The following is a 56,933-nucleotide window of genomic DNA, read 5'->3' as shown; positions in this document are numbered from 1 at the left end:
ACCGGGCCGGTGCGCTCGGCGACGAAGACGGTGTCCGCGCCGGGCAGGCGGCCGAGCGTCTCGTAGGGGCCCACGGCGTCGAGGGCGGTGAAGCCGTCGTAGAGGAGGATGGCGATCTGCATGGTCTTCCCTTCGGTGGGGCGCATGGTGCGCGCGGTGACGGGTGGTGGGGCGTCGGGTGGTCGGAAGGCGGGTGGTCAGGTGACGGGGGCGGGGCGGAAGCGGCGCCGGTACTCCGCCGGGGACGCGCCCAGCGTGCGCAGGAAGGCGCGCCGCATGGCCTCGGGAGTGCCGTAGCCGCTGATGCGGGAGACGCCCTCGACGGAGTCGGCGGTGTCCTCCAGCAGGCGGCGGGCGTGTTCGAGGCGGACCCGGTCGACGTACCGGCCCGGGGTCATGCCGGTCTCCGCCTGGAAGGCGCGGGCGAAGTGGCGCGGCGAGAGGGCGGCGCGGGCGGCGAGCGCGTCCACGCTCAGATCGGCCGCCGGATGCTCGGTGATCCACTGCTGGACGTCCCGGAGCGGATCGCGGTGGGCGGTCTGCGCGGTGAGCTGGGCGCTGAACTGCGCCTGGTTGCCGGGCCTGCGCAGGAACACCACGAGGTGGCGGGCGACGGTGAGCGCGGTGTCCCGGCCCACGTCCTCCTCGACGAGCGCGAGGGCCAGGTCGATGCCCGCGGTGACACCGGCCGAGGTGGACACGGTGCCGTCCCGTACGAAGATCGGATCGGACTCGACCCTGATGGCGGGGTGGTCGCGGGCCAGCGTGGCGCAGTACGCCCAGTGCGTGGTGGCCCGGCGGCCGTCCAGCAGGCCCGCCTCGGCCAGCAGCATCGCGCCGGTGCACACCGACACCAGCCGGGCGGCGCGCGGCCCGTGCCGGCGCACCCAGTCGACCAGGCGCGGATCGGGCCGGCGGGTGCCCTCGCCACCGGGCACGATCAGCGTGTGCGGCGCGGGTGCCGCGTCGAGCGAGGCGTCCGGGACCAGGGTCAGGCCGCTGGAGGCGCGCACCGGGGCGCCGTCCAGGGAGGCCGTGCGGACGCGGTAGGTGCCGGGGGTGTGCTTGTCCGCACCGGCGAAGACCTCCAGGGGGCCGGTGACGTCGAGGCTCTGCACACCGTCGAACAGGACGACGAGAACGGTTCGCTGCGCCATGGTCTCGATTCTTGGCGGACCGGCGGACGGCCGCAACGACGGGTTTCCCACCTTTTCGGCCATGCCTGCCGTGCGGCGGCCGGCCCGCGGGCGCCGCGGCCCGCCCCGGCGACGCGCCCGCCGGACCCCGCCCTGATCCCCGCTCGTCGGTGCCGCCTGCCACAATTGCGGCGCAACCCGAAGCGGAGAAGGCGGTACGGGAACGTGACGACACCCCTCACAGGGTCCATCGAAAGCAGGATCGCCGGGGAACTCGGCGTACGGGAGCGGCAGGTCAAGGCCGCCGTGGAGCTGCTCGACGGCGGTTCGACGGTGCCTTTCATCGCCCGCTACCGCAAGGAGGCGACCGAGACCCTCGACGACGCGCAGCTGCGCACGATCGAGGAGCGGCTGCGCTATCTGCGGGAGCTGGAGGACCGGCGCTCCGCGATCCTGGAGTCGGTGCGCGAGCAGGGCAAGCTCACCGAGGAGCTGGAGGCCCGCATCCGGGGCGCCGAGACCAAGGCGCGCCTTGAGGACATCTACCTGCCGTACAAGCCCAAGCGGCGTACGAAGGCGCAGATCGCGCGGGAGGCGGGCCTTCAGCCGCTGGCGGAGGGCCTGCTCGGTGACCCGGGCACCGACCCGCTCGCCGCGGCGGCCGCCTTCGTGGCCGCGGACAAGGGCGTCGCCGACGCGCAGGCCGCGCTCGACGGGGCCCGGGCGATCCTCACCGAGCGGTTCTCGGAGGACGCCGACCTCATCGGTGAGCTGCGCGAGCGCATGTGGGTGCGCGGGCGGCTGGCCGCCAGGGTGCGCGAGGGCAAGGAGGAGGCGGGCGCGAAGTTCGCCGACTACTTCGACTTCGCCGAGCCGTTCACCGAGCTGCCCTCGCACCGGATCCTCGCCATGCTGCGCGGGGAGAAGGAAGAGGTCCTCGACCTCGTCCTGGAGCCGGAGGAGGCCACCGAGGGCCCGTCGTCGTACGAGGGCATGGTGGCGCACCGCTTCGGCATCGCCGACCGCGGCCGGCCCGCCGACAAGTGGCTCACGGACACGGTCCGCTGGGCCTGGCGCACCCGCGTCCTGGTCCACCTCGGCATCGACCTGCGGCTGCGGCTGCGTACGGCCGCCGAGGACGAGGCGGTGAACGTGTTCGCGGCCAACCTGCGCGATCTGCTGCTCGCCGCCCCGGCCGGCACCCGCGCCACGCTGGGCCTGGACCCCGGCTTCCGTACGGGTGTGAAGGTCGCCGTGATCGACGGGACCGGAAAGGCGGTGGCCACGGACGTGATCCATCCGCACGTCCCGGCCAACAAGTGGGACGAGGCCATCGCCAAGCTCGCCCGGCTGGCCGCGGAGCACGCCGTCGAGCTGGTCGCCATCGGCAACGGCACGGCGTCCCGGGAGACCGACCGGCTGGCCGCCGAGCTGATCGCCCGGCACCCGGAGCTGAAGCTCACCAAGGTGATGGTGTCGGAGGCGGGCGCCTCGGTGTACTCGGCCTCCGCCTACGCCTCCCAGGAGCTGCCCGGCATGGACGTGTCGCTGCGCGGCGCGGTCTCCATCGCGCGCCGGCTCCAGGACCCGCTGGCCGAGCTGGTGAAGATCGACCCCAAGTCGATCGGCGTCGGCCAGTACCAGCACGACCTGTCCGAGGTGAAGCTGTCCCGCTCGCTGGACGCCGTGGTCGAGGACTGTGTGAACGGTGTCGGCGTGGACGTCAACACGGCGTCCGTGCCGCTGCTCGCCCGGGTCTCCGGCGTCACCGGCTCGCTCGCCGAGAACATCGTGGCGCACCGGGACGCCAACGGGCCGTTCACCTCGCGCGCCCAGCTGAAGAAGGTCTCCCGGCTCGGCCCGAAGGCGTACGAGCAGTGCGCGGGCTTCCTGCGCATCCGCGGCGGCGACGACCCGCTGGACGCCTCCAGCGTGCACCCGGAGGCGTATCCGGTGGTGCGCCGGATGGTGAAGACCACGGGGCGGCAGGTGGCCTCCCTGGTCGGCAACACCGGGGTGCTGCGCTCGCTGAGGGCCGCCGACTTCGTGGACGACACCTTCGGTCTGCCGACGGTCTCCGACATCCTCAAGGAGCTGGAGAAGCCGGGGCGCGACCCGCGGCCGGCGTTCCGGACGGCCACCTTCAAGGAGGGGGTGGAGAAGATCTCCGACCTGTCCTCCGGGATGGTCCTGGAGGGCGTGGTGACGAACGTGGCGGCCTTCGGGGCGTTCGTGGACGTCGGTGTCCACCAGGACGGCCTGGTGCATGTGTCGGCGATGTCCAGGACGTTCGTCAAGGACCCGCGGGACGTGGCCAAGCCCGGTGACATCGTCAAGGTGAAGGTGCTGGACGTCGACATCCCGCGCAAGCGGATCTCGCTGACGCTGCGGCTGGACGACGAGGCGGCGCCGCAGGAGCGGGAGCGGCAGGGGCAGGGCGGCGGTGAGCGCGGCCGGCGCGGCGGGCGCCCGCCGCAGCAGCGCCAGGGCCGGGGCGGCGGCAACGGCGGCGGGAGCGCGTCGCGTCAGGCGTCCGCGCCCGCGAACAGCGCGATGGCCGACGCGTTGCGCCGCGCGGGGCTGCTGGACACGAAGAACGGCCGCCGCTGACGCGCGCCGGGCCCGGACCCGCCGCACTCCGCGGTGGGTCCGGGCCCGGGGGACGGGCTCCGGCGTACGTGTGCGGGCGCCGACAAGGTTGCGGGCGTACGCGTCCGGACACCGACGGGTTTTGGGCGTACGCGCACGGACTCCGTCAGCGCGGGCCGGTGCCGGGGGGCAGCGCGGAGTGCGGGCGCGGGGCCGCGTTCCGGGCCGGCGGGCCGGGCGGGAACGCGCCCGAGGGCTGTCCGGTGCGCATCACCTGGTCGAGTTCCCGCCGTATGTTCGTGGCCGCGTCACGCACCCGTGCGGGCACGTCACCGCGCTCGGCGACGAGTTGGTGGTAGATCGGCGCGTCCTGGAACATGGGCGACCATGCCTTTCGATCGGGGTCTCGCTCCGCTGGGCAACGGTTGCCGAGTGTAAGGCCCGCTCACCGGGCCGCTGCGGGCCCCCTCTGGTGCTCGGTCACTTTGCCGTCTGCTACCTCCAGGTGGCGGGTCGTCCGGATCGCCTGGAGCATGCGGCGGTCGTGGGTGACGAGCAGGAGGGTGCCCTCGTAGGCGTCCAGGGCCGATTCCAGCTGCTCGATGGCCGGCAGGTCGAGGTGGTTGGTCGGCTCGTCCAGGACCAACAGGTTCACGCCCCGGCCCTGGAGCAGGGCGAGGGCGGCCCGGGTGCGTTCGCCCGGGGAGAGGGTCCCGGCGGGGCGCAGGACGTGGTCGGCCTTCAGGGCGAACTTGGCGAGCAGGGTGCGCACATCGGCCGGTTCGGTGTCGGGGACCGCCGCGCGGAAGGCGTCCAGCAGGGACTCGGAGCCGTGGAAGAGGCGGCGGGCCTGGTCGACCTCGCCGACCAGGACTCCGGAGCCCAGGGCCGCGTGTCCGGCGTCCAGGGGGAGGCGGCCCAGCAGGGCGGCCAGCAGGGTCGACTTGCCGGCGCCGTTCGCGCCGGTGACCGCCACCCGGTCCGCCCAGTCGATCTGCAGGGACACCGGGCCGAACGTGAAGTCGCCGCGGCCTACCTCCGCGTCGCGCAGCGTGGCGACGACCGCGCCCGAGCGCGGGGCCGCCGCGATCTCCATGCGCAGCTCCCACTCCTTGCGGGGCTCCTCGACGACCTCCAGGCGCTCGATCATGCGCTGGGTCTGGCGGGCCTTGGCGGCCTGCTTCTCGCTGGCCTCGCTGCGGAACTTGCGGCCGATCTTGTCGTTGTCGTTGCCGGCCTTGCGCCGGGCGTTCTTCACGCCCTTGTCCATCCAGGCGCGCTGGGTCTGCGCCCGGTCCTGGAGGGCGGCCTTCTTGTCGGCGTACTCCTCGTAGTCGTCGCGGGCGTGCCGCCGGGACACCTCGCGTTCCTCCAGGTAGGCCCGGTAACCGCCGCCGTAGAGGTTGATCTGCCGCTGGACGGGGTCGAGTTCGAGGACCTTGGTGACGGTGCGGGTGAGGAACTCGCGGTCGTGGCTGACGACGACCGTGCCGGCGCGCAGGCTCGTGACGAAGCGTTCCAGGCGTTCCAGGCCGTCCAGGTCGAGGTCGTTGGTCGGCTCGTCCAGCAGGAAGACGTCGTAGCGGGAGAGCAGCAGGGAGGCGAGGCCGGCGCGGGCCGCCTGGCCGCCGGACAGGGCGGTCATCGGCTGGTCGAGGCCGACGGCGAGGCCCAGGGAGTCGGCGGTCTCCTCGGCGCGCTCGTCGAGGTCGGCGCCGCCGAGGCCGAGCCAGCGCTCCAGGGCGAGGGCGTAGGCGTCGTCCGCGCCCGGGGCGCCGTCGACGAGGGCCTGGGTGGCCTCGTCCATCGCCCGCTGGGCGGCGGCGACGCCGGTGCGGCGGGCCAGGAACCCGCGTACGGTCTCGCCCGGGCGGCGTTCCGGTTCCTGCGGGAGGTGGCCGACGGCGGCCGTCGGCGGGGACAGCGTGAGTTCGCCCTGCTCGGGCGAGTCCAGTCCGGCGAGCAGGCGCAGCAGCGTGGACTTGCCCGCGCCGTTGGCACCGACGAGTCCGATCACGTCTCCGGGGGCGACGACGAGGTCGAGTCCGGTGAACAGGGCGCGGTCGCCGTGCCCGGCGGCGAGATTCTTGGCGACGAGGGTGGCAGTCATCAGAGGGCCGATCCTAATGCCCGCGGCCGGGGCGGCACGTGGCGTGGGGCCGCCGCCCTGGCGGTGACGGGCCCGGGTGGTGGCGGGCCCGGGCGGTCCGGGCCCGCCACCGTACGTCCGCGTGCGTCCGCGTGCGTCCGTCGCGTTGCCGGTGGTGTCAGTGGCCGGGGACGCGGTGGACGGTGCTCGGGGCCCGTACGCCGTCCCGGGCGGCGGCGGTCGCGGAGCCGGACCCGGCGGGCGCCGGGCCGGACATGGCGCGGGCGAACGCCGGGGCACCGCCGACCAGCGGGACCCGGGCCGAGGTGCGGGACAGGTCCAGGGTGAGGGTCGGTGTGGTGGACGGCGGGTCGATGAGGTCCTTGTCGGTGCCGGCGATGATCAGGGCCAGCCGGTGGCCCTTGGGGACGACGTGGTCGGTCGGTGCCAGGTCGAGGGTGATCGTGTACGCCTTGCCGGGGGTGAGCGGGACGCCCTTGCCCGGGGAGGCGTAGGTGCCGAGGTCGGCCCAGCCGCGGCTGAGGACGGTGCTGTCCACGGCGACGGTCTTGGCCGCGGTCGTGAGGTAGCAGGCGCTGTCGCCCGCCGTGCTCGCGCCCCAGCAGGTGCGGTCGGTGAGGGTGGTGATGCCCTCGCCGGCGTCGGCGTAGTCGCGGATGGTGTCGGGGCCGACGTCGACGAGGACGGCGGACAGGTGGGCCGTGGCGGTGGTCGGGGTCGCGGTGACGGTGACCTTGGAGGAGCCGGACAGCCGCAGGTCCTGGCTCAGCGGTCCGGTGACGAACCCGGCCTTGTCGGGGGTCGGCCGGTCGATGCTCGCCGCCCAGTCGGTCTCGCTCCGCTTCGGGTCGTCGGTGAAGGTCTCGGCGCCGGGGGCGGGGCGCAGGCCGAGGGCGCCCACGCCCGCCTGGGCGCCGGGGGCGGGGCGCAGGGTGGCCGTCGAGGTGCCGGGGGCCGGCCAGGTGCGGGAGGTGACCCACTGGTCGGGGTGGCGTTCGATGTCGGCCATCGGTTCGCGGTCGATGCCGTTGTCGTAGCCGAGGAGTTCGTGGTCGAACCAGCGGTGCAGGGTGTCGACCCAGGCGCCGCGGCGGTAGTCGAACGGGTCGACGTGGCCGGTCTGGGAGAGCCAGATCTTGCGCTGGACGCCGTTTCGGGCGAGGGCGTCCCACCACTGGCCGAAGTTCTTGGTGCGGACGTTGAGGTCCTGCATGCCGTGCACGAGGAAGACACTCGCCCTGACCTTGCTCGCGTCGCGGACGTAGTCGCGCTCGGTCCACAGCGGGGTCCAGTCGCCGGTGCGCGGGGCGCCGTCCACGAGCTTCTGCTGCTGGGCGGCGCAGTGGGCGTGGGCGGCGTCGCTCTCCACGTAGCCGGACAGCCAGTCGGGCCCGGAGTCGTAGAGCGGGGCGCCCTGGGAGAAGTAGTAGTCGTACCAGGAGGAGATGGAGCTGATCGGCACGATGGTCTTCAGTCCCTGGACGCCGGTGGCGGCCACGCCGTTGGCGATGGTGCCGTCCCAGCTCTTGCCGATCATGCCGGTGCGGCCGTTGGTCCAGGTCGCCCTGGCCGGGGTGGAGCCGGTGCGGGTGGTGTAGGCGCGGGCGCGGCCGTTGAGCCAGTCGATGACCGCCTTCGCGGACTGTACGTCGGAGCGTCCGCCGACATCGACGCAGCCGTCGGAGCGGTCGGTGCCGGCGAGGTCGACGCCGACGAAGGCGTAGCCGCGGGGCACGAAGTAGTTGTCGTAGTAGAGCGGCATCTGGACGACGTGGCCGTTCGCGTCGTACGTCTTGGTCTGGCTCTCGTTGCCGCGCCCGCAGCAGGAGTAGTACGGGCTGGCGTCCATGATGACGGGGACTTTCCGGCCCTGCTGCGCGGCTTCGCGGGGCCGGACGATGTCGGCGGCGACGCGGTCGGGGTGCCCGTCGCCGTCGCCGTCGAGTCCGGTGTCGACCCAGACGGACTCGCGGACGGCGTTCGCGTACGAGTAGACGGGCCGGCTCTCGGGCGGGGCGTGGCCGGCGTGAGGGGCGGCGTGCGCCGCCGGGCTGAGGAAGAGGGCCGCGAGGACGGCGGTGGCCGCCGCGGTGCACCATCTCCAGATGGTCATGCGCATGCTGTTCGGCATGAGCGGGACGGTACAGGGGGCAACTGCTGTGCAGAAGGGGGGACGTGACGTGTCGGCAGGAGTGCGCGCGTCCCGCCTGTGTACGACCCGCCTATGTACGACCGCCCGTGTACGTCCCGTCCGTACGCGGCCCCGCTCATGACGGCCGAATGGCGATCATGTGACAGAAGTGGCCATGGACATGCTCGGAGGCACAGGGTCTCAATAGGCTCCGAACAGACTCCGTCCCCCTACGACTTGGAGCTGACGTGCACCGCAGAATCATCGTGCCGGGCGCACTGGCGGCGGCCTCCCTCCTGCTGGCGATCCCGGCATCGGCCGCGAGCCACTCCCCCGGCGCGCCGGGCATCGGCGACCCCTACTACCCCGACTACGGCAACGGCGGCTACGACGTCTCCCACTACGACCTGCGGCTGACGTACCAGCCCGCGACGGACGAGCTGGAGGGCACGGCGACGATCACGGCCCGCACCACGCAGGACCTGTCCAGCTTCGACCTGGACTTCCTCCTCGACGTGAGCGAGGTGCGGGTCAACGGCACGAAGGCCGCCTTCACCACGTCCGGGCCGCACGAGCTGGTCGTCACCCCGAAGACACCGCTGGACAAGGGCACGCCGGTCACGGTCGTGGTCCGCTACAGCGGGGTGCCGTCCACGAAGAGCGCGTACGGCTTCACCACCTGGCACCGCACCCCGGACGGGGCGGTCGTGGCGGACGAGCCCGAGGCGGCCTGGTGGTGGTTCCCGAGCAACGACCACCCGAGCGACAAGGCCACGTACGACGTGTCGGTGGCGGTGCCGGACGGCACCCAGGCGATCTCCAACGGCACGTTGCAGTCGACCAGCTCGAAGCTGGGCTGGACCCGCTACAACTGGCGGCAGAACAAGCCGCAGGCGACCTACCTGGCCACGCTCGCGCTCGGGAAGTTCGACCTCACCACCGGCACCTCCGAGGGCGGGGTGCCGGTCGTCAACGCCTACAGCAAGGACCTCGGTGACAACGACGGGGCGGCGCGGGCGAGCGTGGAGCGCACCGGGGAGATCGTCGACTGGCTGAGCGGCTATTTCGGGCCGTATCCGTTCAGCTCGGCGGGCGGTTATGTCCCGAACACGACCACCGGGTACGCGCTGGAGACGCAGACCCGGGTCTTCTACAGCCCCAAGCAGTTCGCGAACGGTTCCAACGTCTCGGTGGTCGTGCACGAGCTGGCCCACCAGTGGTACGGCGACGACGTGTCGGTGAAGGGCTGGAAGGACATCTGGCTCAACGAGGGCTTCGCGACGTACGCGCAGTGGCTGTGGTCGGAGCACGAGGGCGAGGGCACGGCGCAGCAGCTCGCGGACTACGTGTACGCCTCGCACCCGGCCGGCGACGCGTTCTGGACGGTCAAGCCCGGTGACCCGGGCGCGGACGATCAGTTCGACGCCGCTGTCTACGACCGGGGCGCGGCCGCCATCCAGGCGCTGCGCAACGAGGTCGGTGACACCGCGTTCTTCCGCATCCTGAAGGGCTGGCCGCAGGCGCACGCGTACGGGAACGCGTCGGTGGCCGACTTCGAGAAGTACGCCGAGCAGGTGTCCGGCAAGCCGCTCGCGGGGCTGTTCGACACCTGGCTGTTCCAGCCGTCGAAGCCGGCCGCGCCCGCGGCCCGGCCGCTCGCCAGGGCGAAGGCGGGGACTGCGGTCGCGCAGCCGAAGTCCTGGAAGAAGATCGAGGCCGCCCACCGGGCGCACACCGGATGAGAAAGGGCCGGGCACCCCGCACGGGGCGCCCGGCCTGTCCTTCGCGGCCGCAGGCCGCGGCTGCTACTTCGTGGGGGCGGCGGGAGGCTGGGTGGCCTCCTCGGTGACGCGGCGGCGGACGCCGAACCAGCCGGCGACCAGCATGAGGGCGATCACCGGGATGAGGAAGAGGGTCTTGCGGCCCACCTCGGGGTCCTTCCACATCAGGCCGAGGCAGACCATCAGGAAGGCGATCGTGGCGATCTCGGTGACCGGGCTGCCGGGCAGGCGGAAGTGCGGCCGGGTGACCAGGCCCGCCTTGGCGCGGCGGACGAAGACGAGGTGGCAGATCATGATGATCACCCAGGTGCTGACGATGCCCAGGGAGGCGACGTTCAGCACGATCTCGAAGGCCTGGCTGGGCACCAGGTAGTTCAGGCCCACACCCAGCACGCAGACCGCACAGGTCAGCAGGATGCCGCCGTAGGGCACCTGGCTGCGGCTCATCACCCGGGTGAACTTCGGCGCGGAGCCGGCCATCGCCATGGAGCGCAGGATGCGGCCGGTGGAGTACAGGCCGGAGTTCAGCGAGGACATGGCCGCGGTGAGGACCACGAGGTTCATGACGTCGCCGGCCGCGGGCACGCCGATCTTGGACAGGACGGTGACGAACGGGCTCTGGTCGCCCGAGTAGACCGAGCCCGGCAGCAGCAGGGCGAGCAGGACCACCGAGCCGACGTAGAACAGGGCGACCCGCCACATGATCGAGTTCACCGCGCGCGGGACGATCTTCTCCGGCTCGGCGGTCTCGCCCGCGGCGACGCCGACCAGCTCCAGGGCGGCGTAGGCGAAGATCACGCCCTGCATTACCAGGACGACCGGCATCGCGCCGTGCGGCAGCAGGCCGCCGTGGTCGCTGATCACGCTCCAGCCGGGGGTGGCGCCGTCCACCGGGTGCCGGGTGGCCAGCAGCCAGATGCCGATCAGCATGAAGCCGACCAGGGTGGCGACCTTGACGATCGCGAACCAGAACTCCATCTCGCCGAAGATCTTCACCGAGATCAGGTTCACGGTGAGCACCACGGCGAGCGCGATCAGCGCCAGCACCCACTGCGGGATGGGCGTGAACATGCTCCAGTAGTGCGTGTAGAGCGCGATCGCGGTGATGTCGGCGATACCGGTCGTCGACCAGTTCAGGAAGTACATCCAGCCGGCGACATAGGCGCCCTTCTCGCCGAGGAACTCGCGCGCGTACGACACGAAGGACCCCGAGGAGGGCCGGTACAGGACCAGCTCGCCCAGGGCGCGTACGACGAAGAAGGCGAAGATGCCGCAGACCAGATAGGCCAGGGCCAGCGCCGGACCCGCGGTGTGCAGGCGGCCGCCGGCGCCCAGGAAGAGGCCGGTGCCGATCGCCCCGCCGATGGCGATCATGTTGACGTGGCGGTGCTTGAGGTCCTTGCTGTACCCGGCATCGCCCGCGTCTGCGGGCGTTCCGGTCGCCTGGGGATGTTCGGCGACCTGTGCCGTGTGCGCGGAGTCCTTGCTCACGGGTGGTTTCCACTCTCTGGTGCCCCGGGCGGGTGCGCCCGGGTGTCCGTACAAGTTGCGGCCCGCACCACCCATGACGCGGTACAGACCAGAAGAGCACCTTCCCAGAGAGATCACTTCTCATGCGATGGCAGATGTCACAGAGCGGAACTTCTCACATGACCTGCGAAGATCGGCTCCCGGCTTTCACACCAATGGTGAGACAGCGATACTGCTGCACATGACGACGACCGACGGCGGCGAGCCGGCCCTCACGATCGACGAGCTGGCGGCACGGGCCGGCGTCACGGTGCGCACGGTCCGCTTCTACGGCAGCCGGGGCCTGCTCCCGCCGCCCGCGATCGGCCCGCGCCGGGTCGGCCACTACGGCGGCGACCACCTCGCCCGGCTGGCGCTGATCGAGGAGATGCAGCACCAGGGCATGACGCTCGCCGCGATCGAACGCCACCTCCGGCAGCTCCCGCCCGGCCTCAGCCCGCACGACCTGGCCGTGCACCGCGCGGTCGTCGCCTCCTGGGCGCCGGAGAGCGTGGAGACGGTGACCCGGCGCGAGCTGGCGCGGCGGGCCGGGCGGCCGCTCGGCGACGACGAGGTGGAGCGGCTCGCCGCGATGGACATCCTCGCCCTCGCCCCGGACGGCGCGTCCTTCCGCGTCGACACCGGGCTGCTGCGGCTCGGGGTGGAGCTGCTGGACGTACCGCTGTCCGAGGAGACCGTCCTCGCCGCCCGTACGGCGCTGATCGCGCACGCGCGCGCGGCCGCCCGCGAGCTGTCCGGGCTGCTGCGCGACGCGGTGGCCGAGCGGGACACCGAGGACGTGAAGTCCCTGTCGGCCCATATGCACCCGCTGGTGGTGCAGGCCCTGCTCACCACCTTCCAGCGGTCCCTGAAGGAGGAGCTGCGGGAGTGGGTCGGCTCCCCCGAGGCCGGACCCGCCGCGGAGGGCGTGCCGCGCGGCACGCCCTCCGGCTGAGCGGTGCCTCAGCGCCCGTCGGTGAAGGTCTCCCCGCGCTCCGCCTTGGCCACCAGCAGGGCGGGCGGGGTGAACCGCTCGCCGTAGCGCCCGGCCAGCTCGCGGGCGCGGGCCACGAAGCCGGGCAGGCCGCCCTCGTAGCCGTTGACGTACTGGAGCACGCCGCCGGTCCAGCCGGGGAAGCCGATGCCGAAGACCGAGCCGATGTTGGCGTCGGCGACGGAGGTCAGGACGCCCTCCTCCAGCAGCTTGACCGTGTCGAGCGCCTCGGCGAAGAGCATCCGCTCCTGCATGTCCCGGAACGGGATCTCGTACCCGGGCTTCGTGAAGTGCTCGCGCAGGCCCGGCCACAGCCCGGCGCGCCGGCCGTCCTCGCCGTACTCGTAGAAGCCGGCGCCGCCGCTGCGGCCGGTGCGGCCGAACTCGTCGACCATGCGGTCGATGACCGCCTCGGCGGGGTGCGTGGGCCAGGTGCCGCCGGCCTCCTCGACGGCCCGCTTGGACTCGTTGCGGATCTTGCGGGGCAGGGTGAGGGTCAGCTCGTCCATCAGGGACAGCACCTTGGCCGGGTAGCCGGCCTGGGCGGCGGCCTGCTCGACGGAGGCGGGCTCGATGCCCTCGCCGACCATCGCCACGCCCTCGTTGATGAAGTGGCCGATGACCCGGGAGGTGAAGAAGCCGCGCGAGTCGTTGACGACGATCGGGGTCTTGTTGATCTGCCGGACCAGATCGAAGGCGCGGGCCAGCGCCTCGTCGCCGGTGCGGTCGCCCTTGATGATCTCGACCAGCGGCATCTTGTCGACCGGCGAGAAGAAGTGCAGCCCGATGAAGTCGCCCTGGCGTTCGACGCCCTCGGCGAGGACGGTGATGGGCAGCGTGGAGGTGTTGGAGCACAGCAGCGCGTCCGGGGCGACGACGTGCTCGATCTCCTGGAACACCTTGTGCTTGAGCGCCGGGTCCTCGAAGACGGCCTCGATCACCGCGTCGCACCCGGCGAGGTCGGCCGCGTCCGCGGTGGGCGTGATGCGGGCCAGCAGCGCGTCCGCCTTCTCCTGGCTGGTACGGCCCCGGGAGACGGCCTTGGCGCACAGCTTCTCGGAGTAACCCTTGCCCCTGACGGCGGACTCCAGGGAGACGTCCTTGAGGACGACCTCGATGCCCGCGCGGGCGCAGGAGTAGGCGATGCCCGCGCCCATCATCCCGGCGCCGAGCACGGCCACCTTGCGGACCTGGCGGGGCTCGACGCCCCGGGGGCGGTTGGCGCCGGAGTTGACGGCCTGCAGGTCGAAGAAGAACGCCTGGATCATGTTCTTCGCGGTCTGCCCGGCGGCCAGTTCCACGAAGTAGCGGGCCTCGATGACCTGGGCGGTCTCGAAGTCGACCTGGGCGCCCTCGACGGCGGCGGCCATGATGTTGCGCGGCGCCGGGTAGGGCGCGCCGCCCGTCTGCTTGCGCAGGTTGGCCGGGAAGGCGGGCAGGTTGGCGGCGAACTTGGGGTTCGCCGGTGTGCCGCCCGGGATGCGGTAGCCCGGCCTGTCCCAGGGCTGCTGCGACTCGGGGTTCGCGTCGATGAAGGCGCGGGCCTTGGCGAGCAGTTCTTCCGGAGTGGCGGCCACCTCGTGGACGAGGCCGTTGTCCTGGGCGCGGCGCGCGTTGTACTGGGTGCCCTGGAGCAGCACCTTCAGCAGGGCGTCGGTGATGCCGAGCAGCCGTACGGTACGGACGACTCCGCCGCCGCCGGGCAGCAGGCCGAGGGTGACCTCGGGGCAGCCGATCTTGGTGCCGGGGGTGTCGAGGGCGACGCGGTGGTGGCAGGCGAGGGCGAGTTCGTAGCCGCCGCCGAGCGCGGCGCCGTTGATGGCGGCGACGACGGGCTTGCCGAGGGTCTCGATGCGGCGCATGTCCCGCTTGACGGCGAGGCCGCCCTCGAACAGCTCCTGGGCTGTCTCCGGGGTGACCCGGATCAGGTCGCGCAGGTCGCCGCCGGCGAAGAAGGTCTTCTTGGCGGAGGTGAGGATGACACCGCGGACGGAGTCCTTCTCGGCCTCCAGGCGGTCGGCGACCGCGGCGAGCGAGGCGCGGAACGCCTGGTTCATGGTGTTCGCGGACTGGTCCGGGTCGTCGAGGACGAGGGTGACGACACCGGTGTCGTCCTGTTCCCAGCGGATGGTGGTGCTCTCGGTCATGTCAGGGGTCTCCGTAGAAGTCCGGGGTCCTGGGCACGGTCGGCCCGGGGTGCCGCTGGGGCCTGTCTGACCATTCCCGTCTGCCGCGCGACGCCATGCACGCCCTCTCGCCGCACCGGGCGCAGAGCCGAGTACACCCAGTACGAGGCTCTACGCCCGGCACCCCGAGAGCACGCACCTGACCCCGCGCGGCCGCCCTCCGGGCGACGACGGGAATGGTCAGACAGGCCCTGGGGGTCAGACGCGCTCGACGATGGTGGCGATGCCCATGCCGCCGCCGACGCACAGGGTGACCAGGCCGTAGCGCTTGTCCTGGCGCTCCAGTTCGTCGACGAGGGTGCCGAGGATCATCGCGCCGGTGGCGCCGAGCGGGTGGCCGAGCGCGATGGCGCCGCCGTTGACGTTGACCTTGTCCAGGGACAGGCCCATGTCCTTGACGAAGCGGAGCACGACCGCCGCGAACGCCTCGTTGATCTCGACGAGGTCGATGTCGTCGATGGTCAGGCCGGCCTTGGCGAGCGCCTTGCGGGTGGCGGGGGCGGGGCCGGTGAGCATGATGGTGGGCTCGGAGCCGGAGACGGCGGCGGAGACGATCCGCGCGCGCGGGGTGAGGCCGTAGCGCTCGCCGGTCTCCCGGGAGCCGATGGCGACCAGCGAGGCACCGTCCACGATGCCGGAGGAGTTGCCCGCGTGGTGGACGTGGTCGATCTTCTCCACCCAGTGGTACTTCTGCAGGGCCACGGCGTCGAAGCCGCCCAGGTCGCCGATGTCGGCGAAGGACGGCTTCAGCCTGGCCAGGGAGTCGGCGGTGGTGCCCGGGCGCAGGTGCTCGTCGTGGTCGAGGACGACGAGGCCGCTGCGGTCCCTGACCGGGACGACGGAACGCTCGAAGCGGCCCTCCTTGACGGCGGCGGCCGCGCGCTCCTGGGAGAGGGCCGCGTACTCGTCGACGTCGCGCCGGGTGAAGCCCTCGACGGTCGCGATCAGGTCGGCGCCGATGCCCTGGGGCACGAAGTCGGTGTCGAGGTTGGTCATCGGGTCGTTGAACCAGGCGCCGCCGTCGGAGGCCATCGGCACCCGGGACATCGACTCGACACCGCCCGCCAGGACCAGATCCTCCCAGCCGGAACGGACCTTGGCCGCGGCCAGGTTGACGGCTTCAAGGCCCGAGGCGCAGAAGCGGTTCTCCTGTACGCCGGCGACCGTGTCGGGCAGTCCGGCCGCGATGGCGGCGATGCGCGCGATGTCGGAGCCCTGGTCGCCGACCGGGCCGACCACGCCGAGCACGATGTCGTCGACGGCGGCCGGGTCCAGGCCGGGGAAACGGTCGCGGATCTCGTGGATGAGGCCGACGACGAGGTCGACGGGCTTCGTGCCGTGCAGGGAGCCGTTGGCCTTGCCGCGCCCGCGCGGGGTGCGGATCGCGTCGTACACATACGCTTCGGTGCTCACTGACAAGCCTTTCGCTGAGGGTGGGAGTGTGGTCCTGGCCGGGCGGGGGCCGGGCGGAGCGAACGGGGGCCGGGGGGCGTCAGGCGCCGTCCTCCAGGAGTGCGGGCAGGTCCCAGTCGCGGGCGACGGCGGCCGTGTCGGCGCCCGGGCGGGCGGGGGCGCCGCGGACGGCGGTGGGGGTGGCGGAGAAGCGCGGGGCGGGGGCCGGCTGGGTGAGCCCGGCGTGCTCGGTGAAGGTGCCGCGGGCGGCCAGGTGCGGGTGGTGCGGGGCCTCGCGCAGCGACAGTACGGGGGCCACGCACGCGTCGGAGTCCTCGAAGACCGCGGTCCACTCCTCGCGGGTGCGGGCGGCGAACCGGGCGGTGACCGCCTCGCGCAGCGCGTCCCAGCGGCCGACGTCCAGGTGCGCCCCGGTCATCTCCGGCAGGCCGAGCAGGCGCAGGAACTCCTCGTAGAACCGCGGTTCGAGCGCGCCGACCGCCATGTGGCCGCCGTCGGCGGTCTCGTAGGTGCCGTAGTAGGGGCAGCCGCCGTCCAGCAGGTTGGCGTGGCGGCGGTCCTGCCAGGCGCCGGCGGCGAGCATGCCGTGGATCATCGCGGACAGGTGCGCGGTGCCGTCCACGATGGCCGCGTCCACGACCTGGCCGGCGCCGGTCGCGCGCGCGTGGTGCAGGGCGGCGAGCACTCCGGTCACCAGATAGAGCGAGCCGCCCGCGTAGTCGCCGAGGAGGTTGGCGGGGACGGCCGGGGGCCGGTCCGGGTCACCGATCAGGCCGAGGGCGCCGGTGACGGCGATGTAGGCGATGTCGTGTCCCGCGCGCGGGGCGAGCGGGCCGTCCTGGCCCCAGCCGGTCATCCGGCCGTAGACCAGCCGGGGGTTGCGGGCGTGGCACGGTCCGGGGCCGACGCCGAGGCGTTCGGCGACGCCGGGGCGGTAGCCCTCGATGAGGATGTCGGCGCGGGCGGCGAGGTCGAGCGCGCGGGCCGGTCCCTCCGGTGCCTTCAGGTCGACGAGCACCGAGCGCTTGTTGCGGTTGGTGAGGTCGTGGGCCGGGTCGATGCCGAGTCCGGCGCCGCCGGGGCGGTCCACGCGGACCACGTCGGCGCCCAGATCGGCCAGGAGCATGGCGGCGAACGGTCCCGGCCCGATGCCGGCCAGTTCCACCACGCGTACGCCGGTCAGCGGGCCGTCGCGCCCTGGCGTCCTCGCCGCTGCCATCCGGCCCCCTCACTGTGACACAACTGATGTGACACCGATGATGCTAAGAACGTGGCCCACCGGACACAAGACCTGGACGAGCAAGCGCTCAGCCAAGTCGCCTCCGCCCCCTCACCGGTGGGCGCGGCACGTTTCACGCTAGCCTCGGCCACCGGCACGGGCACGGGGTGCGGTCCAGCGGAGCGAGGGGTGTCATGAGCGACAGGGATGTCATGAGCAGGCCGAACATGGCGGAGCGTCCATACGACCTCGTGCTGTTCGGCGCGACCGGTTTCGTCGGGAAGCTCACCGCGCGGTACCTGGCCGAGCATGCTCCCGAGGGGCTGAGCTGGGCGATCGCCGGCCGCAACGAGGACCGGCTGCGGGAACTGCGCGACCGGCTGCCCGGCGCGGCGCGGGTCGCGGTGGTGCGCGCGGACGTGGCCGACCCGGCCTCCCTGCGCGCGCTGGCCCGGCAGGCGCGGGTGCTGGCCACCACCGTGGGCCCCTATGTGACGTACGGCGAGGAGCTGGTCGCCGCCTGCGCGGACAGCGGCACGGACTATCTGGACCTCACCGGGGAGCCCGAGTTCGTCGACCTGATGTACGTACGGCACGACGCCCGCGCGCGGGAGACCGGCGCGCGCCTGGTGCACGCCTGCGGCTTCGACTCCGTGCCGCACGACCTCGGCGTGTACGCCACCGTGCGTGAGCTGCCGGAGGGCGTGCCGCTGACGGTGGACGGGTTCGTCCGGGTGGACGCGGCGTTCTCGGGCGGGACCCTGGCCTCCGCGCTCAACCAGTTCGGGCGTCCGCTGCGGATGCGGGCCGCCGCGCGGGAGCGGGCCCGGCACGAGCCGCGGCTGACGGGCCGTCGGGTGTCCGTGCCGGCGGTGGGCGCGCCGCGCTACGCGCCGGAGGTCGGCGCCTGGGCATTGCCGCTGCCCACCATCGACCCGCAGATCGTGGCCCGTTCCGCGCGGGCGCTGGAGCGCTACGGCCCCGACTTCCGCTACCGCCACTACGCGGCCGTACGGCACCTGCCCGTCGCCGCGGGCTCGGTCGCCGCCGTCGGCGCGCTCGCGGCCGCGGCCCAGCTCCCGCCCGCGCGGCGCCGGCTGTCCGCCCTGCTCAGCCCCGGCCAGGGGCCGAGCGCCGAGCGGCGGGCCAGGAGCTGGTTCTCGCTGCGCTTCGTGGGCGAGGGCGGCGGCCGGCGCGTCGGCACCGAGGTGACGGGCGGCGACCCCGGCTACGACGAGACGGCGAAGATGTTCGCCGAGGCGGCCCTGTCCCTCGCCCTGGACGACCTCCCCGAGACGGCGGGCCAGGTGACGACAGCCGCCGCCATGGGCGACGCGCTCCTCGGGCGGCTGCGGGGGGCGGGGATTTCGTTTCGGACGGTGGTGGGGCGGTAGGGGCGGGGGGCGTTGGGCTGGGCTCTCGGGCCGGGGGGCCGGGGGGCCGGGGGGCCGGGGGGCCGGCAGGACTCGGGCCGGGGGGCCGGGGGCGCCCGGCCAAGGGCCTCCGGGCCGGCGGGCGGCCTTCGGGCCAGGGGCATCGGGGCGGCGCCCCCTTGAAGCTGGGGTGGTCGGGCCGGGCCCGGGGCCGGGGGCCGCCAGGCCGGGCCTCGCGACCAAGGCGCTCCCGGTCGGCGAACGGCCTTCGGACCAGGGCCATCGGACCGGCGCCCCTTGAGCCCGGAGGTCGTCAGGCCCGGGATGAATGGGCCCGAGGCCGCCAGGAGGGCTCCGGGCCGGCGAACGGCCTTCGGACCAGGGCCATCGGGCCAGCGCCCCTTGAGGCCGCGGGTCGTCAGGCCCGGAATGGATGGGCCCGGGGTCGCCAGGAGGGGGCTCCGGGCCGGCGGACGGCCTTCGGACCAGGGCCATCGGACCGGCGCCCCTTGAGCCCGGAGGTCGTCAGGCCCGGGATGGATGGGCCCGGGGTCGCCAGGGGGGGCTCCGGGCCGGCGGACGGCCTTCGGACCAGGGCCATCGGACCGGCGCCCCTTGAGCCCGGGGTCCGTTGGATCGGGAGGGCGCGTGCCGGTGGGCGGCCTCGACCCGGGGGCTTTGGAGTGCGGCGGGGGCGCCCTCGGACCAGGGGGCTTCGGACCGGGGGGCTTCGGACCGGGGGGCTTCGGACCGGGGGGCTTCGGACCGGGGAGCGGTCCCCGGGCCAGGGGGGATTGGGGCGCGAGGCCCGTCGGGAGGGGTGCCCGGCTCGGGAAGGGGTGGAGGCGGCCTTCCGCCCGGGGTGGGGCTTCGGGGCCGGGAGCCGTCAGTCGTGCGGAGGGTGCGTCGTCGCCTCGCGCAGGGCGCGGCGGCACAGGGCGTCGGCTCTGCGGGTGGTTTCCGGCAGGCGGTAGGCCGGGGTGAGGGCGAGGGTGTGGGCGCAGGCGTTGTCCAGGCTCACGCGGTGGCCCACGGAGACGAAGACCGGCTTGACGCCATCCCGGGTGCGCAGCGCGCGGCCCACCTCGTCCGTGCCGGCCAGCAGCGGGGTGGCGCTGCCGCGCGGGGCGGCCGGGTCGTCGTGGACGAAGGTGAAGGGGTTCTTCGCGACGCCGATCGTCGGCAGCCCGGTCAGCACGCCGAGATGGCTGGCGAGCCCGAAGCGGCGGGGGTGGGCCAGGCCGTACCCGTCGCAGACGACCAGGCCGGGCGGCAGGCCCAGGGCGTCCAGGGCGGCGAGCACGGTGGGGATCTCACGGAAGGCCAGCAGCCCGGGCACGTACGGGAACGAGATCCGGCCGACCGCGGTGGCCTCGGCGACGACGTCCAGCGTGGCCGCGTCCAGGACGACGGCCGCGGCGGCGACCACGTCCCGCTCGTCGTCGTAGGCGACGTCGACCCCGGTGACATGACCGGTCCCGGGCAGCGGACCCCGCTCGTCCAGCACCACCCGCGCGCGCAACCGGTCCTGTTCGGCGCGGGCCTCTTCCCCGGTCGCGGGCCAGCCCGCCGGAACGGGCACGGTCGCCGTCGTCATCCTCGTCATGGTGCGTCGAGCGTACGGCCCGGAGGGGAGGGCGGGTGCGCGGGGGCCGCGACCGGGGGGCGCCTCGGGGCGCGGCGGAGTACGGCGGGGTACGGCGGCGGGGCGGGCCGTCGCGGTCGTACCGCGGGGCGGGCCCGCCCCGCCAGGGGCTCGTGGCTCCCGGCTCGGGTCAGTGCTTGCCCAGGGCCTGCTGGAGCTGCTGCTTGTTCATGTCCGAGCGGCCGTGGACGTTGCGCCGCTTGGCCTCTTCGTACAGCTGGTCGTAGGTGGGGCCTCCGGAGCCCTGTCCCGACCGCTGGCCGCCCCGCTTGCCGGAGGACATGTCCTGCGTCGACGTACGGCTGGCGGTCCTGGACTCGCCCGAGCGGGCCCGCTCCTTGTTCACCGTGCGCGCGGCGATCTCCTTGGCGCGCCCGGTGCTCTCCCCCCGGTCCTGCGCGCTCTCCTTGATGTGCTCGTACTGGCGCTCCCGCTTGGCACTGGAACCGCGTGGCATGCCGTTCACTTCCTCTCAGTCAAGGAACGGATACCCGCATCCTGGAACAGTTCGTCATATCAGGCGATATTCAATCCCCCAGTCGAGCGACTCGGCCCTGCTCCCCGGATGCCCAGCAACCGCCGTCCCACGCGCAGTCGACGGTGTCGTACGAACCGGAGTCGACCGTCCGCCAGGTGCGGCCCGCGTCGGTGGTGAGGTCGGTGCCGGTCGGACCGACGGCCAGGGCGGCGCCCGGTGTGTGCGGGAGCCAGGCGGCGCCGGAGCGGTAGGCGGGCGGCGGCACGGTCGAGGGCCGCCAAGTGCGGCCGCCGTCGGAGGTCGTGGCGGACGCGCGGGGTGACGCCTGGTCGGGCCGGTAGTCGCCGCCGACCGCGAGTCCGTGCGTACGGTCCCGGAAGGCGAGCGCGAACACGCCCTTGGCCGGATCGCCCGCCGGGACCGGCGTGTCGGTGGCCGTCCAGGTCCGGCCGCGGTCGGCGGAGTGCAGCACGCGCGCGCGTGCGCCTCCGCCGGTGGCGAGCCAGACGTCGTGCGACCCGGCGGTGGCCAGGCACTGGCCGCTCGCGGCGAAGCCCGCCTCGCCGGGCAGGGCCGGGGGCATGCCTCGGTCCGGCAGTACGGTCCAGGAGCGTCCGCCGTCACTGGTGGACAGGATGCGGAACCTGCCGTCCACCGGGTCGCTCATCGCCAGGCCGTGCCGCTGGTCGAAGAAGGCGAGGCAGTCGTAGAAGGCGTGGGTGTCGGTGTTGCGGAAGGACTCCGTCCAGGTCGTGCCGCCGTCGTCCGTACGGTAGACGCGCGAGGTCTCGCCCTCCCCGATGGCCAGGGCCACGGCCCGCCGCGCGTCGAACGCCTCGATGTCCCGCAGCTCCAGGCCGGCCGCGCCGGGCGGCGACACGTCGCGCCAGGCGCGGCCGCCGTCGGTGGTCCGCAGCACGGTGCCGCCGGTGCCGGCCACCCAGGCGGTACGACGGCTGACGGCGGCCAGCCCGCGGAAGCGGACACCGGGCGTACCGGTGTCGGTGAGCCGCCAGTGCGGGGCCGGGTGCCGCTGACCACCGGTCGCGGCCTGCGCGCGGCCTCCGGACGCGGCCTGCTGCCGGTCGTCGGTCGCGACCTGCCGCCCTCCGGCCGTGGCCTGCCACCGACCGCCGGTCGCGGCCTGCGCGCGGTCACTCGGAGCAGCCCCCTGCCGGCCGCCCGCCTGCGCGGGCAGCGCCGCCGACGCGGTCAGGGCCGTCGCGGCCAGTACCAGGAACGCGCCCGCCAGGGCCCTGCTCCGCCGTCGGCCGGTGCGGGCCGCCGCAGGCCCCGGGACCGGCCCGCCGGACACGGCCGTTCCCGCCTCTCCCGCCTCTCCCGACGTTCCCGCCGCTCTCGTCGGACTCATCCGAATCGTCGGGCTCATCCGGCTCGTCCGGCTCGTCGGGCTCGTCCGGCTCGTCCCTCGCGTCGTTCCCCAGCGCCTCATGGCGGGCGAAGCTAGCCGACTCGCCCGGCCCCGTCCAGACGGTCGCGGCGCCGTCCAACTCCCGCTGCCCGCAGGGCGGGAGCACGGCAGCGGAGGGAAGGCCGCCGACCGCGCCGCGCCGGACGTCCGCCGGCCTTCCAGGGGCTTCCCGGGACTTCCCCAGGTGCGAGACACGCGTCACGTCTGTGAATGAAGGCGGTGACAGAGGTCACTCGACTCTCGTGTGCACGGGGAAGGCGAATCCGGCGTCTCACCCAGTGCCCGGCTTCATCCGCCCGGACGTGCCGCCGGCCGCCATACGTCACAAGGGAGCAAGGCGTTGCCCACCGTCATCGAGCAGCCCGTCGAGGCGCGTCTGGTCGCCGCCGCGCCGCGGATGCCCAACATCCCCGCCACCCTGCACTACGACCGGCGCGACCCGTTCGCCGTCCGGATGACCTTCCCGGCCCCGGCCACCCTCGAAGGGGTGGAGGTCTGCTGGACCTTCGCCCGCGACCTCCTCACGGCCGGCCTGCGGGAACCCGAGGGGCACGGTGACGTACGGGTGCGGCCGTACGGGTACGACCGGACCGTGCTGGAGTTCCACGCCCCCGAGGGCACCGCCGTGGTGCACGTCCGCAGCGGGGAGATACGGCGTTTCCTCCAGGCCACGAGCGAACTGGTGCCCGTGGGCATGGAGCACCGGCAGCTCGACCTGGACCACGGCCTGGCGGAGCTGATGCGGGACGCCTGCTAGGACGGCGGCGGGACCGGTACACCGGCGGGAGGGGCGGCGGCTTCCCCCTCCGCTTCCCCCGCGCTTGCCCTCCGCGCGGGCCGTTCAGGTGCCCGCCGGTGCGGCGGTGGCCGTAGCCGCCGCCACGGCCACCGCCGTGCGCACCTCGCGGACCACGCGGCGCAGGGCCGGGGCCGCCGCGCCGCTGCGCTCGGTCAGTTCCTCGATGCGCTGCCGGTGGCGGGCGCGGTCCCGGGCGGAGGCGAGGGTGCGCAGCCCGGCGGCGGCAGCCAGGGCGACGACGGCGGCGTCCCGTTCACCGACCCGCGCGGCCGGCAGCGGCCCTTCGAGGGCCTCCCGCGCCTCCTCGCGCAGCGTGTCCGCGATCTCGGCGCGCTCCAGGACGTAGTCCACCGACGGGAAGATCTTGAGGGCGCGCCGTTTCTCGGCGCGCAGGCACCCCTCGGCGGCCAGTTGCTCGCGCACGGCCACCAGGGTGGTCCGGGCCCGCAGCGTCACCCAGGTCCGCCAGCGGCGGGGGCGGGACTCGCGGATGAGTTCGAGCAGGCCGTCCAGCACCGGATCGCCGGTGTCGGTGTCGAGGTCGACGGGCGTGGCGATGCCGTCGTCGTCCACGAGCAGCCCGCGCTGGGCCAGCTCGGTGAGGGCGCCGGCCCGGACCAGATGGTGCAGATGGGCGCTGCCGGTCAGGCGCATCCGGGTGGTGTCCCAGGCCAGCAGGTACAGCCGGGCGGGCAGGGACGTCGCCGCCGGGGAGCAGGGGGGCCGGTGCGGGTGTGAGCGGTGGAGCACGGGGCGGACCTCCTTCGCGGGCGGGTCCGGAGGGCCGCCCGAATATGCGTTGACAGCCGTACCGGGCTCTCCTACGTTGTACAGCGGTCCTGTTGCCGTCGATTGGAGAAGGACGTTGCTCGTCTGAGGTCCTGAGACACCGCGTCACACCCCAGAGGTGTGTGCGACGTGTGCGACCTCGGTCTGCGAGCCGTCCTCCCGCGAGTCCGGCCCAGGGCTTTTCTCCTGCCCTGCGCCGCCCCGCTTACACGGTGCCCGCCGCCCCGCGGTGTCTCGACACGCGTTGCCCCTGCCCACCGCACCCAGCAACCGCGAGGCGCTCATGTCAGCATCCATCACCTGTACCTCCCTGTCCTTCTCCTGGCCCGACGGCACCCCCGTCCTCACCGGCCTCGACGTCGCCTTCGGCCCCGGCCGGACCGGGCTCGTCGGGGTCAACGGCTCCGGGAAATCCACCCTGCTGAAACTGATCGCGGGCGAGCTGGCCCCGTCCGACGGCACCGTCCGGATCAGCGGCGACGTGGGCTTCCTGCCGCAGAACGTCACGCTCGACACGGCGCTGCGCGTGGACGAGGCGCTCGGTGTCGCCGCGCAGCGGGCCGCGCTGCACGCCATCGAGGCGGGCGACGCCTCCGAGGCCCACTTCGAGACGGTCGGCGACGACTGGGACGTCGAGGAGCGCGCCCTGGCCGCCCTCGGCGAGCTGGGCCTCGGCCACATCGGCCTGGACCGTACCGTCGGCGAGGTGTCCGGCGGCGAGTCGGTGCTGCTGCGGCTGGCCGCGCTGCTGCTGCGCCGCCCCGACGTACTGCTGCTGGACGAGCCGACCAACAATCTGGACCTGTACGCGCGCCGGCGGCTGTACGCGGCCGTCTCCGCCTGGCCCGGTGTGCTGGTCGTGGTCAGTCACGACCGTGAACTGCTGGAGCTGGTCGACCAGATCGCCGACCTGCGCGGCGGCGAGGTCGCCTGGTACGGCGGCCCCTTCTCGGCGTACGAGGAGGCCCTCGCCGTCGAGCAGGAGGCCGCCGAGCGGATGGTCCGGGTGGCCGAGGCCGATCTGCGCAAGCAGCGGCGCGAACTCACCGACGCCCAGGTCAAGCTGGCCCGCCGCAAGCGGTACGGCCAGAAGATGTGGGACTCCAAGCGCGAGCCGAAGATCGTCATGGGTGCCCGCAAACGCGCGGCGCAGGAGTCCGCGGGCAAGCACCGCATCCTGCACGAGGAGAAGCTGGCCGAGGCCAGGGGACGGCTCGACGAGGCGGTGGAGGCGGTCCGGGACGACGACGAGATCCGCGTCGAACTGCCGTACACGGCCGTGCCGCCGGGCCGTACCGTCCTCACGCTGCTCGATCCGGTGCCGGCGTACGGCGCGGGCGCGGCCGGCCGGCTGGAGCTGCGCGGGCCCGAACGCGTCGCGCTGGTCGGGCGCAACGGCGCGGGCAAGACGACGCTGCTGCGCACGATCGCCGGGGAGCTGACCCCGGTGTCCGGCGAGGTGGTCGCGCATGTCCCGCTGCGGTTCCTGCCGCAGCGCCTGGACGTGCTCGACGGCGAGCTGAGCGTGGCCGAGAACGTGGCCCGGTTCGCGCCGGACGCCACCGGCAACCGGGTCCGGGCGCGGCTGGCCCGGTTCCTGTTCCGGGGCGCCCGGGCCGACCAGAAGGCGGCGACGCTGTCCGGCGGCGAACGCTTCCGGGCGACGCTGGCCGCGCTGATGCTGGCCGAGCCCGCGCCGCAGCTGCTGCTGCTCGACGAGCCGACGAACAACCTGGACATGGCGAGCGTGCGCCAGTTGACGACCGCGCTGGAGTCCTACGAGGGCGCGCTGATCGTGGCCGCCCACGACCTGCCGTTCCTGGAGTCGATCGGCATCACCCGGTGGCTCCTGCTGGAGGAGGGGGAACTGACGGAGACCACCCGCGAGGCCGTCGCGCACTCCGGGCAGTGATCCGGGGCGGCGGCCGGGGGGCGGCCGGGGGCCGAACTCCCGGGCGGGCGGGGCTCCGAGGCGGCCACGGGGGACATCCGCGACAGGGGGGAGCCGGAGGGCCCGTGTGACATGCCTCTCGGTACTCTTGTGGGAGCCGTGCGCCCGGGCAGGTGAGCGACCCGCCCGCGCGGCCCCGGGACCTGCGGGTCCCGGGGCCGGGGCACACCCGGGCAACTCCCCCGGCGGAACGGCCTGATCAGCGGCCTTTACAGCACCCTTAACCTACGGCTTCGTAACCTACGGTTTCGTAGCCTACGATTCCGTAGGTTCACCGCGCCGGCCCCGCTCGCCGGCGCGGTCGCCCGTTCCCCCTTGCTGTTCGCGCCGGCTCCCGACCGGCCCGTACGTCCCCCTGGAGTGCCCGTGACGATCGCCTCTCCCCACCTCGGCAGCGCGTCCGCCGCCTGGACCGACGCCCGGCTGCTGTACGCCCTGGAGGAAGTGGTCGAGAAGGAACTCAACCGGCATCTGCAGGTCGCCAAGGACTGGATGCCGCACGAGTACGTCCCCTGGAGCGACGGCCGCAACTTCCCCGGCCTGTTCGCGGACGGCGAGGCCTGGGAGAAGGAGCAGTCCCAGGTCACGGAGATCGGCCGGATCGCCCTCGTCGTCAACCTGCTGACCGAGGACAACCTCCCCAGCTACCACCACGAGATCGCCTCGCTGTTCGGCCGGGACGGCGCCTGGGGCACCTGGGTGCACCGCTGGACCGCCGAGGAGGGCCGGCACGGCATCGTGATGCGCGACTACCTGCTCACCTCGCGCGCGGTCGATCCGGACAAGCTGGAGCGGTTCCGCATGGCGCACATGAGCGAGGGCTTCGAGTCCGACAACAGCCACTCGATGCTGCACTCGGTCGCCTACGTCGCCTTCCAGGAACTGGCCACCCGCATCTCGCACCGCAACACCGGCCACCAGTCCGGCGACCCGGTCTGCGACCGCATGCTGGCGCGCATCGCGACCGACGAGAACCTGCACATGATCTTCTACCGCAACCTGCTCAAGGCGGCCTTCGAGATCGCCCCCGACCTCACCATGCGGGCGGTGCGGGACGTCGTGGTGAACTTCCGCATGCCGGGCCACGGCATCCCCGGCTTCGAGCGGGCGGCGGCCCAGATGGCCATCGGCGAGGTCTACAACCTGCGCATCCACCACGACGACGTGCTCCAGCCGGTGCTGCGCTTCCTGAAGGTCATGGAGATCGACGGTCTCGGCCCCGAGGGACGGCACGCGCAGGAGGAACTGGGCCTGTTCATGGGCGGCCTGAACGCGGAGGCCACCACGTTCGACGAGAAGCTGGCGGCGCGCAAGGCGCGGATGGCGGCGCGGGCGGGCGCCTGAGCCGGCCGTCCGGGCGCCCGAGCCGTCCGTGGGCCGGGAGCCGTGGGCCGGGAGCCGTGGGCCGTGGGCCCGGTCGGCCTAGCGGCTCACCCGGCGCAGGTTGAGGCGTTCCTTCTCGGACAGGCCGCCCCAGACGCCGAACCGTTCGTCGTTCGCCAGCGCGTACTCCAGGCAGGCCGGGCGCATCTCGCACATGCCGCAGATGCGCTTGGCCTCGCGTACGGAGCTGCCCGGCTCGGGGAAGAAGAAGTCGGCCCCGGTCTGCGCGCACAGGGCCTGGGCCTGCCAGGCGGGAGCGGCCGGGGTGATCGTCTCGGTGTGCATGTCCGAGAGCGTGCCCGGCCGCGAAAAACGTTCGATCAACGCGGGATCAACGACCCGGCGGGGAGCCTTTGGGCACCGCTGCCATGATCGCCCGGCGCGCGGGACCCGCGCACGGCGGCGCGCGGGGCGGACGCGCTCCGGCGGCGGTTGTCGGTGGGCGGTGCGAGACTCGGCAGAGCGGACACCGGGCCCCTGCGAAGGAGGGCGACGATGCTCACCACCCGTTTCGTCGAAGGCGCGCCGAACTGGATCGACGTCGGCTCCCCCGACCTCGGCGCCACCCGCGCCTTCTACGGCGGTCTCTTCGGCTGGGAGTTGCGCTCGGCGGGCCCCGAGGCCGGCGGGTACGGCTTCTTCGAGCTGGACGGCCGGATCGTGGCCGCCGCCATGCCGGCCACCGCGGAGCAGGGGCCGCCGGCCTGGACGGTGTACTTCCAGTGCGCCGACGCGGAGGCGACCGCCGAGGCCGCCGAGCAGGCGCACGGCAGGGTGCTGGTGCGGCCGCTGGACGTGATGGGCCAGGGCCATATGGCCGTCCTCGCCGACCAGGCGGGCGTGGTGTTCGGCCTGTGGCAGCCGGGCGAGCGCCGGGGCCTGGACACGGCCGGTGTCACCGGTTCGCTGTGCTGGGTCGAGCTGTACACACCGGATGTGGCGGCGGCCGCCGCGTTCTACCACCGGGCCCTGGGCCTGGAGACCTCGGCGGTCTCGTTCCCCGGCGGCAGCTACACGTGCGTCAACCCCGCCGAGGGCGGTGAGGACGCCATGTTCGGCGGTGTCGTACCGCTCGCGGAGGACCCGGCGCCAGGCGGCGCGCACTGGCTGCCGTACTTCGAGGTGGCGGACCCGGACGCCGTGGTCGCCCGCGCCGGGGAGCTGGGCGGCAGCGTCCGCGTGCCCGCCACGGACCTCCCGGGCGTCGGCCGCGTCGCCCGCCTCGACGACCCGCACGGGGCGCGTTTCGCGGTGATCAGGAGCGCGTCGCCGCAGCCGTGAGGCGAGCGCGCCGGGCCGCGGCAGCACGGTGCGGTGAGGCCCCCGGGGGCGCAGCTAGGCCGAGGCCCGTCGGACCAGGGTCGTCGGGAGCACGACACCGGGCGGGGGCGTGCTCTCGGCGGGGGTGTGCGGAGGGCGGCCGCGCAGGAGGAGGCGGGCCATCAGGCGGCCCATCTCCTCGATGTCCTGGCGGACGGTCGTCAGCGGCGGGTCGGTCTGCTCGGCGATCGGCAGCATGTCGTCGAAGCCGACCACGGCGACGTCCTCGGGCACCCGCAGCCCGCGCTCGCGCAGCGCGCGCAGCGCTCCGGCGGCCGTCAGGTCGTTGGCGGCGAACACGCCGTCGAGGCCGGGACAGCGGTCGAGGAGTTCCCGCATGGCGCGCTCGCCGCCGGCCGGCGTGAAGTCGCCCCGCACGACCAGCCGGGGATCGGCGTCGCCCATCACGTCCCGGAAGCCGTCGAGCCGGTCCGCCGCCGAGGTCTGGTCCAGCGGCCCGGAGATATGGCCGATCCGGGTCCGGCCCAGGCCGGTCAGATGCCGTACGGCCGCCCGGGCGCCGCCCCGGTTGTCGCTGTCGACGTACACCGCCCCGCCCGTGCCGTCGCGCCAGCCGGGCCGCCCGCCGAACACGGTCGGCACCCCGGCCCGCTGGATCAGGCCGGGCAGCGGATCGTCGAGGTGCAGGGAGAAGACGAGCGCGCCGTCGACATGGCCGCCCGCGAGGTAGCGGCCGACCCGGGCGTGGTCGGCGCGCCCTTCGGTCAGCAGCAGCACGAGCTGGGCGTCGTGGGCGGTCAGCTCCTTGCTGATGCCGCGTAGCTGGAGCGCGAAGAACGGGTCGGCGAAGACGCGGGTCTCGGGCTCGGCGATGACGACGGCGACCGCGTCGTGCCGCTTGGTGACCAGGCTGCGGGCCGCCTGGTTGGGGACGTAACCGAGTTCCGCCACGGCCTGCCGGACGCGTTCGGCGAGCGGTTTCCTGACGCCTTCGGCGCCGTTGACCACCCGGGAGACGGTGGCCCGGGAGACTCCCGCCCGGGCGGCGACGGCCTCCAGGGTGGGGCGCGGCGCTGTCTCGGTCACTTCGGGCTCCTCACGGGCGGCTGCCGCTCAGGATAGCCGCGCGCCCGTGGGCGTCGGGAGAGCGCTCTCCCGCGGCCGGTCACGCACCGTCAGGCCCCGGCCGGCCCCTCCTTCGGCGTCCTGGCCCGGCTCGGCTGCACCCGCTTCGGCTCGCCCGGCATCTTCGGGTACTCGGGCGGATAGGGCAGGTCGCCCAGGCCGTGCTCGCGTTCGTCGCGCGCGGCCAGGTCCAGCAGCGCGTCCAGGGCGTAGGCGTGGTCGTCCATGTCGGCGTGCACGTCGCCGGCCTCGGCGAACCGGGCGGGCATGGTGGTGATGTCGAAGTCGCGCGGGTGGGCGACGCCGACCTCCTCCCAGCGCAGGGGCGCCGAGACGGGCGCGTCGGGGCGCGGGCGCACCGAGTAGGCGGAGGCGATGGTGCGGTCGCGGGCGGTCTGGTTGTAGTCCACGAAGATGCGGGAGCCGCGTTCCTCCTTCCACCACTTGGTCGTCACCCGCTCCGGCATGCGCCGCTCCAGTTCGCGGCCCACCGCGATGGCGGCCCGCCGCACCTGGGTGAAGGTCCAGCGGGGCTCGATGGGCACGAACACGTGCAGGCCGCGCCCGCCGGAGGTCTTGGGCCAGCCGCGCAGCCCACCGAACTCATCGAGGACCGCCCGCAGTTCATGGGCGGCGCGGACGGCGTCGGTGTAGTCGGTGCCGGGCTGCGGGTCGAGGTCGAGGCGCAGTTCGTCGGGGTGGTCGACGTCGTCGCGCCGGACCGGCCAGGGGTGGAAGGTGAGCGTGCCGTACTGGGCGGCCCACACCACGGCGGCCTGTTCGGTCGGGCACATCTCGTCGGCGCTGCGCCCGCTGGGGAAGGTGATGTGCGCGGTGGGGATCCAGTCGGGCATGCCCTTGGGCGCCCGCTTCTGGTAGAACCACTCGCCGGTGATGCCGTCCGGGTAGCGCTCCAGGGTGGTGGGCCGGTCGCGCAGGGCGCGCAGGATGCCGGGGGCGACCGCCTGGTAGTACCGGGCGACGTCCAGCTTGGTGTACCCGTGCTCCGGGAAGAACACCTTGTCCGGGCTGGACAGCCGTACGGTCCGGCCGGCCACGTCCAGTTCCACCGCATCGCCCATGCGAGCCACGGTAGGGGTAGCCCGCACACCTCGCACACCGGGCGGACCGGGACGTATGCCCGCACAATCGCTTGCATGGATCTGCCGGTGATGCCGCCCGTGAAGCCGATGCTCGCCAAGTCGGTGGCGAGCATCCCCCCGGGCATGCAGTACGAGGCGAAGTGGGACGGGTTCCGGGCGATCGTGTTCCACGACGGCGACGAGACCGAGCTGGGCAGCCGGACCGGCAAGCCGCTGACCCGCTACTTCCCCGAGCTGGTGGCGGCGCTGCGGGAGCGGCTGCCGGCCCGGTGCGTGCTGGACGGGGAGATCGTGATCGCCCGGGAGGGGCGGCTGGACTTCGACGCGCTGACCGAGCGCATCCATCCGGCCGACTCGCGGGTGCGGACGCTGGCCGAGCGGACGCCGTCCTCGTTCGTGGCCTTCGACCTGCTCGCGCTGGACGGCGAGTCGCTGCTGGACGTCCCGCTGTCGGACCGGCGGGCGCTGCTGGTCCGGGCGCTGGAGGGGGTGACGGCGCCGGTCCATGTGGCGCCCGCGACGACCGACATCGAGGTGGCGCGGCAGTGGTTCGACCAGTACGAGGGGGCGGGTCTCGACGGGGTGATCGCCAAGCCGCTCGGGCTGCGCTACCGCCAGGACGAGCGGGCCATGTTCAAGATCAAGCACGAGCGCACGGCGGACGTGGTGGTCGCCGGCTACCGCCACCACAAGAGCGGTCCGGTCGTCGGTTCGCTGCTGCTGGGCCTCTACGACGACCGGGGCGTGCTCCAGCACGTCGGGGTGTCGGCCGCCTTCCCGATGAAGAAGCGCGCCGAGCTGGTCGAGGAGCTGGCGCCGCTGCGGATGGAGGACGCGGCCGGGCATCCGTGGGCGGCCTGGTCCGAGGAGGCGGCGCACGAGTCGGCGCGGCTGCCGGGGGCGCCGAGCCGCTGGTCGGGCAAGAAGGACCTGTCCTGGGTGCCGGTGCGGCCCGAGCGGGTGGCCGAGGTGGCGTACGACCACATGGAGAACGGGGCGCGGTTCCGGCACACGGCGCGTTTCCGGCGCTGGCGTCCGGACCGCACCCCGCGCGGCTGCACGTACGCCCAGCTGGAGGAGCCGGTGCGCTACGACCTCACGGAGATCCTGGGCTCCCGGCCCTGAGACCGGGCACCCGGGAGGGCTCCTGCCGCTGTCCGCGCGGTCAGGGCGTCATCAGCACCTTGACCGCGCCGTCCTGCTTGCGCTGGAACATCTCGTAGGCGTGCGGCGCCTGGGACAGCGGCACCCGGTGGGTGGCGAAGTCGTCGACGCCGAGCGGGTCCTCGTCGGTCAGGCAGGGCAGGATGTCGTCGACCCAGCGGCGGACGTTGGCCTGGCCCATGCGGATCTGGAGCTGCTTGTCGAACATGGTGAGCAGCGGCAGCGGGTCGGCGGAGCCGCCGTAGACCCCGGACAGGGAGATCGTGCCGCCCCGGCGCACCAGGTCGATGGCGGTGTGGAGGGCGGCGAGCCGGTCCACGCTGAAGCGTTCGGCCAGCGGTCCGCTCAGGGCGCGCGGCATCGCCGAGGCGGTCTGCTGGACGAGGCGGGCGACGCTGCTGCCGTGCGCCTCGGTGCCGACCGCGTCGATCACGGCGTCGGGGCCGCGCCCGTCGGTCTCGTCGTGCAGGGCGGCGACCAGTTCCTTCTCGTGGTCGAAGCCGCGCAGGTCGTAGGTGTCCACGCCGCGCGCCCGGGCCCGCGCCAGGCGTTCGGGGACCAGGTCCACGCCGAACACCCGTCCGGCGCCGCGCGCCAGGGCGATCCGGCAGGCCATGTCGCCGATCGGGCCGAGGCCGAGCACGGCGACGGTGCCGCCGCGCGGCACGTCCGCGTAGGCCACCGCCTGCCAGGCGGTCGGCAGCACGTCGGAGAGGTAGACGAACCGGTCGTCGGACGGCCCCTCGGGGACCTTGATCGGGCCGTACTGCGCCTGCGGCACGCGCAGGTACTCCGCCTGGGCGCCCGGCACCGCGCCGTACAGGCGGGTGTAGCCGAACAGGGCGGCGCCCATGTGCTCGCTGGTGACCTGGGTGGTCTCGCACTGGGTCTGCAGCCCCGAGGAGCACATGAAGCAGTGGCCGCAGGAGATCTGGAACGGCACCACCACGCGGTCGCCGGGCTTGAGGTTCGTCACCTCGGGTCCGACTTCCTCCACGATGCCCATCGGCTCGTGCCCGAGGATGTCGCCCGGGGTCATGAACGGGGTGAGCACCTCGTACAAGTGCAGATCGGAGCCGCACAGGCCGGACGAGGTGATCCGGACGACCGCGTCCGTCGGCTCCTGGATGGTGGGATCGGGGACGTCCTCCACCCGGACGTCACGCTTGCCCTGCCAGGTCAGTGCCTTCATCGTGTCGCGTCCCTTCCGTCGCACACGCGCGCCTGTCGCACCTGCGCGCCTGCCGGAGGACGGCCGGGTACCCGGGCCCGTACGGGTGAACCGCCGGGGCGGGCGGGGCAGGGCCGCGGGCGGGGTCAGGGCTGGGCGGGGGCGGGCTCCCCCGGCTCCCCGGGGTGGCGCAGGCCCTCGGCCGCGTCCGCGACCCGCCGGATGAGGTCGAGGAACTGCGCCTGCTCGGCGGCGCTGAGCGGTCCGAGGAAGACCTGGTTCATCCGGGCGGTGCGCACGGTGAGCCTGCGGTGGGTGCGCCGGCCCTCCTCGGTCGGCCGCAGCAGGAAGCGGCGGCCGTCCCGCGGGTCGCGGGTCTTGTCGAGCAGGCCGCGCCGGTCGAGCCGGCTGATGACCTCGGCGATGGTGGAGCGGTCCAGGCCCACCCGCTCCCCCACCGTGCGCTGGTCGAGGCCCGGCTCGGCGACGAGCGCGTTCAGGACCGCGAACTGCGGCGAGGTGATCTCCTCCGAGACCATGGTGTTCCACAGCAGGTAGTGGGCCTGCTGGAGCCGCCGGGCCAGGTGCCCGGGGTGGGTCGAGAGGTCCACCGCGGCCATGTGCGCTCCTCGGGTCGTTCCGCCGTTCCGGCGCCGCTCATATCGTTGGTGCACTGAACGATACCGTCCACGACCGGCGCGGCGCCCGGCCCGCCGGCGGCGGCGACCGCCGTACGAACGGGGCCTTGACGGCCCGGTCCGCCGGTGGCAGCGTGAAGAACCTTCACCGAAATACTCAGTGCCCTGACTGATTCGCCTGACTGATTCGCCTGACTGATTCGCCTGACTGATGTGTGCGGCGCTCGGCAGAGATGAGGCTTGTTTCGATGGACAAGGTGGTCGCCACGGCCGAGGAGGCGGTGGCCGACGTGCCCGACGGCGCGTCGCTGGCGGTGGGCGGGTTCGGACTGAGCGGTGTGCCGAACGTGCTGATCCAGGCGCTGCACGAGCACGGCAGGGGTGGCCTGTCGGTCGTCTCCAACAACTGCGGGGCCATGGAGTCCGGCCTCGCGGTGCTGCTCGCGGCCGGGCGGATCGCCCGGGTGACCGGGTCCTACATCGGCGCCAACAAGGAGTTCGCCCGGCAGTACCTGGCCGGGGAACTGGAGGTCGAGCTGATCCCGCAGGGCACGCTCGCCGAACGGCTGCGGGCCGGCGGCGCGGGCATCCCCGCCTTCTACACCCCGGCCGGGGTGGGCACCCAGGTCGCCGACGGCGGCCTGCCCTGGCGCTACGACGGCCACGGCGGCGTCGCGCTGGCCTCGCCCGCCAAGGAGGTCCGCGCGTTCGACGGCGTGGAGTACGTCCTGGAGCGGGGTATCCGCACCGACTTCGCCCTGGTCCGCGCGGCCCGCGGCGACCGGCACGGGAATCTGGTCTTCCAGCGGTCCGCCCGCAACTTCAACCCGCCGGCCGCGATGGCCGGGAAGATCACGATCGCCGAGGTGGAGGAGCTGGTGGAGCCCGGCGAGCTGGACCCGGACGCGGTGCACCTGCCGGGGATCTTCGTCCAGCGGGTGGTCGCCCTCACCCCGGAGCAGGCCGCCGACAAGCGGATCGAGAAGCGGACGGTGTCCGCACCGGACGGACGGAAGACGGTGAGCGAGTGATGGCCTGGACCCGGGAGGAGACGGCCGCCCGCGCGGCACGCGAGCTGCGCGACGGCCAGTACGTCAACCTCGGCATCGGACTGCCCACCCTGATCCCGAACCACCTGCCGGCGGGCGTGGAGGTGGTCCTGGAGTCGGAGAACGGCATCCTGGGCACCGGCCCGTACCCCACCGAGGAACAGGTCGACCCGGATCTGATCAACGCCGGCAAGGAGACCGTCACCGTCCTGCCGGGTGCCTCCTTCTTCGACTCGGCGCTGTCCTTCTCGATGATCCGGGGCGGCCACATCGACGTCGCCGTGCTCGGCGCCATGCAGGTGTCCGCGCGCGGGGACCTGGCCAACTGGGCCGTCCCCGGCAAGCTGGTCACCGGCATCGGCGGCGCGATGGACCTGGTGCACGGCGCCCGCACGGTCATCGTGGTCATGACGCACACCGCGAAGGACGGCTCGCCCAAGATCCTCGACCGGTGCACGCTGCCGCTGACCGGCACCGCCTGCGTGCGCCGGATCATCACCGACCTCGGCGTCCTCGACGTCACCGACGGCGGACTCGTCCTGGTGGAGACCGCGCCCGGCGTCACCGCCGCGGAGATCGCCGCCAGGACCGACGCCGAGGTCCGCGTCCCGTGGGAGGCGCCGGCCTCCGTCGCGCAGGAGGTCCGTGCGTGAGGGACATCCATGCCGCCGACGCGGTACGCACCCCGGCCGGCCGCCACGACGGCGCCCTCGTCCCCGACCGCCCAGGAAACGCCGAGGAAGCGTCAGGTGACCCCATGGCTCTCACCCAGCACGACATCGACCAGGAGATCGCGGCCGCCCACGCCGCCTACGGCGAGCGCGTCGCGGACGGCGCGCCCGCCGAGCACCATCCGCGCCGCGACTACCCGCCCTACCGCTCCTCGGCGCTGCGCCACCCCCGGCGGCCGCTGGTCGCCATCGACACCGGCCAGGACCCGGAGCTGGTCGAGCTGTCCTCGCCGGCCTTCGGGGAACGGGACGTCACCGAGACCGACAGCGACCTCACCCGGCAGCACACCGGGGAACCGGTCGGTGAGCGGATCACCGTCTCCGGAAGGCTCCTTGACCGCGCCGGGCGCCCGGTGCGCGGCCAGCTCGTCGAGATCTGGCAGGCCAACTCGGCCGGGCGCTACGCCCATCGGCGCGAGCAGCACGACGCCCCGCTCGACCCGAACTTCACCGGCGCCGGCCGCACCCTGACCGACGCCGAGGGCCGCTACCGGTTCACCACCGTCCGGCCGGGCCCCTACCCGTGGCGCAACCACGTCAACGCCTGGCGCCCGGCCCACATCCACTTCTCGGTCTTCGGCCCGGCCTTCACCCAGCGGCTGGTCACCCAGATGTACTTCCCGAACGACCCGCTCTTCCGCCACGACCCGATCCTGCAGTCCGTGACGGACGACGCCGCCCGGCAGCGGCTGGTCGCCGCCTACGACCACAGCCTGTCGGTGCCGGAGTTCTCGCTCGGCTACCACTGGGACATCGTGCTGGACGGCCCGGCCGCCACCTGGACCGAAGAAGGACGCTGACCCGCCATGACGACCACCGACCCGAGCGGCCCGCAGGGCCTGCCGCCCACGCCGTCGCACACCGTGGGCCCCTTCTACGGGTACGCGCTGCCCTTCCCGGGCGGCGAGGAGATCGCCCCGCTCGGCCACCCCGACACGGTCACCGTGCACGGGTACGTCACCGACGGCGCGGGCCGTCCGCTGCCCGACGCGCTGATCGAGGTGTGGGGGCCCGGCCCGGACGGCGCGCTGCCCGCCGTCGACGGCTCGATGCGGCGCGACGCGGCCTCCGGGGGCTTCCTCGGCCGCAACGGCGTGGAGTTCACCGGCTTCGGCCGGAGCCGGACCGACGCCGACGGCCACTGGTACACGCGCACGCTGCGGCCCGGCGCCCGCGGCCGCAACGCCCCCTACCTCAGCGTGTGCGTGTTCGCGCGCGGGCTGCTCGTCCACCTGTTCACCCGGATCTACCTGCCCGGCGACGACGCGGCGCTGGCCGCCGACCCGCTGCTCGCCCGGCTGGACGGGGCACGGCGCGGCACGTTGGTCGCCGTGCGGGAGAGCGGCGGGGCCTACCGTTTCGACATCCGCCTTCAAGGCGAGGGCGAGACGGTCTTCCTGGAGTTCCGGTGACACGACCCGCACCATCCGCACCCCCGTCCGACGCCGGTGGCGGCCTGCTCGGGCCCGGCTGGGCCGGCTCCCCGGCCGCGGCCACGACGAGCGACACCGCCTTCCTCGCGGCGCTGCTCGACGCGGAGGCCGCCCTCACCCGGGCGCAGGCCGCCCTCGGCCTCGCCCCGGCCCCGGCGGCCGACGCGGTGACCCGCGCCGCCGACCCGGACCGCTTCGACCTCCCCGGCCTCGCCGCCCGCGCCCGCTCCGGCGGCAACCCCGTCATCCCGCTGGTCGCGGACCTCACCGGGGCGGTCGGGGAGGAGTACGGGCCCTATGTCCACCGGGGCGCGACCAGCCAGGACATCATGGACACCGCGGCCATGCTGGTCGCCGCGCGCACCCTGGGCCCGGTCCTGGCCGACCTGGACCGGGCCGCCGCCGCGCTGGCCCGGCTGGCCGCCCGGCACCGGGACACCGCCCTGCCCGGCCGGACCCTGACCCAGCACGCCGTGCCGACCACGTTCGGCCTGAAGGCGGCCGGCTGGCGCTCCCTGGTGCTCGACGCCCGCGACCGCGTCGCCCACGTGCGGGAGTCGCTGCCCGCGCAGCTCGGCGGCGCGGCCGGGACGCTGGCGGCCTTCACCGCGTACGGCGCCGGGGACCCGGGCGCGCTGGTGACGGCGTACGCCCGGGAGGTCGGCCTGCGGGCACCGGCGCTGCCCTGGCACACCCTGCGCACCCCGATCGCCGACCTGGCCGGCTGCCTCGCCTTCACCGCCGGGGCGCTGGGCAAGCCGGCCGCGGACGTCCTCGTGCTGGGCCGGACCGAGATCTTGGAGGTGGCGGAGGGCGGCGGGGGCGGCTCGTCGGCCATGCCGCACAAGGCGAACCCGGTGCGCGCCACGCTGATCGCCGCCGCCGCCCGGCGCGCCCCGCAGCTGGCGGCCACGCTGTACGCGTCGATGGCGGCCGAGGACGAGCGCCCGGCCGGTGCCTGGCACGCCGAGTGGGAGCCGCTGCGCGACCTGCTGCGCCTGGCCGGCGGCGCGGCCCGCGACGCGGCGGAGCTGGCCGAGGGGCTGCGGGTGGACGCGGACGCCATGCGCGCCCACCTCGGGCTCACCCACGGTCTGATCGTCTCCGAGCGGCTGTCGGCGGAGCTGGCCGGGCGGCTGGGCCGTGCCCGGGCCAGGGACCTGCTCACCGGTCTCGCCCGCCGCGCCTACGCCGAGGGCCGGACCCTCGGTGACCTCCTCGCCCAGGAGCCGGAAGTGCGCGGCCTGGACGTGGACCTGGACCGGCTGACCGACCCCGCCCGCCACACCGGCTCGGCGGGCGCCCTCACCGACCGTGCACTGGAGCGACGTTGACCCTGCACCACCTCCTCGAAGGCCCCGCCTCCGCTCCCCCGCTGCTGCTCGGGCCCTCGCTCGGCACGTCGTACGCCCTGTGGGACGAGGTCGCCCCGGAACTGGCGGTCTCGCACCGGGTGGTCCGCTGGGACCTGCCCGGCCACGGCGGCAGCCCGGCCGGCCTGATCGGCGCGGGCGCGACCGTGGCCGACCTCGCCGGCCTGGTGCTGGACCTCGCGGACTCGCTCGGCGTCCAGCGGTTCGCCTACGCCGGTGTCTCCCTCGGCGGTGCGGTGGGGCTGCAACTGGCCGTGCGCCATCCCGAGCGGGTGGCGTCCTTGGCGGTGCTCTGCTCCTCGGCCCGTTTCGGGGGTGCGGGGCCGTGGCGGGAGCGGGCCGCGCGGGTCCGGCGCGAGGGCCTGGCACAGCTCGCGGAGAGCGCCGGCGCGCGGTGGTTCGCCGGGGACTTCACCGTGCCGCGACTGGTCCGGGACCACCGGGAGGCCGACCCGGAGGCGTACGCCGCCTGCTGTGACGCGCTGGCCGCCTTCGACCTGACCGGCGGGCTGTCCGGGATCGGCGCGCCCACGCTGCTGGTCGCGGGCCGCGAGGACCCGGCCACGCCGCCCGCGCACCTGCGGGAGATCGCCGACGCGGTGCCGCACGCGACCCTGGTGGAGATCCCGGGCGCCTCCCACCTGGCGCCCGCGCAGTGCCCCGAGGCCGTCCTCGCCGCGCTGCGCACCCACCTCGACGGCCCGCCGGGGCGGGGCACGCGGGTGCGGCGCGAGGTGCTCGGCGACGCGCACGTGGACCGCGCGCAGGCCCGGCAGTCGGCGTTCACGGCCCCCTTCCAGGACTTCATCTCCCGCTACGCCTGGGGCGAGATCTGGACCGACCCGACGCTCACCCGCCGCGAGCGCAGCATGATCACCATGACGGCCCTGGTCGCCCACGGCCACTACGACGAACTGGCCCTGCACCTGCACGCGGCCCGGCGGGGCGGCCTCACCCCCGACGAGATCGGCGCGGTCCTCCTGCAGACCGCCGTGTACTGCGGTGTCCCGGCGGCGAACTCGGCGTTCGCGGTGGCCCAGCGGGTGCTGGCGGAGGAGCCGGACGAGGGCTGAGCCGGGCCCGGCGAAGGACGGCCGGGGCACGTGGGAGACGTGGGCCGGCGATCGCCCGCGCCGTGCGCGCTACCGCAGGCCGCGCCCCGCCTCCAGCACCTCCCGGGCCTGGGCTGCCAGGCCGTCCGCGCCGCAGGAGCGGGCCAGGGCCAGGCCGCGGTTGAGTTCGGGGACGGAGCGGGCGGCGATGCCGTACTCGACGCGGGCGGCGGCGTGTTCGTACTGGCAGGGTGAGGCTTCCAGGTAGGTGACGGCCTGGGCGGCCAAGCGGACCGCGCGCTGGCCGGTCTCCAGGGCGGCGGCGCAGCGCAGGGCCTCTCCTATGGCGGTGTCGGTGCCGAACCGCTCGGCCTGGCGGCGGACGTCGGCGGCGAGCCGGGCCGCCCGGGCCGGGTCCTCGGCGGCGAGGGCGCGGGCCAGGTCGGCCGCCCAGGGCACCATGACCGGGTTGTGGTGGCCGCGCACGGCCGCCGCCTTCTCGGCCGCCTCCAGTTCCCCGACGCCCTCCTTGGCGCGGCCGGCCGCGAGCAGCAGCCTGCCGCGGACGCTGCGCGGATCGGGGATCACGATGGTGGACGGGTAGGGCGGCGCGAACTCGTAGCGCTCGGCGACCTCCCACGCCTCCTCGACGTGCCCGCGGGCGAGCAGCGTGTCCACGAGGTTGCAGGTGGCGGTCCAGTACAGGGGCAGTCCGCGGCCGACCCGCTCGGCGATGCGCAGCGATTCACGCAGGGACGCCTCCGCCTCCCGGAGCCGGCCGCGCCTGCGGTGGCCGAGGCCGACGTAGGCGTGCGCGAGAGCGAGGTGGCCGCCGTTCCAGCGGGCCGTCTCGTAGGCGCGCAGCGCTTCGTTGTAGAGGGTCTCGGCGCGGTCGAGGCGGTCGCTGTAGGCGTACGCCCCGGCGAGCATCAGCAGGAGTTCGATGCCCCACTCGGTGTCGGTCCAGCCCAGTCCGGGCGCGAGGCGGCCGTTGACGAGGGCGCGGTCGCACAGCTCGACGACCTCCTCGGCGTTCTCGCCGCGGGCCATGGCGTCGAAACCGCGCAGGATCAGCAGCGCCCGCTCGGAGTTGTCGCGTCCGGTGCAGCCGGCGGCGAGTTCGGCGAGCCGGGCGGAGCGGTCGGCCGAGATCGACGCGCCCGCGTGCAGGCCCTCCCACATGTACTGCACGGCGTGCAGCCGCAGCCGGACGGGGCCCGGTGCGTGGCGGGCGGCCTCCGCCTCGACCGTGCGGACGGCCTCCTCCAGCTGGTTGTTGTGCAGCAGCGCCTGGGAGAGCCGCCAGACGGCGTCCACGCGGGTGCCGCCGTCCAGGCCTCCGGGCATGCTCAGCGCGAGCTGGAGGTGCTCGATGGTGGTGGCGGGCGCGGTCAGCAGGGTGGCGCAGCCCAGTTCGTAGAGCACGCGCGCGTGGACGTCGGGTGTGGGCGGTTCCCGCAGGGCCCGTTCCAGGCAGCGGCGGGCCGCGTCGGGGGCGCCGACGGCGAGGTGTTCGCGGGCGGCCTGCCGCAGCTGGTCGACGAGTTCCTCGTCGTCGTCCGGGTGGACCTGCAGAAGGTGCTGGGAGGCCGCGGCGGCGCCGAGCCCGGAATCGGCGACGACCTGCGCGGCGATGCCGTGCATGGCGGTGCGCAGCGCGTCCGGGATGGAGTTGTAGACGGCGGTGGCGATCAGCGGGTGCACGAACTCCAGGTCGCCGCCGTCGCCCCGCCCGCTCGGCTGGTCGGGCTCGGTCAGGATGCGGGCGCCGCACAGCAGTTCGGCGCAGCGCGCGGCGTCCGCGCGGTCCATGGTGGCGAGGCGGGCGACGAGGTCCAGGGAGATGCCGGTGCCCAGGATGGCGGCGGCCCAGGCGAACCGGGTGGCGTCGATGCCGAGTTCCTCCAGGCGGGCCACGAGGCCGCCGCCGCGCGCGGAGCGGTTCAGCTCGCGCAGTTCGCCGGCGCGGGCCTCCACCGGTTCGAGTTCGCTGTCGCGGACCTTGGCGAGGAGTTCGACGGTCTCGTACGGGTTGCCGCCGGTGACGGCCCACACCTCGCGGCAGAACGGCGGGTCGGCGTGCCCGCCGAGGGTGGCGCGGGTGAGGTCGGCGGTGGCGCCGGGCGACAGGGTGCTGAGGTCGCTCACGCCCGCGGCGGCGGCGACCTCGCCGAGCAGGCGGGCGCTGTCGCCGCTCACCTCGCCGGGCCGGCGGGTCACCACGAGGAGGACGGACAGGTCGTCGAGGCGTTCGGCGAACGCGGCCAGCCAGCGCAGCGTCTCCTCGTCGGCCCAGTGGGCGTCGTCGATGAGCAGCACCAGCGGCCAGGCGCGGTCGGCCAGCCGGCGCACCGCGGTGACCAAACCCTCGCACACGGCCTGCGGGTCGGCGTGCCCGTCGCCGGGTTCCGCTATGCCGAGGGCGGGGCCGGCCATGCCGTACGCGTCGCCGAGGTACTCGCGGGCCTCCTCGGGCAGCAGCGCGAGCAGCGCCGGCTGGAGCAACTGCCGTACCACGTTGAACGGGACGGACCGCAGGATCTCGCCGCCGCGCGCCGACCAGACGGCGCAGCCGCGTTCCTCGGCGATGCGGCGGGTCTCGGTCAGCAGGGCGGTCTTGCCGAGTCCCGCCTCGCCCTGGAAGACCAGCAGTCCGCCCGAGGACGACCGGTCGGTGCACAGGGTGTCCACCGCGCGCAGGACGGCGGTGATCTCCTCGTCGCGCTCCCGCAGGGAAGCCGAGGCGGCCGCTCCCGGCCGGGCCTCCGTCATCCCGCTACCTCCCCAAGTCGCCCGAACGACGTACGGGACCCGAGCCTAGCCCCCGTGCCGCCGGAGCGGAGGCCCCTGTGGGTACCGGTTGCCGTGGCGGGTGACGGCGCGGTATGGGAGGGCGACGCGGCAGGTCCGCGGCCTGCCCGGGGAAAGCGGGACATGTCGACACAGGGGCGGCGGACGGGGTTTCGCGACGAGCGGAGTCCCGGACGGCTGCCGGCGGCCCGCCGCAGTTCCCCGAGGCTCCCCGAGGTTCCCGGCGGGCTCCCCGAGGCGGCCCGCCCGGGTGGCCGTCCGGTGGACGGCGGGTGGCCGTCGAAGGGGGTCCTCTCATATCGATTTCACGGACGCCTCATACGGTGGGGCCATGACGCAGGTGACTCCTCCCGGGTGGTACCCCGACCCGGGGCAGACAAGTGACGCTCCCGCCACCGAGCGCTGGTGGGACGGCGGGGCATGGACGGACCGGACGCGCCCCGCGGCCCCGGCCGCCGCATGGGGTCCGGCGGCGCGCCCGGACGGTCCGGCGCCGGGGCATCCCGCGCCGCCCGCCCATCCGCCGTATGCCCCCTACCCGGTCCATCCGGGGTATCCGGGCCGTCCCGTGGGCGGCGGACGGCGCGGCCTGCGCACGGGGGTCGCCGTCGCGGTGGCCGCCGCGGTGCTGACGAGCATCGGGGTCGGCGTGTACGCGCTGAGCAAGGACGACGGCGGACGCGCCGACCGCGCCGGTTCGCACCAGGGCCGGGGCGGGCAGGGCGGCCGGGAGGGGTCGCGCGGCCAGGGCGGCCCGTTCGGCGGGCAGGGCGGCGACGGCGGGTCCGGGAACGGCGGCCTCGGCGGCGGCCCGGGCGGCTCCGGCGGCCCGGACGGTTCGGACGGTTCGGGGGGCGGCGGCCAGGACGGCGGGGCCGAGGCGCCGAAGGTGCGCAGCGGCTCGGTGAGCGACCCGGTCAGCGGCATCGGCCTGCCCATACCCAAGGGCTGGTACGGCCAGCAGACCGAGGCGGGCGCCCAGATCAGCTCCGACGACAGCTACAAGTGCCCCGGTGACACCTCCCGGACGTGCACCAAGGGCGGCGCGTACTCGGCGCCCGCGCAGGCGCTGCGCACCCCGGGCGACACCCCCGAGGAGGTCGCCAAGGCGGACATCGCGGCGAACGCCAAGGAGTCCTACGGCGGTGCGACCTACGGGGCGATCACTTCCCATCAGGTGCTGGCCTCCAAGGCGGTGACCGTGGCCGGGCAGAAGGGCTATCTGGTGCGCTGGAAGGCGGTCACGAGCAAGGGCTCCGACGGCTATGTCGAGTCGCTGGTCTTCCCCTCCCCCGCCGACTCCCGGCAACTGGTCGTGGTCCGCTTCGGCATGGACGCCGACCAGCAGCAGTCCGTGATCGACGACGTCACCCGGGGCATCACGGTCTCCTCGGGCGGCGGGAACGGGCAGAACGTCTGAGCCGGCCGGACATCTGAGCCGCCGGACGTCTGAGCCGCCGGCTGCGAGTCGGCCGGGCGGGGCCCCTCTCCGCTCATCGGAGGGGCCCCGCCCGGCCGGGGTGCGCGCCGCCCCCGTCCCCACGGTGCGGCGCGAGCAGGCCGCCGTCCAGTCATCCCGTGGACGGCGGCCTGGGTCTCAGGTGAGGCCGAGTGCGGGCAGCACCGCGGCCTCCACGAACCGGACGAGGTAGTCCGGGTCGGCGTACGCCCCCTCCAGCACGGGCCGGATGCGCAGGACGCCGAACAGCTGCGCGGGCACGTACTCCAGCGCCGGGTGGTCGGCGCGGACCTCGCCGCGCTCCACCCCGCGGCGCAGGATCTCCCGCAGCGCGGCGATCTCCGGCTCCACCACGGCCTCGCGCAGCGCCTGCTTCAGCTCCGGGTCCTGCATGATCGCGTGCCCGAGGGCCTGCAGGAGCCGGGTGTCCTTGCCCGACCACGCGCCCGCGGCCCGCGCGACCTGCCGCAGGTCCCCGGCGAGCGAGCCGGTGTCGATGCCGGTGAAGCGGGCGCGGCGGTTGGCGCGCAGCGCGGCCACCACGAACTGCGGCTTGTTCCTCCACTGCCGGTAGAGCGTGGACTTGCTGCAGCGGGTGCTGGCGGCGACGCCCTCCATGGTGACCGCTTCGTACCCGCACTCGCGGATCTGTTCGAGGACGGCGTCGAAGAACTCCTGCTCCCGCTCGGGCGTGAGCTTGGAGCGGCGCGAGGCGGCGACCGTCTCCGGTCCCTCCGCGGCCTGCGACGTCATCCCGCTCCTCCTCGCTCCTGGTCCGGGGCCGGCCCGCCCCGCTTAAGTGTGGCCCTTGCCCCGTGTGAGAGACATCAATCGATACGTCAGTGTACCGGTACTCCACCGTATCGGTACACTGTCGTATCGGTACGCTACCGTATCGATGCCGTGGGGTCGGGTCACCGCCCGGACGCGGCGCGCACACCCGCACCACCGCCAGCGAAGGGGCCCGGGCATGACATCCCGAAACGAGGCCGCCGCCGCGGAGCCCGACCGGCCCGCGCGGCCCGCGCTCGTCCGCGAGTTGCTGCTCGTCGCGGGACTGTTCCTCGTCTACAAGGTGGGCCGGCGACTGGCCGCGGACCACACCGGCGAGGCGTTCCGCGACGCACACCACGTATGGCACCTGGAACGCGCCCTGCACCTGCCCGGCGAGGGCCTGGTGCAGTCGCTGCTGCTGCACGGGGACACCCTGGTGCGCGTCGCGAACACCTACTACGCCACCGTGCACTTCCCGGCCACCGTCGGCCTGCTGGTCTGGCTCTACCTGCGCCGCCCGGCGCACTACGTGTGGACCCGCCGCGTACTGGCCGTGCTGACCGCCGCCGCCCTGGTGCTGCACCTGACGTTCCCGCTGGCCCCGCCGCGGATGCTCGCGGACACCGGCCTGGTGGACACCGCGCACGTGTACGGACCCTCGGTCTACGGGCCGCCCAGGACCGACCACCTGTCCAACCAGTTCGCGGCGATGCCCTCGCTGCACTTCGGCTGGGCGCTGATGGTGGCGATCGGGCTGATCGTCGCCACCCGGTCGCGGTGGCGCTGGCTGTGGCTGCTGCACCCGCTGCTCACGCTGCTGGTCATCGTGGGCACCGCGAACCACTACTGGCTCGACGCGATCGCGGCGACCGCGCTGCTCGGACTCGCCCTCCTCGTCCTGCCGCCGCCGCGCACGGCGGCCGCCGTCCCCGCGCCGCGCCCGGCCGCCGAGCCGGTGCCGGCCGAGGACCACACCCTGGTGGGAGCGGCCGGATGAACGCCGCCCTGCTCGCCCTGTTCCTGTCGCTGTTCTCCGCCGTCGCCTACGCGGCCGCCGCCGTCGCCCAGGAACGGCTCGCCGCGCGCTCCCCGGGCAGCGGCGCGCTGCGGATGCTGCGCTCGGGCGCCTGGTGGGGGGCGGTCGGGCTGAACGGGGCGGCGGCGCTGCTGCACGTGGTGGCCCTCAAGTACGGGCCGCTGACCGTGGTCCAGCCGCTCGGCGCGCTGACGCTGGTGGCCGCCGTACCGCTGGGGGCGCGGATGGCGGGGCGGCGCGTGGTCGCCGCCGAGTGGCGGGGCACGGCCTGCACCCTGCTCGGGCTGGCCGCGCTGCTGGTGGCGGCGTCGGGACCCGCGCCCGAGCAGGTGCTGACCCCGGCCGAGGCGCTGGCGGTCGCGGGGAGCACGGCCGTCGTCATCGGCGTACTGTCCCGGCCCGGGGCACGGCCCGGACTGCGGCACGCGACCGCCTCCGGCGTCGCCTCGGGTGTGGCCTCCGCGCTCACCCAGACGGTCACGGTGGCCGTCACGGACCACACCGGGCCGCTGCTCAGCGCCCGGGTGATCGTCGTGGCGCTGCTGGTCGCGGCCTTCGCGACGGGCGGGCTCCTGCTGTCGCAGACCGCCTACCGGGGCGGTCTCGGCGCGCCGCTCGCGGTGGTGACGCTGGCGAACCCGGTGGCCGCCGCGGTGATAGGTCTGACCCTGCTGCACCAGGGGTTGCAGGGCGGTGCCCGCGGGGTGCTGCTCGCCCTCGCCGGAGCGGCGCTCGCCGCCTGGGGCGTGGTGGAGCTGTCCCGGGCCGCGCCGCGCCCCGCGGACGCGGGCGGCGACGGGAGCCCCGAGCCGCATCCGGTGGCCGCCGTCCTGGCCCTGGAGCCCGAGTCGGCCTCCCCTGAACCCGCGCTGCTGCCCCGGCAGCGGCGGTCCGGGCCGGAGCATCTGACGCCGCTGTGACCCCCGGGGCCCGCGGATGTCCGGCGCCGGTGCCCGGGCGGCCCCTTCCGGGCCGCCCGGCGCGGTCCGCGTCGGTCAGCCCAGGCCGCGCGAGTCCTGCTTGAGCGCCGTGTCGACGGTGAGCGCCGTCGCGACCACCAGGCTCAGCAGCGGCTCGGGCAGCTGGTAGTGGATCTGCAGGACGTAGTTGTCGGCGGTGGTGAACATCGTCTTCGCCAGGCCCTCCCAGGTCTTGGTGATCCGGGCGACCTCGTTGTCGGCGTGGTCGACGATGGCGAAGTTCCAGGCGCGCCAGTTCTCCGCCTTGATCGCGCCGATCTGCTGACCGTTCGCGTTCATCGCGAAGTTGATCTTGCCGAAGACGTTCTGCTGGACGATCTCGCCGACCTGAGAGCCGTCCGGACGCGAGACGATCACCTTGGACTTGAAGATCTTCGCGGGCCGGGTGAGCACCAGCTGCGGCTGCCCGTAGCCGTCCCGGATCTCCAGCTTGTGGGTCATGAACTGGTCGAGGCTGGAGACGAACCGCAGGATCTTCTTGAACGCCCCCTGGCCGACCTCGGTGACCGCGCCGAGCTGGCGGCCGTTCTGGTCGAAGACCTTGTACTCGTTGGTCAGCTCGATCAGCTTGGCCTTCTGGTTCACCACCAGCACCGGCTCGCTGAACAGCGTGCCACCGCCGACGGCGGTGGCGGCCACGCCGGCTTCCTCCTGCACCTGGCCGGGCACCCGCGCGTCGAAGCCGGCGGCGGGCTGCGCCGGGAACTGGGGCGGCTGCTGCTGCGCGGCGGGGGCCTGCGCGGGTGCCTGCTGTACGGGCGCCTGCTGCGCGGCGGGGGCCTGCTGCTCGGCGTGGGTGTGCTCGGTCCACTGCGCGCCGTCCCAGTAGCGCAGCGTCTGCGCCGCCCCGTGCGGGTCCGGGTACCAGCCAGCAGGTGTGTTCGATTGCGTGGTCACCGGGGCACACTACCGCGAGCCGGCCGGAGGGCGGGCGCCGTCCGGCCGCCCGCCCCCGGCTCCCGGGCCGTCGGCCGCTCTCAGCCCGTCGCGATCGCCGGGTCGCTCACGCCGGGCAGCCCGTTCTCCACGTGTCCGGCGAACCGCCGCAGGAACGACGGGTCCGCCTCCGAGGTGACGGTGAGGTCGTACCAGCGCTTGCTGGCCCCGAGGGCGAAGCGCCGGCGCACGGTCGCGCCGGACTTGACCCGGACCGCCTGCGGATGGCCGCCGTAGCCGCTCGTCACCTTGAGGGTCACCGTGCCCGGGCCGCGGTGGGTGAAGGTCAGCTCGACGTCGTCACCGGCGTACCGTGCGATGGCCTCCGGGCCCGCCGTCTTTCCCGGGCCCTGGAAGACGCGCAGGAAGCCGTTGGGGCCGTGCACGGTCAGGTCGTACGAGCCGCCCGAGTACGCCGAGTTCCAGGTGTCGGAGACGGACTTGCCCGCCTCGGTGGTGTAGGTCCACGGGCCGTCGGTGCGGTTGCCGGAGGTGATGAGGAAGGCGGCCCCGGCCTGCGCGCCGGAGGAGAAGGCCAGGGTGAACTTCCCGGCCGCCGTGTCGGCCGAGCCGTCCACGGCGGGCGCGTACCTGAGCGGGCGGGTGGGCCGGCGGCCGGGCTCCTGCCGGGGCAGCGCGCCCTGGGCGGGCGGCTTCGGCACGTAGTCGGGGTGGCGGTCGTGGTCCGGCGGCTCGTACCCGGCGGTGTCCGGCAGGGCGACCGGCCGGGTGTCCCGGCGGGAGAAGTCGAAGGCGGCGGTCAGATCGCCGCACACCGCGCGCCGCCAGGGCGAGATGTTCGGCTCGTGCACGCCGAAGCGGCGCTCCATGAACCGGATGATGGAGGTGTGGTCGAACGTCTCGGAGCAGACGAACCCGCCCTTGCTCCACGGCGAGACGACCAGCATCGGCACCCGCTGGCCGAGTCCGTACGGTCCGGCGACATGCCCGGCGTCGCCCTTGAACACGTCCGCGCCGGCGTCGACCGTGGACAGGCCCTGGTCGGCGGAGGCGGGCGGGAAGGGCGGCACGAGGTGGTCGAAGAAGCCGTCGTTCTCGTCGTAGGTGATGAACAGGGCGGTCTTCGCCCACACCTCGGGGTCGCCGGTCAGCGCGTCCAGGACCTGGGAGACGTACCAGGCGCCGTAGTTCGCGGGCCAGTTGGGGTGCTCGGTGAAGGCCTCCGGGGCGACGATCCAGGAGACCTGCGGCAGCTTGCCGCCCTTGACGTCGGCGCGCAGCTGGTCGAAGAAGCCCTCGCCCTTGCGGGCGTCGGTGCCGGTGCGGGCCTTGTCGTAGAGCGGGTCGCCGGGCTTGGCGTTGCGGTACTGGTTGAAGTACAGCAGGGAGTTGTCGCCGTAGTTGCCGCGGTAGGCGTCGTTGATCCAGCCCCAGCCGCCGGCCGCGTCCAGGTTGTCGCCGACGTCCTGGTAGATCTTCCAGGAGACCCCGGCCCGCTCCAGGCGCTCGGGGTACGTCGTCCAGCTGTAGCCCTTCTCGTCGTTGCCGAGGACCGGGCCGCCGCCCTGGCCGTCGTTGCCGACGTAACCCGACCACATGTAGTAGCGGTTGGGGTCGGTCGAGCCGATGAAGGAGCAGTGGTAGGCGTCGCAGACGGTGAAGGTGTCGGCGAGCGCGTAGTGGAAGGGGATGTCCTCGCGGGTCAGGTACGCCATCGTCGTGCTGCCCTTGGACGGCACCCACTTGTCGTAGCGGCCGTCGCGGAAGGCGGCGTGGCCGTCGTTCCAGCCGTGCGGGAGGTCCTGGAGGAAGGCCAGGCCCAGGTCGTCGGCGTCCGGGTGGAAGGGCAGGATCTCCTTGCCCGCGCCGTCCGTCTGGTGCCATACGGGCTTGCCGCTGGGCAGGGTGACCGGGCGCGGGTCGCCGTAGCCGCGGACGCCGCGCAGGGTCCCGAAGTAGTGGTCGAAGGAACGGTTCTCCTGCATGAGGACGACGATGTGCTCGACGTCCTCGACCGACCCCGTGCGATGGTTCGCGGGCAACGCGGCGGCGCGCTGGATGCTGCTGGACAGCGCGGTGAACGCCGTGGTGGCGCCCGCGATCTGCAGGAAGCGGCGCCGGTTGACTTCGGGGGTGGGTGACGGCATGGGCGAGGGGTCCTCTCATCGTGGCGCTCGGACGGCAGCGGCGTGCGGGTGTGCGCGCTGCGAGTGTTCCAAGAGCACCGAACGGGAGGGAAGGGTGCGGTGACACCCATGTGAAACCCGGGGGTACGCGGGACGACGGTTCTCGGCCGCCCCGCCGCCCCCGGGTCCGCGTCCCGGATCAGGGCGTCGCGTACGCCTCCACCTCGCTGAACTGGCCCGCCGGCCAGCCGGTGTTGGCGCTGACGGTCAGCCGCAGGTGGCGCAGGGCGGTGCCGGCGGGCAGCGGCACGGTGACGGTGTTGCCGGTGGCCGGATCGAAGCGGTAGCCCTGCGCTCCGGCCACGGTGGTCCAGTTCGTCCCGTCGGTGCTGCCCTGGACCGCGACGGTCTGGGTGCGGGCGCCCCAGGCCGCCGACGGCGGCAGCTTGAGCACCAGCCGCCGCACGGCCTGGGCGGAGCCGAGGTCGACGGTGAGGGACTGCGGGAAGGCGTTGTTCGTGGACTCCCAGTAGCTGTTCGCGTCCCCGTCCACCGCCTTGCCCGGGGTGTAGACGTCCTGGGAGCCGGTGGCGGTGGCCGGGCGGCCCTTGGCCAGGTTGCGGTTCGGGTCGGGGTCGGGATTGCCCTGGCCCGGCTGCGGCCAGCCGGAGCAGTCCGTCCAGGTGCTGGACCAGCCGGAGTTGCCGCCGCCGTCGGTGAGCGTGAAGGCGCCCGAGCCGGACGGGTAGGGGCAGTTGTAGATGCCGGCGGCGCCCACGCCGGTGGCGGTGACGTCACGGAAGGCGGCCGCGCCCTGCGCTTCGGCCTGGACGACGACCGTGCCGGTGTTGCGCACCGTGGCCCCGGTGACATGGACGTTCCTGACCGGATAGCCCTGCCCGCCGCCGGAGACGAACTCGAAGGCGCTGTAGGGGCTGTCGGTGACGGTGGTGCCGGTGATGTTCACCGTGGCGTTGATCGCGCTGTCGTAGGAGTCGACGCGCAGCGCGCCCATCGGGTGGTTCCAGTTGGGGTTCAGCGCTCCGGTGCGCACCAGGGTGTTGCCGTCGACCGTGATGGTGCCGGCCAGTGGCGAGAAGGGGTCGAGGAACTTCTGGTTGGAGATCGCGATGCCGCTGCCGAGGGCGTTGGTGTCGGAGACAAGGTTGTCGCGGACGGTGATGTCGGTGCCGCCGTAGATCGCGATGCCGTTGGCGAGATTGGGCTGGCTGACGGTGTTGTTCTCGAAGCTGCTGTTCGTGTCGGGCCCGTACAGCGACCACATGGCGAGCGCGTCGTCGCCCTGGTTGCGCAGGAAGTTGCCGCGGACGGTGACGCCCTTGGCGGTGCCGTTGAGGTTGATGCCGTCGGCGGTGGTGTCGAGGATGCGGTTGCCCTCGATCACGAGGTTGTCGTTGTTCCCGGTCAGCCACAGGCCGACCTTGAGGTGCTGGAGCCACATCCCGGAGACGGACGAGTTCGGTCCCAGGGAGCCGTTGACGAAGTTGTCGGGGCTGGAGTCGACGCGTTCGGTGACCTCGCCGATGACCGCGAAGTCCTTGATGTGGACGCCGCCCGCGGAGCTGCTCTGGTCGATGAAGCGGGAGGTGTGCACGACCGAGTACCAGCTGCCGGCGCCCTGGAGCGTGACGTTCTGCACGCCGCTGAGCGAGGAGGTGAGCCGGTAGTCGCCCGGCGGGACCCACACCGTGCCGCCCTGGGCGGCGGCGATGGCGTCCCGGAACGCCTGGGTGGAGTCGCCCTGGCCGCTGGGGTCGGCGCCCCTGGCGGTGACGGAGACCGAACCGGCGGGCTGCGCGGCGGCGGCCGGGACCTGCTCGAAGTCGGCCACGTCCACGGTGACCTGCACGTTCGCCGCCTCGACGGCGATCTTGTCGCCCGCCTTGACGTTCTGGCCGAGTACCAGCCGGGCGTTGTCGTAGAAGTGGTGGGTCTTGGCGCCGGCGATCCAGCCGGTGTCGATGTAGGAGTACGTGGAGGTGACGGCGATCGTCCGGGCGAGCTTGACGCCGTTGACGTAGACGTTCAGGGTGCCGGACTGGCCGTCCGGGACGCTGTAGGCGAGGTTGACCGCGTTGGCGGCGCGGGGTGCGGTGAACTCCACGCGCTGTCCGGTGGCCAGCCGTACGGCCTGGCGTCCGGACGCCTCGGAGGCGAGGGTGCCCTGCGTGTAGTCCGGGCCGATCTTCGTGCCGGTGGTGGTGGCGGACTCGGCCTCGACGGAGGTGAAGGGGAGGACGGCGCCCGCCGCCGCGTGGGCGGCGGGGGCGTCGAGGGTGACGAGCATGCCGGCCGCGAGGGCGACGGCGGCGCCGACGGCCGGCAGGCGGCGGACGGCTCGGGACGTGCGGGTGCCGTGCATGTGCTGATCCCTTCGTGGTGGGGTGCGGGGATAGCGCGGTGCGTCGGCCGGTCGGGCTGCGCGGGCTCAGTCGCGCAGCCAGACCGCCGTGTCCTGCGGGAGGCGGCCGTCCTCGTCCAGGGGGCCGCTGGCCAGCAGGAGTCGGGTGGCGGGGGGCAGGCCGACGGGGCGGCGGGCGAGGTTGACCACGCAGGTCACCCCGGCCGCCCGGGTGAAGGCGAGCACCCCTTCGGGGGCGTCCAGCCAGGTCAGGGGGGCGTCACCGAGGGCCGGGCGGAGCCGGATCGCGCGGCGGTAGAGGGAGAGCGTCGACTCGGGGTCCTCGCTCTGCTCGTCGACGGCGTACGCGGCCCAGCCGGCCGGCTGCGGCAGCCAGGGCTCCTCGCGCGAGCCGAAGCCCGCGTACGGGGCGGTGGCCGACCAGGGCAGCGGGACCCGGCAGCCGTCCCGGCCCGGGTCGGTGCCGCCGGAGCGCAAGTGCATCGGGTCCTCGATGCGGTCGACGGGGACGTCCGCCTCGGGCAGTCCCAGCTCCTCGCCCTGGTAGAGGTAGACCGCGCCGGGCAGGGCCAGGGAGAGCAGGGCGGCGGCGCGGGCCCGCCGGGTGCCGAGCGCGAGGTCGGTGGGGGTGCCGAAGGCCTTGGCGGCGAAGTCGAAGCCGGTGTCGGCGCGGCCGTAGCGGGTGACCGTGCGGGTGACGTCGTGGTTGCACAGCACCCAGGTGGCGGGGGCGCCCACGGGGGCGTGTTCGGCGAGGGTCTCGTCGATGGACGTGCGCAGCCGGGCGGCGTCCCACGGGCAGGCCATGAAGGCGAAGTTGAAGGCGCTGTGCAGTTCGTCGGGGCGCAGGTAGCGGGCGAAGCGCTCGCTGTCCGGCAGCCACACCTCGCCGACGAAGACACCGCCGTACTCGTCGGCGAGGCGGCGCCAGGAGCGGTAGACGTCGTGCAGTTCGTCGCGGTCGACGTAGGGGTGCGGGTCGCGGCCCTCGGTGAAGTCGGGCAGCAGCGGGTCCTTGGCGAGCAGCGCGGCCGAGTCCACGCGCACGCCCGCCACCCCGCGGTCGAACCAGAACCGCAGGATGTCCTCGTGCTCCTGGCGGACGGCCGGGTGCGCCCAGTTGAGGTCGGGCTGCTCGGGGGCGAACAGGTGCAGGTACCAGGCGCCGTCGGGCAGCCGGGTCCAGGCCGGGCCGCCGAACTCCGAGGTCCAGTCGTTGGGCGGGAGTTCCCCGTGCGCCCCGCGGCCGGGCCGGAAGTGGAACAGCTCCCGCTCGGGCCCGCCGGCCAGTGCGGCACGGAACCAGGGGTGCCGGTCGGAGACGTGGTTGGGCACGATGTCGACGATCGTGCGGATGCCCAGCTCACGGGCCTCGGCGATGAGCTTCTCGGCCTCGGCGAGGGTGCCGAAGGCCGGGTCGATCGCCCGGTAGTCGGCGACGTCGTAGCCGCCGTCCTTCATCGGGGAGAGGTACCAGGGGCTGAACCACAGCGCGTCCACGCCGAGTCCGGCGAGGTACGGCAGCCGGGAGCGGACGCCCGCGAGGTCGCCGGTGCCGTCGCCGTCGCCGTCGGCGAAACTGCGGACGTAGACCTGGTAGATGACGGCGGAACGCCACCATTCGCGGTCGCTGGGGGCATGGGTGGGCTGTCCCACGGGGCGTGCCTTTCTGTAGGCGGGCGGTCGGTGTCAGCCCTTCGTGCTGCCCGCGCCGATCCCGGCGATGATGTGCCGCTGGAAGACGAGGAAGAGCGCGACCATCGGGATGCTGGCGATCACCATGGCGGCGACGAGCACGGTCAGCTGGATGTTCTGCGACAGCTGGACCAGGGCCACGCTGATGGGCTGCTGGGCGGTGTCGGAGAAGACCATCAGCGGCCACAGGAAGTCCTGCCAGACGGCGACCAGCGCGAAGATCGACACCACGCCGAGCACGGGCCGTGACATCGGCAGCACGACGGACCACAGGACGCGCAGCTTTCCGGCGCCGTCGATCTCGGCGGCCTCCAGCACATCGCGCGGTATCCGGTCGAAGAACCGTTTGAGCAGGTAGAGGTTGAAGGCGTTGGCGACGGCCGGCAGCCAGATCGCCAGCGGGTCGTTGAGCAGGCTGGTGTGGATCAGCGGCAGGTCGGCGACGGTCAGGTACTTGGGCACGACCAGGGCCTGGGCCGGGACCATCAGGGTGGCGAGGATGCCGCCGAGGATCACCTTGCCGAAGGCCGGCCGCAGCCTGGACAGGGCGTAGGCGGCGGCCGTGCAGAACACCAGCTGGCAGGCCCAGGCGCCGGCCGCCTGGACCACCGTGTTCCACAGGTGCTGCGGCAGCTGCATCAGGTCCCAGGCGTCGGTGTAGGCGTGCACGCTCCAGTGCTCGGGCGCCAGGGTCGGCGGGGTCCGCGCCACCTCGTCCGGCGACTTCATGGCGCCGGTCACCATCCAGTAGACGGGGAAGAGGAAGGCGAGGGTGAACAGCACCACCACGCCGGTGAAGACGGTCCAGTAGAGGGCCTTGCCGCGCGGGCGGGCCAGGGCCGCCGGGGAGACGAGGGTACGGGTGCTGCTCATGCGTCCTCCTCGCCGGAGCCGGAGCGGGTCAGCCGCAGGTACAGCGCGGAGAAGGCGCCGAGCAGGACGAGCAGCATCACGCTCAGCGCGCAGGCGCCGCCGAAGTCGTTGTAGAGGAAGGCGTACTTGTAGATGAGGTAGAGCACGGTGACCGTGGCGCTCTCCGGGCCGCCACCGGTGATCACGAAGGGTTCGGTGAAGACCTGCATGGTGGCGATGACCTGGAGGAGCATCAGCATCAGGATCACGAACCGGGTCTGCGGGACGGTGACGTGCCGGATGCGCTGGAGCAGGTTCGCGCCGTCCAGTTCGGCGGCCTCGTACAGCTCGCCGGGGATGGACTGGAGGGCGGCGAGGTAGATGAGGACGGTGCCGCCCAGGTTGGCCCAGGTGGCGACGAGGACCAGGGAGACCAGGGCGGTGTCGGCTCCGTTGGTCCAGTTCGAGGTGGGCAGGTGCAGGGCGCGCAGCGTCTCGTCGGCGAGCCCGGCGCCGGGGTCGTAGAACCACTTCCACAGCAGGGCGCTGACCACCGGCGGGATCATCACCGGCAGGTAGACCACGACCCGGAAGAACGCCTTGGCGTGCCGCAGTTCGTTGAGGACGAGGGCCAGCACGAAGGGGACGGCGAAGCCGATGAGCAGGGCGAGCCCGGTGAAGGTGAGGGTGTTGCGCCAGGCGGCGCCGAACTCGGGGTCGTGCAGGACGTGGGTGAAGTTGGCGGTGCCGACCCACTGGGGGGCCTGGCCGGGGGTGTACTTCTGGAAGGCGATCACGACCGCGCGGACCGCCGGGTACCAGGAGAACAGCGCGAAGCAGATCAGTCCGCCGAGCAGGAAGGCGTAGGCGCGGGCCTGCTCGGCCAGGCGGCGCCGCCCGCGCTCCCCCGGGCGGGGCGGCGCCGGCGGCGGGGGGACGGCGATGGTCCCGGCGGGCCGCCGCTCGGCCGTCTTGGTCGTCACCGGTCAGCTCCGGGCCAGGATGCCGTCGATCTTGCCGGAGGCGTCCTCCAGCAGGTGGTCGATGTCGGCGTCCTTCTTGGTGAGGACGGCGGAGACCACGCCGTCCAGGACGGAGTAGATCTGCTGGGCGTCGGCCGGCTCCACCTTCAGCCTGAGCTTCTGGTTGCCGTCCAGGAAGGACTGGTAGTTGTCCACGGGGACGTTGGCGTTGGCCTTCTTGACCTGCTGGTCGGTGGCGTCGGCGGCGCCGGTGAACAGCCGGGGCTCGGGCAGGCCGACCGGGGCGTCGTTCGCCTTGGCGCGGGCGTAGTCGCCGAGGAAGCCCTTGCCGGGGGTGAGGAACATGTGGTCGAGCCATTGGAGGCCGGCCCGGATCTGGGCGGGGGTGTCCTTCTTGCTGAACATGTAGCCGTCGCCGCCGACGAGGGTGGCCTTGCCGCCGGGCATGGGGGCGAGGGCGAGGTCCTTGTAGTCGCCGCCCTTCTCCTTGACCAGGATCGGGATGTTGTCCGGGGCGGCCAGGTACATGCCGAGCTTGCCCGAACCCATCAGCTGCTGGACGTCGTTGATGACCAGGAGCTGCTTGCTGCCCATGGAGTCGTCGCTCCAGCGCATGTCGTGCAGGTTCTGCAGGACGGCGTGGCCCTCGGGGGTGTCGACGGTGGCCTTCTCGCCGTCGGCGCTGACGACGTCGCCGCCCTGGGAGTACAGCTCGGCGGTGAAGTGCCAGCCGCCCTGGTTCTGGGCGCTGTAGTCGGCGTAGCCCACGGTGCCGTCACCGAGCGCGGCGATCCGCTTGGCGTCGGCGCGGACCTCCTCCCAGGTGGCCGGGGGCTTCTCCGGGTCGAGGCCGGCCTGCTGGAAGAGCTTCTTGTTGTAGATCAGGCCCATCGAGTAGCCGGTGCGCGGGATGCCGTAGACCTTGCCGTCCACGGTGTAGATGCCGCGCAGCTGCTGCTGGAGCGTGCCGTAGCTCTTCAGCTCCTTGACGTACGGGGTGAGGTCGGCCGCCTGGCCGGTGGCGACGACGTGCCTGACGTCGGTGAAGTACGTGTAGAAGACGTCCTCCATCTGCCCGCCGGCCAGTTTGGCGTCGAACGTCTTGGGGTCCTCGCAGGGGAACGCGTCGTGCGGGACGACGTCGATGTCCGGGTGCTGCTTCTCGAAGGACGCCACGTCCTCGTCGAAGAACTTCCGGTCGGTCCTGGCGCTCTTGGGCGGCTCGCAGTTGACCGTGATGCGGGTCTTGCCGTTCGCCGACGCGTCGTCGTGCGATCCGCACGACGTCACGGCGAGGGCGAGGGAGCAGACGCCGATCGCGGCGGCAACGTGACGGAACCCGGTGCTTCTCATCGGTGGACCCCTCTGGACAGGAGCGGTGGGCGCCGCACACTCAAGCACCGGCGACAGGTCTTCGCAAGATGTCGCGCAGAATCTGAAATTATTTGACAGTCAGTCGCGGGGCGCCTGCGCGGTGGAGCCGCGCACCACCAGTTCCGGTTCGAACAGCAGCTCGTCGGCCGGTACGGCGCTGCCGCCGATCCGGGCGTTGAGCAGTTCCACGGCGGCCTTGCCCATGGACTCGATGGGCTGCCGGACGGTGGTCAGGGGCGGCTCGGTGCAGTTCATCAGCGCCGAGTCGTCGTAGCCCACCACCGAGATCGCCGAGGGGACGCCGAGCCCCCGGCGCCTGGCGGCCCGCACGACACCGAGGGCGAGCGGGTCGCTGGCGCAGATGAACCCGGTGACACCCCGGTCGATGAGCTTGGCCGCCGCCGCGTGGCCGCCCTCGATGGAGAAGATGGCGCGCGCGACGAACTCCTCGGGCAGCTCGGGGCGGAGGGCGCGGGCCGCCGCCAGCTTGCGGGCGGAGGGCACATGGTCGCCGGGGCCGAGGAC

At 73.7% G+C, this 56,933-nt stretch carries 46 protein-coding genes (2 of these 46 running past the window's edge); 18 read left to right on the top strand and 28 right to left on the bottom strand.

The features are described from left to right. Positions 1-122 carry the beginning of a DJ-1/PfpI family protein gene (locus ABZ858_RS10315; RefSeq protein ID WP_361375312.1) on the bottom strand. 514 nt of this gene lie to the left of the window's left edge, so only the first 122 of its 636 coding nucleotides appear in the window; its start codon is at positions 120-122; the stop codon falls past the left edge of the window. Between the two features lie 75 nt (positions 123-197). After that, positions 198-1,157, bottom strand: a complete 960-nt coding sequence (locus tag ABZ858_RS10310) for a GlxA family transcriptional regulator (protein ID WP_361374731.1) — start codon at positions 1,155-1,157, stop codon at positions 198-200. A 204-nt stretch (positions 1,158-1,361) separates the two neighbouring features. On the opposite strand from ABZ858_RS10310, the gene ABZ858_RS10305 reads away from it, so the two are divergent. Then, complete coding sequence (locus tag ABZ858_RS10305; protein WP_361374729.1) at positions 1,362-3,746, top strand: Tex family protein; 2,385 nt, start codon at positions 1,362-1,364, stop codon at positions 3,744-3,746. Between the two features lie 145 nt (positions 3,747-3,891). Here the strand turns inward: ABZ858_RS10305 and ABZ858_RS10300 are convergent, their stop codons facing one another. From ABZ858_RS10300 to ABZ858_RS10290, 3 genes are all read right to left on the bottom strand, one after another. Further along, positions 3,892-4,104 carry a hypothetical protein gene (locus ABZ858_RS10300; protein WP_361374727.1) on the bottom strand — a complete coding sequence of 71 codons (213 nt, stop codon included), beginning with the start codon at positions 4,102-4,104 and terminating at the stop codon, positions 3,892-3,894. 66 nt (positions 4,105-4,170) lie between these two features. Continuing rightward, positions 4,171-5,835 (bottom strand): ABC-F family ATP-binding cassette domain-containing protein, encoded by a 1,665-nt coding sequence (locus ABZ858_RS10295; RefSeq protein WP_361374725.1) that lies wholly within the window; start codon positions 5,833-5,835, stop codon positions 4,171-4,173. 157 nt (positions 5,836-5,992) lie between these two features. Next, positions 5,993-7,966, bottom strand: coding sequence for a Xaa-Pro dipeptidyl-peptidase (locus tag ABZ858_RS10290; protein ID WP_361374723.1), 1,974 nt, complete (start codon positions 7,964-7,966; stop codon positions 5,993-5,995). A gap of 248 nt (positions 7,967-8,214) precedes the next feature. Here ABZ858_RS10290 and ABZ858_RS10285 point away from each other — a divergent pair, with 248 nt between their 5' ends. After that, on the top strand, positions 8,215-9,708 hold the full coding sequence (locus ABZ858_RS10285) for a M1 family metallopeptidase (RefSeq protein WP_361374721.1): 1,494 nt from the start codon (positions 8,215-8,217) through the stop codon (positions 9,706-9,708). Between the two features lie 63 nt (positions 9,709-9,771). Here the strand turns inward: ABZ858_RS10285 and ABZ858_RS10280 are convergent, their stop codons facing one another. Next, positions 9,772-11,238 (bottom strand): amino acid permease, encoded by a 1,467-nt coding sequence (locus ABZ858_RS10280; RefSeq protein WP_361374719.1) that lies wholly within the window; start codon positions 11,236-11,238, stop codon positions 9,772-9,774. 220 nt (positions 11,239-11,458) lie between these two features. Between ABZ858_RS10280 and ABZ858_RS10275 the strand changes: the two genes are divergently transcribed. Then, on the top strand, positions 11,459-12,211 hold the full coding sequence (locus tag ABZ858_RS10275) for a MerR family transcriptional regulator (RefSeq protein WP_361374717.1): 753 nt from the start codon (positions 11,459-11,461) through the stop codon (positions 12,209-12,211). Between the two features lie 8 nt (positions 12,212-12,219). On the opposite strand, the gene ABZ858_RS10270 is transcribed toward ABZ858_RS10275, so the two are convergent. The 3 genes from ABZ858_RS10270 to ABZ858_RS10260 form a co-directional block, all read right to left on the bottom strand. After that, entirely contained in the window at positions 12,220-14,397 is a 2,178-nt protein-coding gene (locus tag ABZ858_RS10270) for a 3-hydroxyacyl-CoA dehydrogenase NAD-binding domain-containing protein (protein ID WP_361374715.1), read from the bottom strand. 237 nt (positions 14,398-14,634) lie between these two features. Further along, complete coding sequence (locus ABZ858_RS10265; RefSeq protein WP_361374713.1) at positions 14,635-15,849, bottom strand: acetyl-CoA C-acetyltransferase; 1,215 nt, start codon at positions 15,847-15,849, stop codon at positions 14,635-14,637. 79 nt (positions 15,850-15,928) lie between these two features. Continuing rightward, positions 15,929-17,068 (bottom strand): CaiB/BaiF CoA-transferase family protein, encoded by a 1,140-nt coding sequence (locus tag ABZ858_RS10260; RefSeq protein ID WP_361374711.1) that lies wholly within the window; start codon positions 17,066-17,068, stop codon positions 15,929-15,931. A 212-nt stretch (positions 17,069-17,280) separates the two neighbouring features. Between ABZ858_RS10260 and ABZ858_RS10255 the strand changes: the two genes are divergently transcribed. After that, the gene (locus ABZ858_RS10255; RefSeq protein WP_361375310.1) at positions 17,281-18,462 is read left to right on the top strand and encodes a saccharopine dehydrogenase NADP-binding domain-containing protein; all 1,182 of its coding nucleotides are present in this window, start codon (positions 17,281-17,283) and stop codon (positions 18,460-18,462) included. Between the two features lie 865 nt (positions 18,463-19,327). Here the strand turns inward: ABZ858_RS10255 and ABZ858_RS10250 are convergent. The 3 genes from ABZ858_RS10250 to ABZ858_RS10240 form a co-directional block, all read right to left on the bottom strand. Further along, positions 19,328-20,038 (bottom strand): endonuclease V, encoded by a 711-nt coding sequence (locus ABZ858_RS10250; RefSeq protein ID WP_361374709.1) that lies wholly within the window; start codon positions 20,036-20,038, stop codon positions 19,328-19,330. A 178-nt stretch (positions 20,039-20,216) separates the two neighbouring features. Continuing rightward, complete coding sequence (locus ABZ858_RS10245; RefSeq protein ID WP_361374707.1) at positions 20,217-20,543, bottom strand: plasmid stabilization protein; 327 nt, start codon at positions 20,541-20,543, stop codon at positions 20,217-20,219. 70 nt (positions 20,544-20,613) lie between these two features. Continuing rightward, positions 20,614-21,879 (bottom strand): oxidoreductase, encoded by a 1,266-nt coding sequence (locus tag ABZ858_RS10240; RefSeq protein ID WP_361374705.1) that lies wholly within the window; start codon positions 21,877-21,879, stop codon positions 20,614-20,616. 457 nt (positions 21,880-22,336) lie between these two features. Between ABZ858_RS10240 and ABZ858_RS10235 the strand changes: the two genes are divergently transcribed. Next, positions 22,337-22,753, top strand: coding sequence for an SsgA family sporulation/cell division regulator (locus tag ABZ858_RS10235; protein ID WP_361374703.1), 417 nt, complete (start codon positions 22,337-22,339; stop codon positions 22,751-22,753). Between the two features lie 84 nt (positions 22,754-22,837). On the opposite strand, the gene ABZ858_RS10230 is transcribed toward ABZ858_RS10235, so the two are convergent. After that, a complete protein-coding gene (locus ABZ858_RS10230; RefSeq protein ID WP_361374701.1) occupies positions 22,838-23,545 on the bottom strand; it encodes a GPP34 family phosphoprotein in 708 nt (235 codons plus the stop codon). A 322-nt stretch (positions 23,546-23,867) separates the two neighbouring features. Here ABZ858_RS10230 and ABZ858_RS10225 point away from each other — a divergent pair, with 322 nt between their 5' ends. Together ABZ858_RS10225 and ABZ858_RS10220 are read left to right on the top strand one after the other, a co-directional pair. Continuing rightward, a complete protein-coding gene (locus ABZ858_RS10225) occupies positions 23,868-25,496 on the top strand; it encodes an ABC-F family ATP-binding cassette domain-containing protein (protein WP_361374699.1) in 1,629 nt (542 codons plus the stop codon). 405 nt (positions 25,497-25,901) lie between these two features. Beyond that, positions 25,902-26,879, top strand: coding sequence for an acyl-ACP desaturase (locus ABZ858_RS10220; RefSeq protein WP_361374697.1), 978 nt, complete (start codon positions 25,902-25,904; stop codon positions 26,877-26,879). Between the two features lie 78 nt (positions 26,880-26,957). Here ABZ858_RS10220 and ABZ858_RS10215 read toward each other — a convergent pair whose 3' ends face one another. Continuing rightward, on the bottom strand, positions 26,958-27,203 hold the full coding sequence (locus ABZ858_RS10215; protein WP_361374695.1) for a WhiB family transcriptional regulator: 246 nt from the start codon (positions 27,201-27,203) through the stop codon (positions 26,958-26,960). A 210-nt stretch (positions 27,204-27,413) separates the two neighbouring features. On the opposite strand from ABZ858_RS10215, the gene ABZ858_RS10210 reads away from it, so the two are divergent. Beyond that, on the top strand, positions 27,414-28,199 hold the full coding sequence (locus ABZ858_RS10210) for a VOC family protein (protein ID WP_361374693.1): 786 nt from the start codon (positions 27,414-27,416) through the stop codon (positions 28,197-28,199). Between the two features lie 54 nt (positions 28,200-28,253). Here ABZ858_RS10210 and ABZ858_RS10205 read toward each other — a convergent pair whose 3' ends face one another. Continuing rightward, on the bottom strand, positions 28,254-29,285 hold the full coding sequence (locus tag ABZ858_RS10205; RefSeq protein WP_361374691.1) for a LacI family DNA-binding transcriptional regulator: 1,032 nt from the start codon (positions 29,283-29,285) through the stop codon (positions 28,254-28,256). A gap of 89 nt (positions 29,286-29,374) precedes the next feature. Then, the gene (gene ligD / locus ABZ858_RS10200) at positions 29,375-30,406 is read right to left on the bottom strand and encodes a non-homologous end-joining DNA ligase (protein WP_361374689.1); all 1,032 of its coding nucleotides are present in this window, start codon (positions 30,404-30,406) and stop codon (positions 29,375-29,377) included. 75 nt (positions 30,407-30,481) lie between these two features. Between ligD and ABZ858_RS10195 the strand changes: the two genes are divergently transcribed. Continuing rightward, positions 30,482-31,552, top strand: coding sequence for an ATP-dependent DNA ligase (locus ABZ858_RS10195; protein ID WP_361374687.1), 1,071 nt, complete (start codon positions 30,482-30,484; stop codon positions 31,550-31,552). Between the two features lie 40 nt (positions 31,553-31,592). Here ABZ858_RS10195 and ABZ858_RS10190 read toward each other — a convergent pair whose 3' ends face one another. Together ABZ858_RS10190 and ABZ858_RS10185 are read right to left on the bottom strand one after the other, a co-directional pair. Continuing rightward, complete coding sequence (locus tag ABZ858_RS10190) at positions 31,593-32,783, bottom strand: zinc-dependent alcohol dehydrogenase (RefSeq protein ID WP_361374685.1); 1,191 nt, start codon at positions 32,781-32,783, stop codon at positions 31,593-31,595. A gap of 125 nt (positions 32,784-32,908) precedes the next feature. Next, on the bottom strand, positions 32,909-33,382 hold the full coding sequence (locus ABZ858_RS10185) for a MarR family transcriptional regulator (protein WP_361374683.1): 474 nt from the start codon (positions 33,380-33,382) through the stop codon (positions 32,909-32,911). 266 nt (positions 33,383-33,648) lie between these two features. Between ABZ858_RS10185 and ABZ858_RS10180 the strand changes: the two genes are divergently transcribed. The 6 genes from ABZ858_RS10180 to pcaD all read left to right on the top strand — a co-directional run bounded on the left by ABZ858_RS10180 (position 33,649) and on the right by pcaD (position 39,059). Beyond that, entirely contained in the window at positions 33,649-34,431 is a 783-nt protein-coding gene (locus tag ABZ858_RS10180; protein ID WP_361374681.1) for a CoA transferase subunit A, read from the top strand. After that, positions 34,431-35,102 (top strand): CoA transferase subunit B, encoded by a 672-nt coding sequence (locus tag ABZ858_RS10175; RefSeq protein WP_361374679.1) that lies wholly within the window; start codon positions 34,431-34,433, stop codon positions 35,100-35,102. The genes ABZ858_RS10180 and ABZ858_RS10175 overlap by 1 nt, the downstream gene beginning before the upstream one ends. Before the next feature lie 104 nt (positions 35,103-35,206). Next, entirely contained in the window at positions 35,207-35,980 is a 774-nt protein-coding gene (gene pcaH / locus ABZ858_RS10170; RefSeq protein ID WP_361375308.1) for a protocatechuate 3,4-dioxygenase subunit beta, read from the top strand. A gap of 6 nt (positions 35,981-35,986) precedes the next feature. Continuing rightward, on the top strand, positions 35,987-36,592 hold the full coding sequence (gene pcaG / locus ABZ858_RS10165) for a protocatechuate 3,4-dioxygenase subunit alpha (protein ID WP_361374678.1): 606 nt from the start codon (positions 35,987-35,989) through the stop codon (positions 36,590-36,592). Further along, positions 36,589-37,947 (top strand): 3-carboxy-cis,cis-muconate cycloisomerase, encoded by a 1,359-nt coding sequence (gene pcaB / locus ABZ858_RS10160; RefSeq protein WP_361374676.1) that lies wholly within the window; start codon positions 36,589-36,591, stop codon positions 37,945-37,947. Before pcaG ends, pcaB begins: the two co-directional genes overlap by 4 nt. Next, positions 37,944-39,059 carry a 3-oxoadipate enol-lactonase gene (gene pcaD / locus ABZ858_RS10155; RefSeq protein WP_361374674.1) on the top strand — a complete coding sequence of 372 codons (1,116 nt, stop codon included), beginning with the start codon at positions 37,944-37,946 and terminating at the stop codon, positions 39,057-39,059. Before pcaB ends, pcaD begins: the two co-directional genes overlap by 4 nt. 69 nt (positions 39,060-39,128) lie before the next feature. Here pcaD and ABZ858_RS10150 read toward each other — a convergent pair whose 3' ends face one another. Beyond that, a complete protein-coding gene (locus tag ABZ858_RS10150) occupies positions 39,129-41,810 on the bottom strand; it encodes an AAA family ATPase (protein ID WP_361374672.1) in 2,682 nt (893 codons plus the stop codon). Positions 41,811-42,180: 370 nt separating this feature from the next. Between ABZ858_RS10150 and ABZ858_RS10145 the strand changes: the two genes are divergently transcribed. Next, a complete protein-coding gene (locus ABZ858_RS10145; protein WP_361374670.1) occupies positions 42,181-43,269 on the top strand; it encodes a DUF2510 domain-containing protein in 1,089 nt (362 codons plus the stop codon). Between the two features lie 177 nt (positions 43,270-43,446). On the opposite strand, the gene ABZ858_RS10140 is transcribed toward ABZ858_RS10145, so the two are convergent. Further along, positions 43,447-44,061, bottom strand: a complete 615-nt coding sequence (locus tag ABZ858_RS10140; protein WP_361374668.1) for a TetR/AcrR family transcriptional regulator — start codon at positions 44,059-44,061, stop codon at positions 43,447-43,449. Between the two features lie 217 nt (positions 44,062-44,278). Between ABZ858_RS10140 and ABZ858_RS10135 the strand changes: the two genes are divergently transcribed. Together ABZ858_RS10135 and ABZ858_RS10130 are read left to right on the top strand one after the other, a co-directional pair. Continuing rightward, complete coding sequence (locus ABZ858_RS10135) at positions 44,279-45,079, top strand: phosphatase PAP2 family protein (protein WP_361374666.1); 801 nt, start codon at positions 44,279-44,281, stop codon at positions 45,077-45,079. Then, complete coding sequence (locus tag ABZ858_RS10130) at positions 45,076-46,038, top strand: hypothetical protein (RefSeq protein ID WP_361374664.1); 963 nt, start codon at positions 45,076-45,078, stop codon at positions 46,036-46,038. Before ABZ858_RS10135 ends, ABZ858_RS10130 begins: the two co-directional genes overlap by 4 nt. A gap of 75 nt (positions 46,039-46,113) precedes the next feature. Here ABZ858_RS10130 and ABZ858_RS10125 read toward each other — a convergent pair whose 3' ends face one another. From ABZ858_RS10125 to ABZ858_RS10090, 8 genes are all read right to left on the bottom strand, one after another. After that, positions 46,114-46,995 carry a phospholipid scramblase-related protein gene (locus ABZ858_RS10125; RefSeq protein ID WP_361374662.1) on the bottom strand — a complete coding sequence of 294 codons (882 nt, stop codon included), beginning with the start codon at positions 46,993-46,995 and terminating at the stop codon, positions 46,114-46,116. Positions 46,996-47,075: 80 nt separating this feature from the next. Next, positions 47,076-49,142, bottom strand: a complete 2,067-nt coding sequence (locus ABZ858_RS10120) for a phosphocholine-specific phospholipase C (protein WP_361374660.1) — start codon at positions 49,140-49,142, stop codon at positions 47,076-47,078. Between the two features lie 178 nt (positions 49,143-49,320). Beyond that, on the bottom strand, positions 49,321-51,504 hold the full coding sequence (locus tag ABZ858_RS10115; RefSeq protein WP_361374658.1) for a discoidin domain-containing protein: 2,184 nt from the start codon (positions 51,502-51,504) through the stop codon (positions 49,321-49,323). 66 nt (positions 51,505-51,570) lie between these two features. Continuing rightward, positions 51,571-53,160 carry a glycoside hydrolase family 13 protein gene (locus tag ABZ858_RS10110; protein ID WP_361374656.1) on the bottom strand — a complete coding sequence of 530 codons (1,590 nt, stop codon included), beginning with the start codon at positions 53,158-53,160 and terminating at the stop codon, positions 51,571-51,573. A gap of 33 nt (positions 53,161-53,193) precedes the next feature. Then, the gene (locus ABZ858_RS10105; protein WP_361374654.1) at positions 53,194-54,072 is read right to left on the bottom strand and encodes a carbohydrate ABC transporter permease; all 879 of its coding nucleotides are present in this window, start codon (positions 54,070-54,072) and stop codon (positions 53,194-53,196) included. After that, a complete protein-coding gene (locus ABZ858_RS10100; RefSeq protein ID WP_361374652.1) occupies positions 54,069-55,034 on the bottom strand; it encodes a sugar ABC transporter permease in 966 nt (321 codons plus the stop codon). The genes ABZ858_RS10105 and ABZ858_RS10100 overlap by 4 nt, the downstream gene beginning before the upstream one ends. Before the next feature lie 3 nt (positions 55,035-55,037). Beyond that, positions 55,038-56,387 carry an extracellular solute-binding protein gene (locus ABZ858_RS10095; RefSeq protein WP_361374650.1) on the bottom strand — a complete coding sequence of 450 codons (1,350 nt, stop codon included), beginning with the start codon at positions 56,385-56,387 and terminating at the stop codon, positions 55,038-55,040. Between the two features lie 99 nt (positions 56,388-56,486). Further along, positions 56,487-56,933, bottom strand: the 3' end of a protein-coding gene (locus tag ABZ858_RS10090; protein ID WP_361374648.1) for a LacI family DNA-binding transcriptional regulator. The gene runs 552 nt beyond the window's last position; 447 of the gene's 999 nt are visible here — the last part of the coding sequence; the start codon falls outside the window, past its right edge; its stop codon occupies positions 56,487-56,489.

The sequence above is a fragment of the Streptomyces sp. NPDC047017 genome, from assembly GCF_040644175.1.
In the GTDB taxonomy this organism is placed as follows: domain Bacteria; phylum Actinomycetota; class Actinomycetes; order Streptomycetales; family Streptomycetaceae; genus Streptomyces.
The sequence above is the reverse complement of the archived record's forward strand: the minus strand, read 5'-3'. Positions and strand labels throughout refer to the sequence as shown.

What these genes read in the sequence shown, in the direction of transcription:
- ABZ858_RS10225 (WP_361374699.1), top strand. Translation starts at nt 23,868, where the DNA reads ATGTCAGCATCCATCACCTGTACCTCCCTGTCCTTCTCCTGGCCCGAC.
- ABZ858_RS10275 (WP_361374717.1), top strand. Translation starts at nt 11,459, where the DNA reads ATGACGACGACCGACGGCGGCGAGCCGGCCCTCACGATCGACGAGCTG.
- ABZ858_RS10095 (WP_361374650.1), bottom strand. Translation starts at nt 56,387, where the DNA reads ATGAGAAGCACCGGGTTCCGTCACGTTGCCGCCGCGATCGGCGTCTGC.
- ABZ858_RS10260 (WP_361374711.1), bottom strand. Translation starts at nt 17,068, where the DNA reads ATGGCAGCGGCGAGGACGCCAGGGCGCGACGGCCCGCTGACCGGCGTA.
- ABZ858_RS10145 (WP_361374670.1), top strand. Translation starts at nt 42,181, where the DNA reads ATGACGCAGGTGACTCCTCCCGGGTGGTACCCCGACCCGGGGCAGACA.
- ABZ858_RS10140 (WP_361374668.1), bottom strand. Translation starts at nt 44,061, where the DNA reads ATGACGTCGCAGGCCGCGGAGGGACCGGAGACGGTCGCCGCCTCGCGC.
- ABZ858_RS10115 (WP_361374658.1), bottom strand. Translation starts at nt 51,504, where the DNA reads ATGCACGGCACCCGCACGTCCCGAGCCGTCCGCCGCCTGCCGGCCGTC.
- pcaH (WP_361375308.1), top strand. Translation starts at nt 35,207, where the DNA reads ATGGCTCTCACCCAGCACGACATCGACCAGGAGATCGCGGCCGCCCAC.
- ABZ858_RS10310 (WP_361374731.1), bottom strand. Translation starts at nt 1,157, where the DNA reads ATGGCGCAGCGAACCGTTCTCGTCGTCCTGTTCGACGGTGTGCAGAGC.
- pcaG (WP_361374678.1), top strand. Translation starts at nt 35,987, where the DNA reads ATGACGACCACCGACCCGAGCGGCCCGCAGGGCCTGCCGCCCACGCCG.
- ABZ858_RS10255 (WP_361375310.1), top strand. Translation starts at nt 17,281, where the DNA reads ATGAGCAGGCCGAACATGGCGGAGCGTCCATACGACCTCGTGCTGTTC.
- ABZ858_RS10135 (WP_361374666.1), top strand. Translation starts at nt 44,279, where the DNA reads ATGACATCCCGAAACGAGGCCGCCGCCGCGGAGCCCGACCGGCCCGCG.
- ABZ858_RS10290 (WP_361374723.1), bottom strand. Translation starts at nt 7,966, where the DNA reads ATGCCGAACAGCATGCGCATGACCATCTGGAGATGGTGCACCGCGGCG.
- ABZ858_RS10105 (WP_361374654.1), bottom strand. Translation starts at nt 54,072, where the DNA reads ATGAGCAGCACCCGTACCCTCGTCTCCCCGGCGGCCCTGGCCCGCCCG.
- ABZ858_RS10250 (WP_361374709.1), bottom strand. Translation starts at nt 20,038, where the DNA reads ATGACGACGGCGACCGTGCCCGTTCCGGCGGGCTGGCCCGCGACCGGG.
- ABZ858_RS10195 (WP_361374687.1), top strand. Translation starts at nt 30,482, where the DNA reads ATGGATCTGCCGGTGATGCCGCCCGTGAAGCCGATGCTCGCCAAGTCG.
- ABZ858_RS10270 (WP_361374715.1), bottom strand. Translation starts at nt 14,397, where the DNA reads ATGACCGAGAGCACCACCATCCGCTGGGAACAGGACGACACCGGTGTC.
- ABZ858_RS10210 (WP_361374693.1), top strand. Translation starts at nt 27,414, where the DNA reads ATGCTCACCACCCGTTTCGTCGAAGGCGCGCCGAACTGGATCGACGTC.
- ABZ858_RS10150 (WP_361374672.1), bottom strand. Translation starts at nt 41,810, where the DNA reads ATGACGGAGGCCCGGCCGGGAGCGGCCGCCTCGGCTTCCCTGCGGGAG.
- ABZ858_RS10130 (WP_361374664.1), top strand. Translation starts at nt 45,076, where the DNA reads ATGAACGCCGCCCTGCTCGCCCTGTTCCTGTCGCTGTTCTCCGCCGTC.
- ABZ858_RS10190 (WP_361374685.1), bottom strand. Translation starts at nt 32,783, where the DNA reads ATGAAGGCACTGACCTGGCAGGGCAAGCGTGACGTCCGGGTGGAGGAC.
- ABZ858_RS10245 (WP_361374707.1), bottom strand. Translation starts at nt 20,543, where the DNA reads ATGCCACGCGGTTCCAGTGCCAAGCGGGAGCGCCAGTACGAGCACATC.
- ABZ858_RS10180 (WP_361374681.1), top strand. Translation starts at nt 33,649, where the DNA reads ATGGACAAGGTGGTCGCCACGGCCGAGGAGGCGGTGGCCGACGTGCCC.
- ABZ858_RS10215 (WP_361374695.1), bottom strand. Translation starts at nt 27,203, where the DNA reads ATGCACACCGAGACGATCACCCCGGCCGCTCCCGCCTGGCAGGCCCAG.
- ABZ858_RS10185 (WP_361374683.1), bottom strand. Translation starts at nt 33,382, where the DNA reads ATGGCCGCGGTGGACCTCTCGACCCACCCCGGGCACCTGGCCCGGCGG.
- ABZ858_RS10175 (WP_361374679.1), top strand. Translation starts at nt 34,431, where the DNA reads ATGGCCTGGACCCGGGAGGAGACGGCCGCCCGCGCGGCACGCGAGCTG.
- ABZ858_RS10295 (WP_361374725.1), bottom strand. Translation starts at nt 5,835, where the DNA reads ATGACTGCCACCCTCGTCGCCAAGAATCTCGCCGCCGGGCACGGCGAC.
- ABZ858_RS10120 (WP_361374660.1), bottom strand. Translation starts at nt 49,142, where the DNA reads ATGCCGTCACCCACCCCCGAAGTCAACCGGCGCCGCTTCCTGCAGATC.
- ligD (WP_361374689.1), bottom strand. Translation starts at nt 30,406, where the DNA reads ATGGGCGATGCGGTGGAACTGGACGTGGCCGGCCGGACCGTACGGCTG.
- ABZ858_RS10300 (WP_361374727.1), bottom strand. Translation starts at nt 4,104, where the DNA reads ATGTTCCAGGACGCGCCGATCTACCACCAACTCGTCGCCGAGCGCGGT.